The sequence below is a fragment of the Microbacterium sp. 67-17 genome (assembly GCF_001898325.1).
Lineage (GTDB): Bacteria > Actinomycetota > Actinomycetes > Actinomycetales > Microbacteriaceae > Microbacterium > Microbacterium schleiferi.
The window spans coordinates 170,775-226,371 of sequence record NZ_MKTR01000034.1 but is presented as its reverse complement, the minus strand read 5'-3'; the positions used below and the strand labels follow the sequence as shown (position 1 = coordinate 226,371).

The 55,597-nt window shown below is 67.4% G+C and carries 56 protein-coding genes (2 of these 56 only partly in view); 26 read left to right on the top strand and 30 right to left on the bottom strand.

What is annotated here, in order from left to right:
* Both BGO47_RS14235 and BGO47_RS14230 read left to right on the top strand, forming a co-directional pair.
* A protein-coding gene (locus tag BGO47_RS14235) for a DUF4097 family beta strand repeat-containing protein (RefSeq protein ID WP_292712933.1) crosses the window boundary here: on the top strand, nt 1–106 show its end. It extends 746 nt beyond the left edge of the window; 106 of the gene's 852 nt are visible here — the last part of the coding sequence; the start codon falls outside the window, past its left edge; it ends in the stop codon at nt 104–106.
* Nucleotides 106–720 carry a PadR family transcriptional regulator gene (locus BGO47_RS14230; RefSeq protein ID WP_292713191.1) on the top strand — a complete coding sequence of 205 codons (615 nt, stop codon included), beginning with the start codon at nt 106–108 and terminating at the stop codon, nt 718–720. Before BGO47_RS14235 ends, BGO47_RS14230 begins: the two co-directional genes overlap by 1 nt.
* A gap of 51 nt (nt 721–771) precedes the next feature.
* Here the strand turns inward: BGO47_RS14230 and BGO47_RS14225 are convergent, their stop codons facing one another.
* Nucleotides 772–1,314, bottom strand: a complete 543-nt coding sequence (locus BGO47_RS14225) for a universal stress protein (protein ID WP_292712931.1) — start codon at nt 1,312–1,314, stop codon at nt 772–774.
* 174 nt (nt 1,315–1,488) lie between these two features.
* On the opposite strand from BGO47_RS14225, the gene BGO47_RS14220 reads away from it, so the two are divergent.
* Nucleotides 1,489–1,674 carry a DUF3073 domain-containing protein gene (locus tag BGO47_RS14220; protein ID WP_228179361.1) on the top strand — a complete coding sequence of 62 codons (186 nt, stop codon included), beginning with the start codon at nt 1,489–1,491 and terminating at the stop codon, nt 1,672–1,674.
* Between the two features lie 30 nt (nt 1,675–1,704).
* Here the strand turns inward: BGO47_RS14220 and purF are convergent, their stop codons facing one another.
* Genes purF through BGO47_RS14200 form a run of 4 tightly spaced genes read right to left on the bottom strand, consistent with a single transcriptional unit; the run spans nt 1,705 to nt 8,011 of the window.
* Nucleotides 1,705–3,165, bottom strand: coding sequence for an amidophosphoribosyltransferase (gene purF, locus BGO47_RS14215; RefSeq protein WP_292712928.1), 1,461 nt, complete (start codon nt 3,163–3,165; stop codon nt 1,705–1,707).
* A 6-nt stretch (nt 3,166–3,171) separates the two neighbouring features.
* Nucleotides 3,172–4,296: a phosphoribosylformylglycinamidine cyclo-ligase gene (gene purM, locus BGO47_RS14210; RefSeq protein WP_292712926.1), complete on the bottom strand. Its 1,125-nt coding sequence runs from the start codon at nt 4,294–4,296 to the stop codon at nt 3,172–3,174.
* Between the two features lie 19 nt (nt 4,297–4,315).
* Nucleotides 4,316–4,645, bottom strand: a complete 330-nt coding sequence (locus BGO47_RS14205; protein WP_292712924.1) for a potassium transporter Trk — start codon at nt 4,643–4,645, stop codon at nt 4,316–4,318.
* A gap of 57 nt (nt 4,646–4,702) precedes the next feature.
* The gene (locus BGO47_RS14200) at nt 4,703–8,011 is read right to left on the bottom strand and encodes an HtaA domain-containing protein (protein WP_292712922.1); all 3,309 of its coding nucleotides are present in this window, start codon (nt 8,009–8,011) and stop codon (nt 4,703–4,705) included.
* A gap of 178 nt (nt 8,012–8,189) precedes the next feature.
* Here BGO47_RS14200 and BGO47_RS14195 point away from each other — a divergent pair, with 178 nt between their 5' ends.
* The 3 genes from BGO47_RS14195 to BGO47_RS14185 are packed head-to-tail and all read left to right on the top strand — an operon-like array spanning nt 8,190 to nt 11,163.
* On the top strand, nt 8,190–9,320 hold the full coding sequence (locus BGO47_RS14195; RefSeq protein ID WP_292712920.1) for an ABC transporter substrate-binding protein: 1,131 nt from the start codon (nt 8,190–8,192) through the stop codon (nt 9,318–9,320).
* Nucleotides 9,317–10,390, top strand: a complete 1,074-nt coding sequence (locus BGO47_RS14190) for an iron ABC transporter permease (RefSeq protein WP_292712918.1) — start codon at nt 9,317–9,319, stop codon at nt 10,388–10,390. The genes BGO47_RS14195 and BGO47_RS14190 overlap by 4 nt, the downstream gene beginning before the upstream one ends.
* Nucleotides 10,387–11,163, top strand: coding sequence for a heme ABC transporter ATP-binding protein (locus BGO47_RS14185; protein WP_292712916.1), 777 nt, complete (start codon nt 10,387–10,389; stop codon nt 11,161–11,163). Before BGO47_RS14190 ends, BGO47_RS14185 begins: the two co-directional genes overlap by 4 nt.
* 28 nt (nt 11,164–11,191) lie before the next feature.
* Here the strand turns inward: BGO47_RS14185 and BGO47_RS14180 are convergent, their stop codons facing one another.
* Nucleotides 11,192–11,545, bottom strand: a complete 354-nt coding sequence (locus BGO47_RS14180) for a sterol carrier family protein (RefSeq protein ID WP_292712914.1) — start codon at nt 11,543–11,545, stop codon at nt 11,192–11,194.
* Nucleotides 11,546–11,579: 34 nt separating this feature from the next.
* Between BGO47_RS14180 and purD the strand changes: the two genes are divergently transcribed.
* A complete protein-coding gene (gene purD / locus BGO47_RS14175; RefSeq protein ID WP_292712912.1) occupies nt 11,580–12,845 on the top strand; it encodes a phosphoribosylamine--glycine ligase in 1,266 nt (421 codons plus the stop codon).
* On the opposite strand, the gene BGO47_RS14170 is transcribed toward purD, so the two are convergent.
* Together BGO47_RS14170 and BGO47_RS14165 are read right to left on the bottom strand one after the other, a co-directional pair.
* A complete protein-coding gene (locus tag BGO47_RS14170) occupies nt 12,838–14,337 on the bottom strand; it encodes a DHA2 family efflux MFS transporter permease subunit (protein ID WP_292712910.1) in 1,500 nt (499 codons plus the stop codon). The two genes, purD and BGO47_RS14170, sit on opposite strands and share 8 nt — an antisense overlap.
* Entirely contained in the window at nt 14,334–14,966 is a 633-nt protein-coding gene (locus tag BGO47_RS14165) for a PadR family transcriptional regulator (protein WP_292713189.1), read from the bottom strand. Before BGO47_RS14165 ends, BGO47_RS14170 begins: the two co-directional genes overlap by 4 nt.
* Before the next feature lie 178 nt (nt 14,967–15,144).
* Between BGO47_RS14165 and BGO47_RS14160 the strand changes: the two genes are divergently transcribed.
* Together BGO47_RS14160 and BGO47_RS14155 are read left to right on the top strand one after the other, a co-directional pair.
* Complete coding sequence (locus BGO47_RS14160; RefSeq protein WP_292712908.1) at nt 15,145–16,428, top strand: ATP-binding protein; 1,284 nt, start codon at nt 15,145–15,147, stop codon at nt 16,426–16,428.
* Between the two features lie 65 nt (nt 16,429–16,493).
* On the top strand, nt 16,494–17,390 hold the full coding sequence (locus BGO47_RS14155) for a phosphoribosylaminoimidazolesuccinocarboxamide synthase (RefSeq protein WP_292712906.1): 897 nt from the start codon (nt 16,494–16,496) through the stop codon (nt 17,388–17,390).
* Between the two features lie 27 nt (nt 17,391–17,417).
* On the opposite strand, the gene BGO47_RS14150 is transcribed toward BGO47_RS14155, so the two are convergent.
* The 5 genes from BGO47_RS14150 to BGO47_RS14130 all read right to left on the bottom strand — a co-directional run bounded on the left by BGO47_RS14150 (nt 17,418) and on the right by BGO47_RS14130 (nt 23,330).
* Nucleotides 17,418–18,461 carry a LacI family DNA-binding transcriptional regulator gene (locus BGO47_RS14150; protein WP_292712904.1) on the bottom strand — a complete coding sequence of 348 codons (1,044 nt, stop codon included), beginning with the start codon at nt 18,459–18,461 and terminating at the stop codon, nt 17,418–17,420.
* Nucleotides 18,462–18,507: 46 nt separating this feature from the next.
* Nucleotides 18,508–19,992: a GH1 family beta-glucosidase gene (locus tag BGO47_RS14145; protein ID WP_292712902.1), complete on the bottom strand. Its 1,485-nt coding sequence runs from the start codon at nt 19,990–19,992 to the stop codon at nt 18,508–18,510.
* A gap of 1 nt (nt 19,993) precedes the next feature.
* Nucleotides 19,994–20,902 carry a carbohydrate ABC transporter permease gene (locus BGO47_RS14140; RefSeq protein WP_292712900.1) on the bottom strand — a complete coding sequence of 303 codons (909 nt, stop codon included), beginning with the start codon at nt 20,900–20,902 and terminating at the stop codon, nt 19,994–19,996.
* The gene (locus BGO47_RS14135; RefSeq protein ID WP_292712898.1) at nt 20,899–21,981 is read right to left on the bottom strand and encodes a sugar ABC transporter permease; all 1,083 of its coding nucleotides are present in this window, start codon (nt 21,979–21,981) and stop codon (nt 20,899–20,901) included. Before BGO47_RS14135 ends, BGO47_RS14140 begins: the two co-directional genes overlap by 4 nt.
* Before the next feature lie 68 nt (nt 21,982–22,049).
* On the bottom strand, nt 22,050–23,330 hold the full coding sequence (locus BGO47_RS14130; protein ID WP_292712896.1) for an ABC transporter substrate-binding protein: 1,281 nt from the start codon (nt 23,328–23,330) through the stop codon (nt 22,050–22,052).
* Nucleotides 23,331–23,580: 250 nt separating this feature from the next.
* Between BGO47_RS14130 and purS the strand changes: the two genes are divergently transcribed.
* A complete protein-coding gene (gene purS / locus BGO47_RS14125; RefSeq protein WP_292712894.1) occupies nt 23,581–23,829 on the top strand; it encodes a phosphoribosylformylglycinamidine synthase subunit PurS in 249 nt (82 codons plus the stop codon).
* Nucleotides 23,826–24,533 (top strand): phosphoribosylformylglycinamidine synthase subunit PurQ, encoded by a 708-nt coding sequence (gene purQ, locus BGO47_RS14120; protein WP_292712891.1) that lies wholly within the window; start codon nt 23,826–23,828, stop codon nt 24,531–24,533. Before purS ends, purQ begins: the two co-directional genes overlap by 4 nt.
* Before the next feature lie 297 nt (nt 24,534–24,830).
* Here purQ and BGO47_RS14115 read toward each other — a convergent pair whose 3' ends face one another.
* The gene (locus tag BGO47_RS14115; RefSeq protein WP_292712889.1) at nt 24,831–25,262 is read right to left on the bottom strand and encodes a DUF1761 domain-containing protein; all 432 of its coding nucleotides are present in this window, start codon (nt 25,260–25,262) and stop codon (nt 24,831–24,833) included.
* Between the two features lie 89 nt (nt 25,263–25,351).
* On the opposite strand from BGO47_RS14115, the gene BGO47_RS14110 reads away from it, so the two are divergent.
* On the top strand, nt 25,352–26,296 hold the full coding sequence (locus tag BGO47_RS14110) for a 2-hydroxyacid dehydrogenase (protein WP_292712887.1): 945 nt from the start codon (nt 25,352–25,354) through the stop codon (nt 26,294–26,296).
* 116 nt (nt 26,297–26,412) lie between these two features.
* Here BGO47_RS14110 and BGO47_RS14105 read toward each other — a convergent pair whose 3' ends face one another.
* Nucleotides 26,413–26,973, bottom strand: a complete 561-nt coding sequence (locus BGO47_RS14105) for a nucleotidyltransferase family protein (protein ID WP_292712885.1) — start codon at nt 26,971–26,973, stop codon at nt 26,413–26,415.
* Nucleotides 26,974–27,127: 154 nt separating this feature from the next.
* On the opposite strand from BGO47_RS14105, the gene BGO47_RS14100 reads away from it, so the two are divergent.
* Nucleotides 27,128–27,892: a nucleoside phosphorylase gene (locus BGO47_RS14100; RefSeq protein ID WP_195692735.1), complete on the top strand. Its 765-nt coding sequence runs from the start codon at nt 27,128–27,130 to the stop codon at nt 27,890–27,892.
* Nucleotides 27,893–27,923: 31 nt separating this feature from the next.
* Here the strand turns inward: BGO47_RS14100 and BGO47_RS14095 are convergent, their stop codons facing one another.
* A complete protein-coding gene (locus BGO47_RS14095) occupies nt 27,924–28,901 on the bottom strand; it encodes a zinc-binding dehydrogenase (RefSeq protein ID WP_292712882.1) in 978 nt (325 codons plus the stop codon).
* A gap of 103 nt (nt 28,902–29,004) precedes the next feature.
* Nucleotides 29,005–29,397 (bottom strand): DUF1304 domain-containing protein, encoded by a 393-nt coding sequence (locus BGO47_RS14090; RefSeq protein ID WP_292712881.1) that lies wholly within the window; start codon nt 29,395–29,397, stop codon nt 29,005–29,007.
* A 119-nt stretch (nt 29,398–29,516) separates the two neighbouring features.
* Here BGO47_RS14090 and BGO47_RS14085 point away from each other — a divergent pair, with 119 nt between their 5' ends.
* Genes BGO47_RS14085 through BGO47_RS14075 form a run of 3 tightly spaced genes read left to right on the top strand, consistent with a single transcriptional unit; the run spans nt 29,517 to nt 33,709 of the window.
* Nucleotides 29,517–30,353: an FAD binding domain-containing protein gene (locus tag BGO47_RS14085; protein ID WP_292712879.1), complete on the top strand. Its 837-nt coding sequence runs from the start codon at nt 29,517–29,519 to the stop codon at nt 30,351–30,353.
* Nucleotides 30,350–33,121, top strand: coding sequence for a molybdopterin cofactor-binding domain-containing protein (locus BGO47_RS14080; protein WP_292712877.1), 2,772 nt, complete (start codon nt 30,350–30,352; stop codon nt 33,119–33,121). The genes BGO47_RS14085 and BGO47_RS14080 overlap by 4 nt, the downstream gene beginning before the upstream one ends.
* A gap of 3 nt (nt 33,122–33,124) precedes the next feature.
* On the top strand, nt 33,125–33,709 hold the full coding sequence (locus BGO47_RS14075) for a nucleoside deaminase (RefSeq protein WP_292712875.1): 585 nt from the start codon (nt 33,125–33,127) through the stop codon (nt 33,707–33,709).
* 279 nt (nt 33,710–33,988) lie between these two features.
* On the opposite strand, the gene BGO47_RS14070 is transcribed toward BGO47_RS14075, so the two are convergent.
* Nucleotides 33,989–34,702 carry an MBL fold metallo-hydrolase gene (locus BGO47_RS14070; protein ID WP_292712873.1) on the bottom strand — a complete coding sequence of 238 codons (714 nt, stop codon included), beginning with the start codon at nt 34,700–34,702 and terminating at the stop codon, nt 33,989–33,991.
* 71 nt (nt 34,703–34,773) lie between these two features.
* Between BGO47_RS14070 and BGO47_RS14065 the strand changes: the two genes are divergently transcribed.
* Nucleotides 34,774–35,316 (top strand): TetR/AcrR family transcriptional regulator, encoded by a 543-nt coding sequence (locus BGO47_RS14065; protein ID WP_292712871.1) that lies wholly within the window; start codon nt 34,774–34,776, stop codon nt 35,314–35,316.
* Nucleotides 35,317–35,320: 4 nt separating this feature from the next.
* Here BGO47_RS14065 and BGO47_RS14060 read toward each other — a convergent pair whose 3' ends face one another.
* Entirely contained in the window at nt 35,321–35,668 is a 348-nt protein-coding gene (locus BGO47_RS14060; protein WP_292712869.1) for a TfoX/Sxy family protein, read from the bottom strand.
* A 74-nt stretch (nt 35,669–35,742) separates the two neighbouring features.
* Here BGO47_RS14060 and BGO47_RS14055 point away from each other — a divergent pair, with 74 nt between their 5' ends.
* Nucleotides 35,743–36,345, top strand: coding sequence for a helix-turn-helix domain-containing protein (locus tag BGO47_RS14055; protein ID WP_292712867.1), 603 nt, complete (start codon nt 35,743–35,745; stop codon nt 36,343–36,345).
* Nucleotides 36,346–36,931: 586 nt separating this feature from the next.
* Here BGO47_RS14055 and BGO47_RS14050 read toward each other — a convergent pair.
* The 10 genes from BGO47_RS14050 to BGO47_RS14005 all read right to left on the bottom strand — a co-directional run bounded on the left by BGO47_RS14050 (nt 36,932) and on the right by BGO47_RS14005 (nt 45,622).
* Nucleotides 36,932–37,852 carry a hypothetical protein gene (locus BGO47_RS14050; RefSeq protein ID WP_292712865.1) on the bottom strand — a complete coding sequence of 307 codons (921 nt, stop codon included), beginning with the start codon at nt 37,850–37,852 and terminating at the stop codon, nt 36,932–36,934.
* A gap of 745 nt (nt 37,853–38,597) precedes the next feature.
* A complete protein-coding gene (locus BGO47_RS14045) occupies nt 38,598–39,008 on the bottom strand; it encodes a DUF6228 family protein (RefSeq protein ID WP_292712863.1) in 411 nt (136 codons plus the stop codon).
* Nucleotides 39,009–39,112: 104 nt separating this feature from the next.
* The gene (locus BGO47_RS14040) at nt 39,113–39,892 is read right to left on the bottom strand and encodes a nucleotidyl transferase AbiEii/AbiGii toxin family protein (protein WP_292712861.1); all 780 of its coding nucleotides are present in this window, start codon (nt 39,890–39,892) and stop codon (nt 39,113–39,115) included.
* Nucleotides 39,885–40,541, bottom strand: a complete 657-nt coding sequence (locus BGO47_RS14035; protein ID WP_292712859.1) for a hypothetical protein — start codon at nt 40,539–40,541, stop codon at nt 39,885–39,887. Before BGO47_RS14035 ends, BGO47_RS14040 begins: the two co-directional genes overlap by 8 nt.
* Before the next feature lie 56 nt (nt 40,542–40,597).
* Nucleotides 40,598–40,939, bottom strand: coding sequence for a hypothetical protein (locus BGO47_RS14030; protein WP_292712857.1), 342 nt, complete (start codon nt 40,937–40,939; stop codon nt 40,598–40,600).
* 83 nt (nt 40,940–41,022) lie between these two features.
* Nucleotides 41,023–42,054: an Abi family protein gene (locus BGO47_RS14025; RefSeq protein ID WP_292712855.1), complete on the bottom strand. Its 1,032-nt coding sequence runs from the start codon at nt 42,052–42,054 to the stop codon at nt 41,023–41,025.
* A 334-nt stretch (nt 42,055–42,388) separates the two neighbouring features.
* Nucleotides 42,389–42,658: a hypothetical protein gene (locus BGO47_RS14020; protein WP_292712854.1), complete on the bottom strand. Its 270-nt coding sequence runs from the start codon at nt 42,656–42,658 to the stop codon at nt 42,389–42,391.
* A gap of 678 nt (nt 42,659–43,336) precedes the next feature.
* Nucleotides 43,337–44,815, bottom strand: a complete 1,479-nt coding sequence (locus BGO47_RS14015) for a ThiF family adenylyltransferase (protein ID WP_292712852.1) — start codon at nt 44,813–44,815, stop codon at nt 43,337–43,339.
* A gap of 1 nt (nt 44,816) precedes the next feature.
* Nucleotides 44,817–45,197, bottom strand: a complete 381-nt coding sequence (locus BGO47_RS14010) for a hypothetical protein (RefSeq protein ID WP_292712850.1) — start codon at nt 45,195–45,197, stop codon at nt 44,817–44,819.
* On the bottom strand, nt 45,194–45,622 hold the full coding sequence (locus BGO47_RS14005) for a hypothetical protein (protein WP_292712848.1): 429 nt from the start codon (nt 45,620–45,622) through the stop codon (nt 45,194–45,196). Before BGO47_RS14005 ends, BGO47_RS14010 begins: the two co-directional genes overlap by 4 nt.
* Nucleotides 45,623–46,112: 490 nt before the next feature.
* Between BGO47_RS14005 and BGO47_RS14000 the strand changes: the two genes are divergently transcribed.
* The 8 genes from BGO47_RS14000 to BGO47_RS13965 all read left to right on the top strand — a co-directional run bounded on the left by BGO47_RS14000 (nt 46,113) and on the right by BGO47_RS13965 (nt 55,355).
* Nucleotides 46,113–47,216: a HigA family addiction module antitoxin gene (locus BGO47_RS14000; protein WP_292712846.1), complete on the top strand. Its 1,104-nt coding sequence runs from the start codon at nt 46,113–46,115 to the stop codon at nt 47,214–47,216.
* A 219-nt stretch (nt 47,217–47,435) separates the two neighbouring features.
* Nucleotides 47,436–48,407, top strand: a complete 972-nt coding sequence (locus BGO47_RS13995) for a hypothetical protein (protein WP_292712844.1) — start codon at nt 47,436–47,438, stop codon at nt 48,405–48,407.
* 214 nt (nt 48,408–48,621) lie between these two features.
* Nucleotides 48,622–50,124: an aldehyde dehydrogenase family protein gene (locus BGO47_RS13990; RefSeq protein WP_292712842.1), complete on the top strand. Its 1,503-nt coding sequence runs from the start codon at nt 48,622–48,624 to the stop codon at nt 50,122–50,124.
* On the top strand, nt 50,121–51,536 hold the full coding sequence (locus BGO47_RS13985) for an NtaA/DmoA family FMN-dependent monooxygenase (RefSeq protein WP_292712840.1): 1,416 nt from the start codon (nt 50,121–50,123) through the stop codon (nt 51,534–51,536). Before BGO47_RS13990 ends, BGO47_RS13985 begins: the two co-directional genes overlap by 4 nt.
* A 427-nt stretch (nt 51,537–51,963) precedes the next feature.
* The gene (locus tag BGO47_RS13980) at nt 51,964–52,464 is read left to right on the top strand and encodes a thiamine pyrophosphate-binding protein (protein ID WP_292712838.1); all 501 of its coding nucleotides are present in this window, start codon (nt 51,964–51,966) and stop codon (nt 52,462–52,464) included.
* Nucleotides 52,461–53,078, top strand: a complete 618-nt coding sequence (locus BGO47_RS13975; RefSeq protein ID WP_292712836.1) for a thiamine pyrophosphate-dependent enzyme — start codon at nt 52,461–52,463, stop codon at nt 53,076–53,078. Before BGO47_RS13980 ends, BGO47_RS13975 begins: the two co-directional genes overlap by 4 nt.
* 13 nt (nt 53,079–53,091) lie before the next feature.
* On the top strand, nt 53,092–54,657 hold the full coding sequence (locus BGO47_RS13970) for a GMC family oxidoreductase N-terminal domain-containing protein (RefSeq protein ID WP_292712834.1): 1,566 nt from the start codon (nt 53,092–53,094) through the stop codon (nt 54,655–54,657).
* A gap of 65 nt (nt 54,658–54,722) precedes the next feature.
* The gene (locus tag BGO47_RS13965) at nt 54,723–55,355 is read left to right on the top strand and encodes a LysE family translocator (RefSeq protein ID WP_292712833.1); all 633 of its coding nucleotides are present in this window, start codon (nt 54,723–54,725) and stop codon (nt 55,353–55,355) included.
* A 187-nt stretch (nt 55,356–55,542) separates the two neighbouring features.
* On the opposite strand, the gene add is transcribed toward BGO47_RS13965, so the two are convergent.
* A protein-coding gene (gene add, locus BGO47_RS13960) for an adenosine deaminase (RefSeq protein WP_292712832.1) crosses the window boundary here: on the bottom strand, nt 55,543–55,597 show its 3' portion. It continues 995 nt past the right edge of the window; the window shows 55 of its 1,050 coding nt (coding positions 996–1,050); the start codon falls outside the window, past its right edge — the gene reads right to left on this strand; its stop codon occupies nt 55,543–55,545.

Here is a 55,597-nt window from a genome sequence, read left to right as displayed (position 1 = left end):
CTTCGTGGACGTGCGCACAAATTCCGTCGCTGGCGGACTCACGGTGCTGCGCCGCTCCCCCGCTTCGACACCGGCGGATGCCCCGAGCGAGGCGGAGGGCCTGTGATGGCCCCCGTCTTCTCTCACGGCGACCTGCGCCTGTACCTGCTCTCGCTCCTCGACGAGGGGCCGCGACATGGCTACGACATCATGCAGGCCCTGTCGGATCGCACCGGCGGCACCTACACCCCGAGTGCCGGCACGGTGTACCCGCGGCTCGCGAAGCTCGAGGAGGAGGGCCTGGTGACCAAGACCGTCGACGGTCGCAAGACGATCTACGAGATCACGGATGCCGGCCGCGCCGAGGTGGCATCCCGCGCCGACGACCTCAAGAGCATCGAGGACGGTCTTGCCGATTCGGTGCGCCTGATCGCCGACGAGGTACGCGGGTCGGTGCGTGAGGCGATGAAGAGCCTGCGCGCAGACCTCGCCGCCGCCAGCAGGGCAGAGCGCGAGGATCGCGATCAGCAGGTGCGGGACGTCACCGACGACCTGCGCTCCCTCTCGCGGGAACAACTGCACCGGGCCGAGGTCGCGATCAGCGAGTTCCGCGCCCAGGTGCGCGCCGACCTGCGCACGCACGTTGCCAAGGGCGGCACACTCGCGGCATCCGTCGTGGACGAGCTGGCAACCGGCCTCGACGAGGTGACCCGCGCCATCACTCGCTCACTGCGCGACTGAGGCGGCTCGGATCTCCGGACCGAATGCAGGATGAACCTGCGTTCGGGGAGCTCAGCTGGTCGGCCAGAGGTCCTCGTCATCGGGTGCCGGCTCCCCGAGCGGCACGACGAGGATCGGGCGCGCCTGCCGGTGGGCCAGCCGGGCAGCGACCGATCCGGTGAAGAACTCGCGGATCGACTCGCCGATACCGCGCTTGCGTGTCCCGACGACGAGCAAACGGGCGTCCACCTGCTCGGCGAGGTGCTTGATGGCCAGTGCCGGGTCGCCGACGAGCTGATGGAGGCGCCAGTCGACGTCGATTCCGTCCAGCGCGTGGGCCACGGAGGCGCGCACGAGGTCGATATCTGCCTCGCCCGGCGCGATGTTCACGTCGATAGGAGCGGTGTGCACGTACCCGTCAGGATCTTCGTACGTCACGAACCGAGTCACGTCGACGTGGGCCACAACCAGGGGCGCCTTCATCATGGCGGCGTACTTCGCGGCCTCCTTCACGACACGGGGGTTCTGGTCGGGAACGACCCCGACGATCACCGCGCCGCGCACCGCCGCCGCGTCCAGGGGCGCCGTTGTGAGCTCTGGCCGTTCGTCCGCCATGGGGATTCCCTCCTCGACATACGGAGCCGAGGGGTGCACAGCCGCGGGCCCTCGAGGGCTCCGTGATATTCTGAATGCTACTCTTCCCGGCGAAAGACCGGATCGTGAATGCACGGGCTGCGGAGCGCGGAGACCCGCGCTTCAGCCCGCGGGTCAGAAATGAGGGGGTCTCGCATGGGGCGTGGCCGTCAAAAGGCGAAACACACCAAGATCGCCCGCGAACTCAAGTCCTACAGCCCGAGCGTCAACTATGCGGCGCTCGAGAAGGAACTGGGTCACCCGTCCGACGATGATCTGTACGTCGACAAGTGGGCCGATGAGTTCGACGACGAGGATGACGAACTCGACGAGACCGCCTGAGCGCGCCTCGTCCCGTCATCGCGCTCCCACTCAGGACTCCTGACTGGCCTCGACCCAAGTGAGATACTCCTCCGTCACGGTTCCGGTGACGTAGCGTCCGTCGAAGCAGCTCATGTCGAGGTCCTCGACATCCGAGCCTTCGAGGATCGCCGCCTTGAGGTCGGCGACCTCCTGGTACACGACGTAATCGGCACCCAGCTCCTCAGCGATCTCGGGGATGGAGCGTCCGTGTGCGACAAGCTCGTGGCGGGTCGGCATGTTGATGCCGTAGACGTGCGGGTATCGCACGGGAGGGGCTGCCGAGGCAAAGGTCACGGATGTCGCACCGGCATCCCGCGCCATCTGGATGATCTGCTTCGAGGTCGTTCCCCGCACGATCGAGTCGTCGATGAGCAGCACGTTCTTGCCCTTGAACTCGCTCGACATCGCGTTGAGCTTCTGTCGCACGCTGCGCTTGCGGGCCGACTGGCCGGGCATGATGAAGGTGCGGCCGACGTACCGGTTCTTGTAGAACCCCTCGCGGTACTCGATGCCGAGCTTGCGCGCGACCTGCATCGCGGCGGGCCGGGATGAATCCGGGATCGGCATGACGACGTCGATCGTCCCCGCGGGGGTGTACTTCGCGATGGTGTCGGCCAGGCGGTCACCCATGCGCAGCCGTGCCTCGTACACCGAGATCCCGTTCATGATCGAGTCGGGCCGCGCAAGGTAGACGTACTCGAATGAGCACGGCACGAGCTGCGGATCCTCGGCGCACTGCTTCGTGTGCAGATGTCCGTCGAGGTCGATGAACACCGCCTCGCCCGGCATGACGTCGCGGACGACCTCGAACTCGCCGTTTTCGAGCACGAGGGACTCGGACGTGACCACCCACTCGTACGATCCGTCGGCTGCCCGTCGCGTGCCGAGGATCAGGGGTCGGATGCCGAACGGGTCGCGGAAGGCGAGCAGGCCGTGGCCCGCGATGAGGGCGATGGTGGCGTACGAGCCTTCGACGCGGGCGTGGACGCGGGACACAGCTTCGAAGATCTCGTCGGGCTCGAGATCGATCCCCGAAACCGTCGCCTGCAGCTCGCCGGCGAGGACGTTGACCAGGAGCTCGGTGTCGGAGCTCGTGTTCAGGTGGCGACGATCCTTGTGGAAGAGCTCGTCGGTGAGTTCGCGGGTGTTCGTGAGGTTGCCGTTGTGCACCAGCACGATGCCGTACGGCGCGTTGACGTAGAAGGGCTGTGCTTCTTCTTCGCTGGATGCTGTGCCCTTGGTGGCATAACGCACGTGGCCGAGCCCGATCGTGCCGAGCAGCGACCGCATGTCGCGCGTGCGAAATGCCTCGCGCACCTGGCCACGCGCCTTCGTGATGTGAAAGACCCCACTCGGTTCCGCCGTGGCGATTCCGGTCGAGTCCTGCCCGCGGTGCTGCAGCAGCAGAAGCGCGTCGTAGATCTCTTGGTTGACGGGGCCCCGCCCGACCATGCCGACGATTCCACACATGGGGTGTTACTGCGCTCCTTCGGCGAACGATCCGACCAGGCGAACGGCACCGCCGTCAACGCCCTTCGCCCCTTCCACGTACGTGCCACTGGGCCTCGGCCCGTCGGAGACAACGCCGATCTGCCACGCGGCAATACCTTCGGCGGTCAGGGCGGATGCCGCATCCGCTGCCCGATCTGCCGCGACGACCGCGACGAAGCCGATACCGAGATTCCACGTGCCCTCGGTGTCCGAGAGAGGGATGCCGCCACGGTTGGCAAGTGACTGGAACACCACCGGCGGAGTCCAGGTCGCACGGTCGACATCGACCCAGGTGCCAGCCGGAAGGACGCGCGCGAGGTTCGCAGCAATCCCGCCGCCGGTCACGTGGCTGAGCGAATGCACCCCGCCGCCGGACTGTGCGATCAGCCGCAGCAGCGGCGCCGTGTACAAGCGAGTGGGCTCGAGCAGAACCTCACCCCAGGTGGTGCCACCGAACTCGGCCGCGGCATCCGTGTACGACAGGCCGGATGCCGAGACGATGTGGCGCACGAGCGAGTAGCCGTTGGCGTGGAGTCCGCTCGAAGCGAGCGCGAGAACCACGTCACCGTTCTCGACGCGATCGGCCCCGAGCACGGCGTCAGCCTCGACGACGCCCGTTGCAGCTCCCGCGACGTCGTAGTCATCGACGCCGAGCAGGCCCGGGTGTTCGGCTGTCTCACCGCCGACCAGAGCTGTTCCGGTCTCTTCGCAGCCGCGCGCGATACCCGCCACGATGTCGGCGATGCGCTCGGGCACGACCTTGCCGCACGCGATGTAGTCGGTCATGAACAGGGGCCTGGCGCCGACGACGACGATGTCATCTACGACCATTCCGACGAGGTCTTGGCCGATGGTGTCGTGCTTGTCGATGGCCTGGGCGATGGCGACCTTCGTGCCGACGCCGTCGGTGCTCGTCGCGAGCAGCGGACGGCGGTACGAGCGGAGGGTCGAAGCGTCGAACAGGCCGGCGAAGCCACCGACACCGCCGAGGACTTCGGGTCCCTGGGTGCGACGGACCGCAGCCTTCATGAGTTCGACGGCGAGGTCACCCGCTGCCGTGTCGACACCTGCTGCGGTGTAGGGATTGCTGGGGGCGTTGTGGGACTCCACCCGAACAGCCTACCGGCGGTCAGTCGGCCGAGATGATGCGCTCGTGCTCGACCCGCATCGTGCGGGCGCGACGCGCGTAGATCCGGTCGAAGATGAGCGCCACCGCGCCACCGAGGGCAACTCCTGCCGAGACGAAGATCAACAGGAGGAAACCGAAGACCTGCATCTGGGAGTAGACGAGGCCCGTGTTCGGGCTCTCTTGTGTCGTCCCGTCGAACAGGAACGTCAGGATCATCGCGACGAGCAGGCCCAGGGCACCGCCCAGCAGCAGGAAGACGGAGTACTTCGGGCTGCGCCGCACCGTCACCTGCTCGAGGTGGTCGTCACTCGTCGGGGACATGGTCTCCATTCTCGCACCCTCCCGCCCTGCGGGATTCGCGGGCGAGAGGGTGCGAGAGCGCCAGGGTCAGTCGTCGTGCGTGCCAGGCGCGGCATCCGACCCGCGGCGGCGGGCGACGAGCACACCAGCCGCGACGATCACCGCGAGAAGTCCGACACCCCCGGCGATCCAGGGCCACACCGGCGCTGCATCAGCGCTGGATGCCGCCTCCTCGGTCGTCACGAGCGCGGCATCCGCGGGCTCTTCGACAACAGCGGGGGCTGCCGTGACGCAGTCCGAGGTGACCGGGATCACGGCAGAGACCGGGTCGAGCTGCTCGCCGCTGGAGTACGTGCCGAAGGCGGCGGCTCCGGCATCCGTCAGCGTCGTCGGCAGAGCATCGAGCGTGATCGCACCGTCCACGACCTCGAGCGACGGCACCGCGAACTGCGCGAATCGCACTCCGGTCTCAGACACCGAGGCGCCATCCTGCGTCTGGCCCGTAACGTCGAAGACGAGGTATCCCGTGTCGCCGGCAAGCTCCAGGCGAGCGTTCGACAGCGTCGTGTCGAGCGCGCCGTCGTGGCCGGTGAAACGGATGCTTCCGCCGTAGGTCACCAGCCCCGTCATGGTCTCGGGGTCGATCGATCCCGTTCCGTCAGCCCACACGTAGTCGGGGTAGACGTATTCGACATCGCTCAGCTCCCACCCGCCGGCCGCGATCCCCTCGATGTAGACCCGGAACGACTCCTTGAAGCCCCACGAGAGCGTGGCACCGTCGACAGCGCAGGTGCCGATCGCCGCGGCCCGGGCGAGCGTGAACACGATTCCGCGGCTCACTGAGCCCTGCAGCGTGAGCGTGTGCTCGCCATCGGCGAGGCTTGCGGGGAGGGACCCGGTCCACCGCACGACGCCCTGCGCGTCAGCGGTGAGGTCGGTCGCGATCACCGTCGGGGTCGAGTAGACCACGAGTGCGATGCCGGTCTCGTTCGGCTGGAATCCGCCGACCTCGAGGGTGAAGGCCCCACCGGACTGGAGGGCGGTCAGACCCTCGTCATCCAGCTCGATGCCGCTCGTGGCCGGGGGCGTCGAGGGGATGCTGCTCGTGGTGGTGGTGGTCGTCGACGCTGCCGCCACCGTGCCCGTGGCACCGAGCGGCGCTGCGGCAGGAGCGCCGATCGTGAACGTCACGGGAGCCAGCGTGGTCGAGAATCCGCCCAGGACCTGGGATACCGCCGCCGCGGTCAGCGTTGCCGGGGCGTTCGTGAAGGTCACCGCGCCGTTCGCCTCCGACCGCTGCGCGGCACCCAGGCCCAGCGTCGCGAACTGCACCTGGCGGCCACCGCTCGTGACGTACATCGATGCTGACGTCGGGGATGTGATGCGCACCTGCGGGTTCGCGATCGTCACATCCAGCGCACCCTCGTGCCCGAAGTACCGCACCGAACCGCTGTAAGAGACGGTTCCGGTGCCGGTGGACGGCGAGAACGATGAGGTCTCCGACTGGCCGAACCAGAACACTCCGCCCGAGCGCGTCGCGCCGTTGCCGACCGAGATCGCGCCCTTCGCAATGCTGCCCGTGACGTAGCTGTTGAAGCTGGTCGAGATCGCCCACGACATCGAACCTCCCGCCACCGGCGTCACCGGCTCGTTCGGGGCCGTGGGTGTCGGGGTGGGCGCGGTCGGGGTCGGGGTGGGCGTCGCGCCGCCCGGAAAGAGGATGCCCCAGTCAGCGTCGGTGAAGACGATGTCAGCGCGAGCGTAGATCGTGTCTGCGGTCGGCAGGGTGTGCCCCTGCCAGACGATGACCTCATACTGCTTGCTCGCGTCGAGCTTCGCGGTCGGCGTGACGATGGTCTTCTCGAACGCACCGCCGACGATCGCGCCAGGGGTCATCCAGTACCCGAACGCGACGTACCCGCCGCTGCTGGTGACAGCGGACTCGGTGCCCTTCTCGATGATCGCCGCGTACGCTCCGGTCACCTCACCAAAACCAGAACCCGTGATCGAGACAGTCGCACCGTCTTCGGCATCCACCGACACCACCGACGTCTCAACAGCCGATACCGGCTCGGCGGGCGCGATGGTGATGGGAACCTCGAGTTCCTGCGCCGCGTTGGTCACGCCACTCGCGGCGTAGGTGAACACACCGTAGTGTCCGTCGCTCACGAGCGCGGACGGCTCGGTGACCGTGAGCTCAGCGGTGAACGACCCGTCCTGGGCGATGTCGACCCACTGGGAACGGATGGCGCTCTGGTAGTTCGACGGCACCTGGTTCAGCACGGACTCTGCGAGTGCCCACTTCTGGGAGCCGACCTTGCGGAGGCTGCTTGCCGCGCCGGTAGAGGGCTGCCACTGCTCGGCGAAGTGGCCGAACACGACGTAGGTGCCCTGGGGAAGCGTGTTCGGAATCGGCACACCCCGCCCGCCGACGTTCGCGTCGGGATCGAATCCGGTCCCGCGAACCACGAGTGTGTCACCGACGTGGACGCCGGTGTCACCGAGCGGCGTCACCCCGTCGGCGAGGAACACCTCGATCGCCGGCGCGGACGGGAACAGGGTGTTCCAGTCGGCGGTCGTGAAGGGAATGTCGGCGCGAGCGTAGATCGTCTCAGCCGTCGGCAGCGTGTGTCCCTGCCAGACGATCACCTCGTACTGCTTCGACGCGTCAAGTCCCGCAGTCGGCGCGACGAGAGTCTTCGTGAACGCACCGTCGACGATCGCGCCAGGAGTCATCCAGTACCCGAACGCGACGTACCCGCCGCTGCTGGTGACCTGGGACTCCCTGCCCTTCTCGATGATCGCCGCGTACGCTCCGGTCACCTCACCGAGCCCGGACCCGGTGATCGACACTGTCGCGCCGTCTTCGGCATCCACCGACACCACCGACGTCTCAACAGTCGCCACGGGGTCGGGGTCGGGGTCGGGTTCCGGATCCGGCTCCGGGGCCGGCGCGGCGACCGTCACCGACGCGAACGTGTCCATCGTGCGGTTGGTGGCAGACAGGGCATGGGCCGCGGATGTCGCAACGTGATATGCGACACCGGCCTCGAGCGATCCCGCCGGGACCGTCAGCGTCGTCGTGAAGGAACCGTCGGTGATCTGTGCTGACTGCACCCACGCCTGGGCGATCCATCCGGAAGCCACGAGGGGACCGCCGCCCGACCACACGGACTCCGCGCCAAACAAGACGTAGAGGCCGTTGACGGCGCCGTCTCCGACAAACCCTGTGCCCGAGACGGTGAGGGTGTGGGCAGCCTCGGGATCGAGGTCCGTCGACGGGCTCACCGTGATCTGCGGGCCTTCGGCGGCCATAGCGGGTGGGGATGCGAGAGCGCCCGCGAGAACGAGCGCGAATGTCAGGAGCGTCGCGAGCAGCGCGCGGGTGCGGCTCACGGGGACAGAAGTGATCAAACGGTCGGTCACAGGGATCTCCGGTCGGCAGCGCCTGGTGGCAGCTGCGGTCGTCGGGTTTGGAAGGATGCTGTGAGTAAGGTTAGGTTTACCTCACAAGCATCTCGACGCTAGAGCACCCGTTTGCTGTTCGTCAACTTTTAGGTAAGCCTTTCCTAATATGATTCCCTCACGACGCACCAGGCTCGCCCTCATCTCGGCGATCGTCTTGGCCGCCGCACTCACCGGATGCGGCTCGTCGACCGCGCCCGGGGCCGACCCGACATGCCCGGATGCTGCGACCGCGCTCACCGCGCTCGACCTGGTCCCCGACGCGCGTACCGCGACGGGCCCGTCGACCGCATGCCTGGCCTCGAACGGCGTGGTCGCGGTAGACGACACGACAGCGCCGGCGCTCCCGGTGACGGTTACCGACGCCGAGGGCACCGACGTCACGGTCACGGATGCGAGCCGCATCCTGCCGATCGATATCTCGGGAACGATCGCCGCGACCGTCTTCGCGCTCGGGCTCGGCGACAACGTCGTCGGACGCGACTCCTCGACCGACCTCGCCGGCACCGAGGACCTTCCCGTCGTGACCAATGCCGGGCACACCCTCAACGCGGAGGCCATCCTGCAGCTCGCCCCGACCGTCGTGCTGACCGATGCCACCCTCGGGCCCAAGGAGGTGCGCCAGCAGCTGCGCGACGCGGGCATCGCGGTCGTCGTCGTCTCTGACGATCGCCGCCTCGATACCACCGACGACCTCATCGCCGAGATCGCCGCAGCCCTCGGCGTTCCCAGCCGCGGCGACGCGCTCATCCAGCAGACGGATGCCGAGATCGCCGCAGCACGCGAGCAGATCGAGCAGGTCACGCCCCCCGCAGAGAGCGACAAGCCCCGGATGCTATTCCTCTATGTGCGCGGCAACGCGAACATCTACTACATCTTCGGCGCCGACTCGGGAGCAGACTCCCTCATCGAGGCGGTCGGCGGCATCGACGTGGCCAGCGAGATCGGCTGGGAGGGGATGAAGCCGATGACCGCCGAGGCACTCGTGGCCGCCCAGCCGGATGTCATCGTCATGATGACGCTCGGCCTGGAGTCGGTCGGCGGCGTGGACGGGCTGCTCGAACGCATCCCCGCCCTGCTGCAGACGCCCGCAGGTCAGCACCGGCGCGTGATCGACATGGCCGACACGCAGATCCTGTCGTTCGGCCCCCGCTCCCCCGAGATCATCCTCGCGCTGGCCCGCGCGCTCTACGCCCCGACCGACGTGGCCTCGGCTTCCACCCCGATGCCGACGCCGTGAGCCAGGAGGTCGTCGTCCCCACGCCGTCGCGCTTCCGCGCGTCCCGCTTCGCCGTCGTCACCGCGCTGTTGGTCGTCGCGCTCGTCGTGACGATGATCGTCTCGCTCGGTTCAGGGCAGTATCCGCTCTCGCCGACCGAGGTGATCGGCATCCTGCTGCGCGCTGTCGGGATCGACAACGCCTGGGCTCCGGATGCCGCACCAGCCGCGGGCGTCGTGCTCGGCATCCGTCTGCCCCGCATCGTGCTCGGCCTCCTCGTGGGCTGGGCGCTGGCGGTCTCGGGCGTGCTCATGCAGGCGATCTTCGGAAACCCGCTCGCCGACGCCGGCGTCGTGGGCGTTTCGTCGGGTGCAGCAGTTGGCGCGGCGGCGAGCATCACGTTCGGCCTTGTGACACTCGGTGCGTGGACGACTCCCCTCTTCGCTTTCGCGGGGGGACTCATCGCCGTGTTCTCGGTCTACCTGATCAGTCGGGCGGGCGGGCGAACCGAAGTCGTGACGCTGCTGCTGACGGGCATCGCGATCAACGCCATCGCCGGCGCGGGCCTCGCGCTGCTGACCTTCCTCGGCACGACATCGACGCGCGAGCAGATCGTGTTCTGGCAGCTGGGGAGCCTCAACGGAGCCCTCTGGCAGAACATCGCCCTGGTCGCGCCGCTGGTGCTGATCGGGTCGATCGTTGCGCTCGTCGTCGCGAATTCGCTCGACCTCTTCGCCCTCGGCGAGCGCACCGCACGGCACCTCGGCGTGCGGGTCGAGGCGTTGCGGATCGTCGTCATCGTGACCGTCGCGCTCCTGGTGTGCGCCGCCGTGGCGTTTGCCGGCATCATCGCCTTCGTCGGACTCGTGATCCCCCACCTGCTGCGGATGGCGATCGGCCCCGCGCACCTGCCGCTCGTGATCACGAGCGCGCTGGGCGGTGCGCTGCTGATCGAGCTCGCCGACCTTGTCGCGCGCACCGCCGTTCCGTTGGCAGACCTGCCGATCGGCATGCTCACCTCCCTCATCGGCGGGCCGTTCTTCCTGTGGCTCCTGCTGCGAGCGCGCAAGAGCGCGGGAGGCTGGGCATGAGCATCCGGCTGAGTGCGGGCGGCGTCACGGTCCACCCGGAGGCCGCCCCCGCTCCCATCCTCGAGAACGCGGATCTCGAGCTGCAGGCGGGCGAAGTCCATGCGCTGGTCGGCCCCAACGGCGCCGGCAAGTCGACCCTGTTCGGAGTTCTCGCCGGAGACATCGCCCCCGCGTCCGGGACTGTCGACCTCGACGGTGCACCCCTGGCCAGCATCCCCCCGAAGGATCTCGCCCGCCAGCGCGCCGTGCTGCTGCAGCAGAACGACGTGGCGTTCGCCTTCACGGTCGAGCAGGTCGTGCGGATGGGGCGCGCTCCGTGGGTCCGAACAGAGCGAGAGGATGCGGATGACGAACTCGTCGCCGCAGCGATGGCGGCGACCGACATCACCGCCCTCCGGCACCGGGCGGTCCGATCGCTCTCGGGCGGCGAGCGGGCGAGGGTCGCGCTTGCCCGGGTGCTGGCGCAGGATGTCGGCATCCTGCTGCTGGACGAACCGACTGCGGCGCTCGACCTGCGCCACCAGGAGGACGTGCTGCGCATCGCGCGCGATCGCGCAGCCGCCGGAGCGGCAGTCGCTCTGGTCGTCCATGATCTGAACGCGGCGTTGGCCTACGGCGATCGCGCAACGCTGCTCTCTCGCGGCCGAGTCGTTGCGACCGGCTCACCCACAGAGGTCCTCACGGCGGAGCGGATCGAGGAGGTCTACGGGCAGCCCGTCGACATCCTCACCCACCCCGTCACCGGAACCGGCGTCGTCGTCCCGAAGCGATAGTCGGCGCACCCCGGCACGGATGCCGCACTCATGGCCGGAGGGGCAGGAGGTGCGAGAAGTCGGCGCGGACGCCAGAGGCCCGGAGGGCCCCGGAGGTTTCGGCATCCGACCACCCGCTGACGCCCGTGGCGAGCTCGATGAAGGTGGCGGCATCCATCTCGACGACGTTGGGTGGGGTGCCGCGCGTGTGCCGCGGCCCCTCGATGATCTGTGTCGCCCCGAACGGCGGAACGCGGACCTCGACCGTCGCCCCCGGGGCCTTCTCAGCAAGCAGCTGGAGCAGATAGCGCACGGCAGTCGCAGTCTCGGGCCGGCACGCTGTGCCGTCCGCAACGGCTCCGAGGGCGGCGCGTCCGGCTTCGGTCGTGATCTTGGGAGGCACGGTTCCACGCTACGCCGGTCGGTAGGCTGACCGGGTGCGAATTCTCGTCCTCGGCTCCGGTGCCCGTGAACACGCGATCATCACGTCGCTGCGAAACGAAGGGGAGGCGCACGAGATCTTCGCTGCCCCGGGAAACGCCGGCATCGCCCAGGACGTCACGGTGGTCGCCCTTGACGCAAACGACCCCGTCGCGGTCGCGTCGTTCGCGCAGACGGAGTCGATCGGTCTCGTCGTGATCGGACCGGAGGCGCCGTTGGTGGCCGGGGTCGCGGATGCGCTGCGCGAGCGAGGCATCCCGACGTTCGGGCCGGGTAAGGCTGCGGCGCAGCTGGAGGGATCCAAGGCCTTTGCGAAGCGCATCATGCAGGCAGCCGGCGTCCCGACCGGGCGCGCGACCCACGCCGCCACGCTCGACGAGGTAGCCGCTGCCCTCGACGAATTCGGGGCTCCGCACGTTGTGAAAGCCGACGGGCTCGCCGCTGGCAAGGGAGTCATCGTCACCGGCGACCGCGACGCGGCGCTCGAGCACGCCGCGGAGTACCTCGGCACGGGCGGGGTGCTGGTTGAGGAGTTCCTGTCGGGACCCGAAGTGTCGCTCTTCTTCCTCAGCGACGGCGACACCGTGCGGGCGCTCAGTCCCGCCCAGGACTTCAAGCGCCTCCGCGACGGTGACCAGGGCCCGAACACCGGCGGCATGGGCGCTTACTCACCGCTCCCATGGCTGAGCGACGACTGGGGCGGCGAGGCGGCCTTCGTCGAGCAGGTCACCCGTGAGGTCGCTGAGCCCGTCATCCGTCAGCTGGATGCCGAGGGCACGCCGTTCATCGGCCTGCTCTACGCGGGCCTCATCCTGACCGAGCGCGGCGTGCGCGTGATCGAGTTCAACGCGCGCTTCGGAGACCCCGAGACGCAGGTCGTGCTGCCACGCCTGGTCGAGCCGCTGTCAGGGCTTTTGCTGGCGGCAGCCTCGGGCAACCTCGAAGACGTGGCGCAACCGACCTTCCACGACACCGCAGCAGTCACCGTCGTACTGGCGAGCGAGGGTTATCCCGCGGCTCCGCAGGTCGGCCGCCCGATCACGGGCACGGATGCCGCGGCATCCGTCGACGGCGTTCACCTGGCGCATGCCGCAACGGCCGCCGGGCCCGAGGGGCTCGTCGCGACCGGCGGCCGAGTGCTGAATGTCGTGGCGATCGGTGACGACTTCGGCCAGGCGCGCTCGCGTGCTTACGACGCGCTCTCGAAGATCACGCTTGAAGGCGGCCAGTTCCGCACTGACATCGCCGCCCGCGTCAGCTGACGGCCTGTCGCGGCTTGCGGTGGATGAACAGCGACGCCGCGACAGCGATGAGAATCACGGATGCCGGCAGCATGAGGGTCTGAGCCATCGCGGTCGAGAAGCCGTCGGCCACCGCGGCGGGCAGCGTGCCGCCACCGAAGCTCTCGGTGCTTTCGGCGGCTCCCGGCAGGTTCGCTTCGAGCCGTGACTGCATGAACGCCGCGATCGCAGCCGAACCGATCACCGAACCGACGGTGCGGGTGGTGTTGTAGATGCCGGCGCCAGCGCCCGCTTCGCGGGGCGACAGGCTGTTGGTCGCAGCGGTGGCCAGCGGTCCCCACATTCCCGCGTTGCCGATTCCCATCAGGGCCGACGGGAGCAGGAACATCCAGATCGGGGTGTCGACGTTCAGCATCGCGGCGTACCACCACAGCGAAACCGACACCAGAAGGATGCCGGGTACGAGCAGCCAGCGCGCGTCGGTGCGGTCGAGCCACCGGCCGGCCAGCGGTGCGAGAACTCCCGAGAGCACCGCCATCGGAATCAGCAGCAGAGCTGACTCTGTCGGCGTGAGGCCGCGGGCCAGCTGCAGGAAGAACATGAGCGGAAGCGCCATGGTCGTAACAGCGAATCCGACGGCGGCGATGGCGATGTTCGCGAGCGAGAAGTTGCGGTCACGGAAGAGCGGAAGCGGCACGAGAGGTTCGCTGCGGGTGCGGGCCTGCGTCCAGATGAAGATACCGAGCAGGATGACCCCGACGATGATGAGTCCCCACACTGAGATGGGGCCCCAGATCACTCCCCAGTCATAGGCCTCCCCCTCCTGCAGCCCGAAGACGATGCAGAAGAGGGCAGCAGCACTGAGCACGACACCCACGATGTCGAAGCGGTGGCGGTGCGTCCCGAGTCGGGGCACCAGAACCGCCGCGAGCACGAACGCGATGACCCCGACGGGCACGTTGATGAAGAAGATCCACTCCCAGCCGAGTCCGTCGACGAGCAGGCCGCCCGCGAGCGGACCGACGAGCGTCGCGACGCCGGCGGTGGCTCCCCACAGGCCCATTGCCGCGCCACGGCGGTGCGGGGGGAATGTGCGGGTGATGACGGCCATCGTCTGGGGGGTCATGAGCGCGGCGCCGAGCCCCTGAACCGCGCGCCAAGCGATGAGCGCGCCAAGCGTCGGTGAGAGGCCGCAGGCCAGGGAGGCCCCCGTAAAGATCACCAGTCCGATGAGGTAGATGGTCTTGGGCCCGAAGCGGTCGCCCAGGCGGCCGGTGATCAGCAGCGGCACGGCGTAGGCCAGCAGGTAGGACGAGGTGACCCACACCACGTTGTCGAGGTTGGCGGTGTTCGGGTCGAGGGCCGCCTTGATGGCGGGGTTGGCCACAGCGACGATCGTCGTGTCGACGAGGATCATGAAGAACCCGATGACAAGCGCGAAGAGGGCGGGCCAGGGGCTCCGTGCCGGAGCGTCGGATGCCGGCGGCGCAGGAGGGCGGGTGGTCTCGGTCATGAGCGTGCAGCTTCTCTCTGTGCGCGATAGACGGTTTCGTGGGGCTTCGGGTCGCCGCCCCAGGCGTAACCCGGGTCGGCAAGGCGATCGATGGTCTGGTGGAGCCACCGGGTCTCAGCGGTCAGCAGCGCTTCCTGCCGCTCGACCTCGATCAGGTATTGCTCGGGCACGCCGCCGGCGCGTGCTTCGGCGAGCCCGAGCCGGTGCTCCGCGTAGTCGGCGTCGAGTTGAGCCGCTCGCTGCCGGAGGAGGTCGATCACCTCGCTGCGCTCGAGGTTGTGCGCCTCGGCGAGGGCTACGCGGAACTCGACGGGTCGATCGACCCGCGGTAGTTCGGCGCGCAGCCACGCGCGCACCGCTTCGGCGCCCGCGGGCAGGAGCGTGTAGGTGGTGCGCTCGGGGCGGTTGCCGTCGCGATCGCTGCCGACTTCGTCGATGAAGCCCGCCCGCTGCAGGCGCGCGATCGTGTGATAGAACGTGCCGTTCGTGATGGCGACCATGCGGTCGTCGCGGCGATGGCGCAGCAGCCGGATCATCTCGTATGGATGCATGTCATCCTCACGCAGCAGCGCCATCGCCATGATCGCGATCGGCGTCAGCGTGTGGTGCGCGGGTTTCACGACGTGCATCCTTCCGGATTGGTCCATATCGGCTAGTCCACATGGACTATACGCGCATATCGGCATTCGACCAAGCCGGCGGGTCCCCACCCCTCGAATGCCAGTAGACACGCGGCACCCTGACCCGCGAAGATCGGCTCAGATCAGCCGCCACCGCGGATGTCAGGGCTCAGTGGGGAGGTCACCGATGGTTCGGATCCGCCAGCACCCGCGCGTGCGGGAGGCTCATGCAGATGACATCGACGGCGTCGTCCGGCTGTGGCAATCCGTTGCAGGCTCCGGTGGCGCGGTCTACTCGCTGGCCGAGGTCATCGCCTCGTGCCGCGAGGATGTCGCCATCGTTGCCGTCGTCGGCGAGGAGGTCGTCGGCGCCGCCGTCGGTCGGGCGGCGCACGCCCAGGGGTGGCTCGTCTTCTTCGCCCTCGACGACGAGGTCGATCCGGCTGTCGCGGGCGAGCTGCTCGATGCACTCGAACGCCGGATGGCACCACTGGGGCTCGGAACCCTGTCGGCCCTCGTGTCCGAGGAGGGCGGCGGAGCCCAGCACCTGGTGCACAACGGCTTCCACGAGCAGCGCCACCTGCGCTACTTCGAGCGTCGACTCCCCGTGCAGCGGCGTGAGCTGGATCTGTTGAAGGAGGTCGGCGGCCGCGTCCTTCCCCGCGACCTGTGGAACGCCGTGGCGGGGATGCGTCAGGAGAAGAACCTGCTCGAGGAGCGCCTCGTCGCCCCGCTCGCACAACCCGAGCTGGCTGCCCGGTTCGGGGTCGTGGCACCGCGCGCTGTCATGCTGTTCGGCCCGCCCGGAACGGGGAAGACCACGTTTGCCCGCGCCGTCGCCTCCCGCCTCGACTGGCCGTTCGTCGAGCTGTTCCCGTCTCGGCTGGGCGATGCGCCCGGCGGGATGGCCAGCGCGCTACGCACCTCGTTCGAGAAGGTCGGTGAGCTCGAGCACGCCGTGGTGTTCATCGACGAGGTCGAGGAGATCGCCTCCCGCCGCGGGGGCACGCCACCCTCACCCACGCAGGGTGTGACGAACGAACTGCTCAAACTCATCGCCGAGTTCCGCGACCGTCCGGGTCGCCTCTTGGTGTGCGCGACCAACTTCGTACGCGCACTGGATGCCGCCTTCCTGCGCCACGGGCGGTTCGACTACGTTCTACCGATCGGATTGCCCGATGCCGAGGCCCGCGAAGCAATCTGGACGCGCTACATCCCGATCGACTCCCTCAGCGAACTCGATCTGCCGAAGCTCGTGCAGGCAAGCGACGGTCTGACCCCAGCAGATATCGAGTACGCCGCGCGACGTGCCTCGCAAGAGGCGCTCGGCCGAGCGATGCGCGAGGGAGACGCAGCGACGGGGCTCGAGACCGAGGACTACCTCGCGGCGCTGGCATCCACTCGCGCAACGGTTTCGCCCGAAGCGGCAGCGGAGTTCACCGAAGACATCGAGTCGCTCGCTCGCCTGTGACCGGTGCCCGGCACCGGCCTGTCATCGGCCCACGGCAGGGGACGGCGACCTGCGAGAATGCTCGGGTGACAGATCACGGCGCTCCCGTTTCGCTGCCCGGATGGCATCCCGTCTACTCCGGCAAGGTCCGTGACCTGTACCTTCCCGATGACGAGACCGACGCCCGGATGCTGGTGGTCGCGAGCGACCGCGTCAGCGCGTTCGACCACGTGCTCGAGCCCGGCATTCCCGGCAAGGGAACACTGCTGACCACGCTGAGTCTGTGGTGGTTTGCGCAGCTCGCGGGGGCCGACGGGGGCGTGCCGATTCCGAACCACCTCGCGGGCGACCAGGGCGAGGTTCCGGATGCCGTGAGCGGCCGGGCCATGCTCGTGCATCGCCTCGAGATGTTGCCGATCGAGTGTGTCGTGCGCGGCTACCTCACTGGTTCGGGCTGGGATGAATACACCGCGAGCGGCACGGTGTGCGGCATCCAGCTGCCTGCGGGGCTCAACAACGGAGACCGGCTTCCCGAGCCTCTGTTCACCCCCGCCTACAAGGCGCCGCTGGGCGAACACGACGAGAACATCACCTTCGATCAGACCGCCCAGCTCGTCGGCGCCGACCGCGCGGCTCAGCTACGCGACCTTTCCCTGGAGACCTACCGCCGCGCCGCCGAGACTGCCGCCTCGCGCGGACTGATCCTTGCCGACACGAAGTTCGAGTTCGGCATCCGTGACGGCGAGCTGACCCTCGCCGACGAGGTGCTCACGAGCGATTCGTCCCGCTACTGGGACGCCGAGGCCTGGCGCACCGGAACGACTCCGGCCGAGCGCATGGCAAGCTTCGACAAGCAGATCGTGCGCGACTGGCTCGCCGCAGCCTGGGACAAGACCGGCACGCCCCCCGAACTGCCCGCCGAGATCGTCGAGCGGACTGCCGAGAAGTACCGCGAACTCATCGACCGCTTGACGAAGTCCTGACCCCGACCCGGCGCCCGGACCCCCGTCTCAGGAGCTCTGGCGAACGATCAGTTCCGTCTCGAGAATCGTCGCGTGCGGCGGCGTTCCCCCCGCGAGCAGGTCGAGCAGCACGCTCACCATGTGTTCCCCCTGCTCGAACGACGGCTGGCGAATCGTCGTGAGCGGCGGATCCACGGTTTCGGCGATCGGCGAGTCATCGAAGCCGATGATCGCGACATCCGTCGGCACCTTCAGGCCCGCGCCGGCGAGCACCGAGATGGCACCCTGAGCCATGAGGTCGCTCGCGATGAACAGTGCACGCGGCGGGGGTCCGGCGTTCAGGATGCGGCGCATCGCGCCTGCGCCACCGTCGGTCGTGAACCCACCATCGGCGTGCGCCCCCTCCGGAAGGCCGGCTTCTGCGAGCGCCTGCCGATACCCGGCGAGCCGGTCCACACCGCCGGGCATCGTGAGGGGTCCGGTGATCGTTCCGATGTCGGTGTAGCCCTTCTCGATCAGGTATCGAGTGGCGTCGTAGCCGGCGCGGACGTTGTCGACATCCACGTAGTAGTCGGTGCCGCGCTCGCGCACCGGACGGCCACCGTAGACGACCGGGACGGCTGCGGCGATGCGATCGATGAACGTGTCGCTCGTGTGGTGCGAGGCGATCAGAGCGCCGTCGACGCTTCCCGACCGCAAGTAGCTCGTGGTCTTGTCGCCCGGGTCGTCACTGGCGATGAAGAGGTTCAGCACGTAGTCAGACGAGCGCAGCCCCGCGTTGATCCCCGAGACGATAGCGGCGAAGAACGGGTCACCGAAGAAGCGGGTCGTGTCTTCGGGCACGACCAGCGCCAGAGCGCGCGTCTGCCTGCTCGCAAGCGAACGCGCAGCGCGGTTGGGCACATAGTTCAACTCGGCGATCGCGCGGTTGACGGCATCCAGCGCCGCGGGGCTCACAGCAGTCGAGCCGTTCACAACGCGCGAGACCGTCGATCGCGACACACCGGCGGCAGCAGCTACCTCTTCGATCGTCACAGCACCGCGTAACGGGGTAGCCCGCACAAGCTCCTCGCCCACGACGGCCTCGCTCATCGTTCCACCGTCCACGTGGGTATCCTCCCTCGACGGGGCGCTTCGCCTAGGGCGATTCGGGTAGCGCCCGCGATGCGATGATCTCGCGGTATAGGGCACCGCTGTCTTTGACGACCCGCTCTTGCGTGTCGTACTCGACTCGTACGATACCGAACCGCTTCTCGTATCCCCACGCCCACTCGTAGTTGTCCATGAGCGACCAGTAAAAATACCCGCGAACATCCACGCCGGCATCCGCCGCGTCGAGGATCGCCGCGAGGTGGTCCTCGAGGAAGGCGGTACGGGCAGCATCGTGGACGCGTGCCCCACCGGCTTCGTCGACACGGATGTCGTCGAAGGCAGCACCGTTCTCGGTGACGTACAGCGTGACTCCGGCCGGCTCGGCGTAGTCGTCCCACACACGTCGCAGCAGGGTGGTCAGACCCGAGGGCTGGATCTCCCAGTTCATGGCGGTGCGCGGGAGGCCCCGGTCGTGCCAGAAGATGCCCTCGTGCGAGGGGAACGGCGACGCCGTCTCCCGCTCGGTGGGCGCTTCGCCGCCGCCGGGGCTGACCGCCGGCGGCGTGCCGCCGACGAGCTCACCGTGGTAGTAGTTCACCCCGAGGCTGTCGATCGGCGTCGAGATCACGGCGAGGTCGGCATCCGAGACAGCCCCCTCCCACTCGGCTACCGCGGCCCCGTCGACGGCACGGATGTCTTCGACGATGTCGGCCGGGTACGAACCGCGGAAGATCGGGTCGAGGAACCACCGGTTGAACTGGCCGTCGATGCGGCGGGCAGCGTCGAGGTCGGCTGGTGCGTCGGTGACGGGCTCGGCAACCGTGAGGTTCAGCGTGATCCCGAGGTTCAGCGACTCATCGCGCGCGCGCAACTCCCGCACGACCTGGCCGTGACCGAGCAGCAGGTGGTGCGAGGCGAGCATCCCTTCGGCGATGCTGAATCGACCGGGGGCGTGGATGCCAGCGGTGTAGCTGAGGAACGACGAGCACCACGGCTCGTTCAGCGTGGTCCAGACCTTCACGCGGTCACCGAGGGCATCGTGCACATCGAGCGCGTACTCGGTGAACAGGTCTGCGGTCTCGCGCGCGGCCCAGCCGCCACGCTCCTGCAACGCCTGCGGCAGGTCCCAGTGGTAGAGCGTGAGCCACGGCAGAATGTCAGCATCCAGCAGCTCGTCGACCAGGCGCTTGTAGAAGTCGAGCCCCGCGGGGTTGATCGCGCCGCCGTCGGGGCGGATCCGCGACCACGAGGTCGAGAAGCGGTACGTCTGCAGTCCGAGGTCGCGCATCAGCGCGACATCCTCGCGATACCGGTGATAGTGGTCGCACGCGACGTCGCCGTTGTCGGCGTTGATCACCGCTCCCGGGACGCGGCTGAAGGCATCCCAGATCGAATCGCGGCGCCCGTCTTCGTGGGCAGCGCCCTCGATCTGATAGGCCGCGGTCGCTGCGCCGAACAGGAAGTTCGTCGGGAACGGGCGTGCCGACACGGATGCCGTTGCCACGGTTTCGGTCGAGAAATTGGTGGTCATTTCAGCCTTTCACTGCTCCCGCCATGATGCCGCTCACGAGTTGCTTGCCCGCGAAAATGAAGAGAATCAGGAGCGGAATCGTAGCGAGTATCACCCCGGCGAGAACGATCGAGTAGTCGACGAAGTAGTTGGACTGCAGGAGCGACAGCGAGACGGGAAGCGTCGGGTTCTGCCGGTCGAGCACGATGAACGGCCAGAAGAAGTTGTTCCAGGCCGTCACGAAGGTGAACAGTCCGAGCATCGCGGCGGCGGGACGAGCCGCCGGGATGCCGATGGTCCAGAAGGTGCGGAACGAGCTGGCACCGTCGACGCGTGCAGCCTCGATCAGCTCATCGGGCACCGCCTGCTGCAGGTACTGCGTCATCCAGAACACCCCGAACGCCGTCACGAGCGCGGGAATGATGATCGCGCCGATCTGGCCGGTCCATCCGAGGTCGGAGAACAGGATGTACAGCGGCACGACGCCGAGCTGCGTGGGAACCGCCATGGTCGCGATCACGAAGACGAGCAGCCAGCGGCTCCCCGCGAAACGCAGTTTCGCGAAGGCCCATCCGGCAAGCGTCGAGAAGAAGACCACGGATGCCGCGATGACCACCGAGCTCCAGATACTGTTCCACAGGGCCAGCCAGAAGTTCACGGCGGGGTTGGAGACCACGGCAGCGGCGTTTGCGAAGAAGTTGCCACCGGGGATCCACGACATGTTGGGGTCGCGGATCGTGCTCGAGTCCCCCGAACCGATGAGGATCGACCAGTAGTAGGGGAAGAAGCACCCGAGCAGGAACACACCGAGGACGGCGTACGTGACCCATCCGGGGCGCTGGCCACGGATACCGCGGCGGCGCCGAGGCTTGCGTTCCTCCGGCGGGTATTCGTCACGCGGGGCTACCGGGATCGGCTCGACGGCGGTCATCGCACGTCCTCCTTGGATGTCGGTTCGGCGGCGGACGCGGCCGCCAGTCGTTCGCGCGCCGCGCGGCTCTGAGCACGCCTCTCGCGGCGGCTGAGTTCACCCCGGCCGCCTTCGGTGCGCACAACGCTCTGGGTCACGAGCAGGTTGATGACACCGATCACGAGGATGATGATGAACAGGATCCAGGCAAGGGCCGCGGCACGGCCGAAGTTCCACTCACCCCACCCGATGTTGTAGAGCCAGAGGGTGATGGTCAGCCACTGCGAGTCGGCCCCGCCGGTGCCGTACTGGTCGTACATGCGCGGCTCATCGAAGATCTGCAGGCCACCGATCGTCGAGGTGATGATGACGAAGATGAGGGTGGGTCGCAGGCTCGGGACCGTGATGGAGAAGAACTGCCGGATGCGTCCCGCACCGTCCACGGTCGCTGCTTCGTAGTAGTCGCGCGGGATCGCCTGCATCGCGGCGAGCAGGATGAGGGTGTTGTATCCGGTCCACCGGAAGTTGACCATCGTCGCGATCGCGATGTGGCTGGCGAAGGCATCCGAGTGCCACGGCACGGCCGGGATACCGATCGAGGCGAGGAAGTTGTTCACCAGGCCGTACTGGTCGGCGAACATGTTGCTGAAGATGAGGGCTACCGCTACCGGAGCCATGACATAGGGGACGAGGACGCCCATGCGCCAGAACGTCTTGGCGCGGATGTTCTGGTCGAGCATCGCCGCGATGAAGATCGCGATGATCAGCTGCGGCACGCTCGAGAGCAAGAAGATGCTGAAGGTGTTGCGCAGCGCAATCCAGAACTTGGGGTTCGACAGAACCCATGTGTACTGCTCGAAGCCGATGAACTCGCCGGAGTTTCGGACCAGGTCCCAGTCCATGAACGAGATCACTGCCGTGTAGGCGATCGGGAAGAGTCCGACCACGAAGAAGAGGATGAAGAACGGCGAGATGTAGAGGTAGGGCGAGAGCTTCAGGTCCCACCGGCTGAGCCGGTGCCCGAAGCCGATGCGCCGAGGCGTGCGGCCGGGGGTCTGCGCCGGGGCGTCGGATGCCGGGCGGGCGAGTGTGCTGGTCACGAGAGCTTCCTGAGATCGAGGGGGGATGTGCTGCGGACCCGGCGGGTGCCGGGTCCGCAGCCGGGTTATCAGCCGATCAGATCGACTTCAGACACCCACTGGTCCCACGACTGCTGCGCGGTCTGCGTGCCGTCTTCGACACGGGTCAGCGCCTTCTGCATCGCGTCGTTGATCTGGAAGTAGTACTGGCCCTTGAACGGTGCAACAGTCACCGCGTTGGCGCGATCCGTGAAGATCGAACCGACCGGGGCGTTGTTGAAGTACTCGTTCGTGGAGTCCAGCAGGATCGGGTCAGCCAGAGCATCCACCTGGCTCGGGAACGTTCCAGCGTCCTCGAAGGCGGTGATCTGCTGCTCCGGAGCGGTCAGCCAGTCGGCCAGCTGCTGGGCAGCGGCGACGTTCGCGCCGTTGGCAGGAACGGTCAGGTACGAGCCGCCCCAGTTGCCACCGCCGCCGGGGAACACGTTGGCGATGTCCCACGTGGTGACGTCGGGCGCGTTGCCCGAGATGACGCCGAGCATCCAGCCCGGGCAGAGCATCGTGGCGTAGTCACCGTTGGCAAGCCCGGCGAACCAGTCGTCGCCCCACTGCTGAAGGTGAGCGGACTGCGTCGAGCTGGCGTCGAGGACGGCGTTGTAGATGTCCTGGACCTCGGGGTTGGTGGTCGCGATGATCTCGCCGGTGGCCGGGTCTTCGTACGCAGCCTCGACCTGGTTGATCATGCCCTGGTAGGTGGCGCCGGCCGAGTCGAACCAGGCCTTGCCGGTGGCGTCGACGTACTGCTGACCGACCTTGAAGTAGGTGTCCCAGTCGCCCGTGAGCAGGTCGGCGACAGCGGCGGGGTCGGTGGGCATGCCAGCGGCCTCGAGCAGGTCAGTGCGGTAGCAGACCGCCTCGGGCCCGATGTCGGTGCCGTAGCCGATCAGGTTGCCGTCGGGGTCGGTGGCTGCTTCGACCTTCCAGTCCAGCCAGCGGCTGGTGAGGTCGCTGGGCACGGGGGCCAGCAGGTCCGCGTACTGCATGACCTCGGGCAGCCAGTCGACCTCGATGGCCTCGATGTCGGCAAGACCCGTCTTGCCCAGCTTCTGGAAGTAGTTTGCGCGAGCGTCGTTGGACGTCGCGGCGACGTTGTGCACGATCGTCACGTTCGGGTTCTCATCCATGTACTGCTGAAGCAGTGCATCGGTGTACCCGAAGTCGTTGAAGGTCGAGATGGTGAGGGTGATCGGCTCGTCGGGGTTGACGGTTTCCGATCCCCCGCCGCTGCCCGAGCAGCCGGCGAGGACGAGCGCGGAGGCGCCGAAGGCGGCGGCGACGATCGCGCTGCGACGGAAGGCACGTGATGACACAGTCACTCCTTTGTGTGATGGATGCCGAAGAGGCACCCTTTGGCTTGTGCCTGGGTACCGAGGGAGGGCGGAACCCTGGCCATCGTGGGAACGCTCCCACGACTGCGGAACACGGTACGGGAGCGCTCCCACAACGTCAAGGGAGCGCTCCCACGAATTCGGATAACGGTTTGATCACGGCCCCTCAGCGCGCCGTCCGGCCGCCTCGGTAGACTGGCACGACCCCCTCCCTCGACATCCGGAGCGCCCCATGCCGACCATCGTCGTCGACGTCATGCCCAAGGCCGAGCTGCTCGACCCGCAGGGAAAGGCCGTCGCCGGCGCCCTGAACCGGCTTGGAATCGATGGCTTCGCCGATGTCCGCATCGGCAAGCGCTTCGAGTTGACCGTCGAGGGCGAGGTCGATGACGCGCTTCTGGAGACCGCTCAGCGCATCGCCGATGAGATCCTCTCCAACTCCGTGATCGAGGATGTCGTGGGCATCGAGGTCATCGAGTGACCGTCCGCATCGGGGTCATCACCTTCCCCGGTTCGCTCGACGATCGAGACGCGCAGCGCGCCATCCGTGTCGCCGGCGCCGAGCCCGTCGCGCTGTGGCACGGCGACCACAACCTCGCCGGCGTCGACGCGCTCGTCCTTCCCGGCGGCTTCAGCTACGGCGACTACCTTCGTGCCGGGGCCATCGCCGCCCACGCGCCGATCATGCGCGAAGTCGCGGATGCCGCGGCGAAGGGGATGCCCATCCTCGGCATCTGCAACGGCTTCCAGATGCTCGTCGAGGCTCACCTGCTTCCCGGGGGCCTGATCCGCAACGCGCACCAGCAGTTCATCCGTCGCGACCAGCGGCTGCGCGTCGAGAACGCCGACACGGCATGGACGAGCGGCTTCGAGGCCGGGCAAGAGATCGTCATCCCACTCAAGAACGCCGATGGTGGCTACATCTGCTCGACAGAAACCCTCGAGCGCATCGAGGGCGAAGGCCTGGTCGCCTTCCGCTATCTCGGCGTCAACCCGAATGGCTCTCTCGACGACATCGCCGGTCTCACGAACGAGCGCGGCAATGTGGTGGGCCTGATGCCACATCCTGAGCACGCCGTCGAGCCCGGGTTCGGCCCCGACACCCGCGATGCGATGCGTTCGGGCACCGACGGCCTGAGCTTTTTCACCTCAGCGATCTCGGCAGTCGTCAGCGCCGCCGCCTGACCCGCCGTTTCGTCTCGTCGGTCCGCCGGCGCTTCAGTCGCGCCTTCCTGCGGGTCTCGCGGTATATGACCCACACAACGGCGCGACCGAACCACAGCCTGATCGTTCAGTCGCGCCCTCCCGCGGGTCGAGCACCGCAAGACCCACACATCGGCGCGACCGATTTGCGCCGAACTGCGCGCCCGAATCGTGCTAGACCGCGCGCCCGACTAGTTCGGTCGCGTCATCCTGCGGGTCCGGACCCGCGCAACTCACATCTCGGCGCGACTGAAGGAGGATGCTCAAGTCGCCGGCACCTCAGACGGTGCCGGCGGGCGGCCAGACGCCGATGATGAGCGCCATCACGAGGACAGTCACCAGCTCGTGCGCGATGTTGAGTACCGTCAGCGAAGTAGGACGCCCCTCGAACGCGTCATGGGTTATGAAGCGCGCGGCCGTGAAGCCTGCCCAGAGCACGGCGCCGGTTCCGACAGCGGTCAGCAGGAAGCTGCCGCCGAAGGCGTGCCACACCACGACGGTCGCAGCGGCGAGGACCCAAGCCGACACAAAGCTCACGACGACAGTCACGATGATCGCGATCGTCGCGCTGGATCCGGGGCGATTCATATCGACGTTCGCGAGCTTCGCCCACCGCGTCCCGAACACCTTGGGTGTGTACCAGATCGACCCGACCACCATCGTCGACAGGGTCGCGAGAATCACAGCCCAGTAGTTGATCGCCAGTTCCATCCCCGCTCCTTCGCCGCGCGAGCTAGGGGTGCCGCGCGCTGACGCGAGCGTATCGGCATCCGTACCGCCGCGGCAGGTAGCGTGAGGGGATGGATTCCGACGCGCGCACCCTGGTGATTTCCGTACCCGACGACAAGCTCGAGAAAGACCTCGCAGGCCTTCCCGGCATCGAGGTCGTGCGGTGGGACATGGGCGATTCGGCGCCGCGGGCGGCGTTCGACATCGTCGTTCCGCCGTACATTCGCAGCCCGCGGGTGCTCGCTCGTCTCGAGGGCGTCGATGTTCGGCTGGTGCAGAGCCAGTCCATCGGGTACGAGGCTGCCGCCCGCCACCTGCCGCCGGGGATCGTCTACGCGAACGCGGCGACGGTTCATGAGGACTCGACGGCCGAGCTCGCTCTCACGTTGACGCTCGCGGCGCAGCGCCAGATCCCGCGCCTCGTTGCGGCCCAGAGCGAGGGCCGCTGGGCGGGCGCGCGCGAGGGCGATGCGTTCCCCCCGAGCCTCGCCGACCGCCGGGTGCTCATCATCGGATTCGGTGGTGTGGGGACGGCGATTGCAGCGCGGTTGCGCGGCTTCGAGGCCCAGGTGGAAGCTGTCGCCACCCGGGCGCGGGTTGAGGACGGGATCGTGGTCCACGCACTCGACGAGCTGTCGGGTCTGCTCCCCCAGACAGAGATCGTCATCCTTGCTCTGCCGGGTGGGGAAGAGACGGCGAAGCTCGTCGACAACGCCTTCCTCGCGGCTCTCCCGGATGACGCCCTTCTGGTCAACGTCGGGCGCGGGAGCCTTGTCGACACCGAGGCCCTGCTTCGCCATCTGCACGCGGGCCGGATCCGTGCGGCACTGGACGTCGTCGACCCGGAGCCGGTGCCGGAGGGTCACCCGCTGTGGTCGGCGCCCGGACTGCTGCTCACTCCCCACGTCGGGGGCGCGTCCACCGCAATGCGACCCCGGATCGCGAAGCTGGTTCGCACACAGGCTGAACGGATGCAGCGCGGCGAGGAACCGATCAACGTCGTTCTCCGCACCTGAGGCCACGGCCACGTCGGGGCGCGCCCGCCGAACTTGGCCCGATTGCAGGAGCAAAGCTCCCTTTCGCCGACCCCAGACCCCCGACTCCCTGTCCTGGGTTCGGCACGCAAGCCCGGCTAGCGAGTGTCGATGTCGGAGCCATCCCAGAGGTCGGCGCACTCGACGGCAACCGCGGCGTGGGTCGCGAGGTACCGGTTCGCGCCCGAGTCGCCGTGAACGGATGCCGCCACCAGCTCCCAGTGATCCCGCCCGATCGCAACCGGATGCCCGGGCCGCTCGTCATAGATCGCGCGGGCAAGCCCCTCCCCTCCAGCACCAGCCTGAAGCACGCGCGCCACGACGGATGCCGGCATGCCAGGCACGTCGACGGGTGCGATGACGGCGGAGGCGGCATCCGTGTTCGCGGCACCCGCGAGTCCCGCGCGAACTGACGCCGACAGCCCGAGTTCCCAGTCGGCAGCAACCACCGCGCTCACCGCGCCGAGCGTCGAAACGATCGAGACCGCGCGCTCTGCTTCGGCACCGATGACGACGAGCACCTCACTGCATCCGCCCTCGCGGAGCGCGACGACGACCTGCTCAAGCCACAGCACCCCGTCCGCGGCGCGCGCGAAGACTTTCGGCTGTCCGTATCGACTCCCCGCCCCGGCAGCCAACACAATCCCGCACGCGGTCATGGGGGCGAGCGTATCGAGATCTGGCGGCGCCGAGAAACAGGCGCGAAACAGCGCGGTGTTAGCGTCACGGCAGAGCACGTCCTATCAACCATGGCTCCGGCGCCAGGGCGGGGACTGCGACGACCCGATCGTCTCAGAACCCCAGGAGGTATTCATGTCCGTCGTCGACAAGTCAGCTGCAGGACTCGACGCCCGCCAGTATCACATCGCCATCGCGCCCGGCGAGGTCTCGAGCGTGGCGCTGCTGCCCGGAGATCCGTTCCGTGTGCCGCTCGTTGCCGAGTTCCTCACCGACGTGAAGGAGGTCGCGCACAACCGCGAGCACCGGACGATGACCGGCTGGTACAAGGGACGTCACATCACCGCGACCTCCACCGGCATGGGATGCCCGTCCACCGCGATCGCCGTCGAAGAGCTGGCCCGCGTGGGAGTCACGTCCTTCATCCGTGTCGGGAGCTCGGCGGGCCTGCAGCCGGGCATCGCGCCGGGCGACCTGCTCGTGAGCGAAGGCAGTTTCCGCAACGACGGCACGACGGATGCCTACCTTCCCAAGGGTTTCCCCGCTGTGCCCGACCTGGAGCTCACCACCGCACTGGCCCGCCACGCGGAGCGCATCGCGGGGGCTGCGGGAACGAACTCGTTCCGTGGGATCAGTGTGAGTGATGATGCGTTCTACGCCGAGACGCCGGAGTGGATCGCGCAGCTGAACACGATGGGGATCCTCAACGTCGAGATGGAGGCGTCAGCCCTCTACATCGTTGCCCGGCTCCGCGGCCTGCGCGCCGGAATGGTGTGCGCCTGCTCGAGCAACCTGGTCGACGGCGCATCTCTCTATTCGGGCACCAAGGCCGACCTGCAGGCAGGCTGGATGCGCTCGATCGAAGCGGCTCTCGAGACCGCCGTCGAGCTCGAGCTCTGACGGCGGTCCCGGTCGGTCACGCGCTCGGGCGTTACGGGCGCAGCATGACCTTGCCGACGCGGCCGGGCTCGAAGTTCAGGCGCGCGGCGTCGGCGATCTGCTCCAGGTCGAAGATCTGCGACACGGGCAGATCGAGCTTTCCCTGAGCGACGAGGGTGATGATCTCGCGGATCAGCTCGACGCGGTGGGCGGAATCCATGGCGGCGCTGACTTTGCTGCCCCAGAATCCGCGGACCGTCAGCTGACGGAAGATCACATCGCCCGACGGGATCTCCATCGTCGGAGATGCCATCGCCCCGAACACCACGAGAGTGCCGTTCTCACCCAGGAGCGAGGTCACGTCTCCGGCGGCAGCACCGCCGACCGAGTCGACACCGGCGCGGATCGATGCGCCACCGGTGATCTCGGCGACGCGGTCGCGCCAGTTCTCGGCATCCGTCGCGACGACATCGTGGATGCCGACCGCGGCGAGCTCGTCGACGCCGGCGCCGCGGCGCACGAGGCCGAGCACGCGAACCCCACGTGAGGCGGCGAGCTGCGCGACCAGACGCCCGACGGCACCGTTCGCGGCGTTCTGCACGATCCAGTCGCCCTCGCTGACGTTGAGGTATTCGAGCAGGCTTGCGGCGCTCAGGGGCATGGAGATGATCTGTGCTGCGGCTTCGTCGGCAACGGCATCCGGCACCGGGATGAGCGCTGCTGCGGGCGCGATCACGTACTCGGACCAGACTCCGAACACGGATGCCGTGACGACGCGCTGCCCGACCTCGACGCCCGTGACGCCGTCGCCGAGCGCGTCGACGACACTGAGCGCCTCGGTGCCGGCGCGCGCGGGAAGCTCGGGCTTGTAGCCGTATTCGCCCCGCACGGTCCAGAGGTCGTGGTTGTGGATGGGGCTGAGAACGACCTTCAGCCGCACCTGACCGGGTCCGGGCTCGGGAAGCTCGACCTCCTCGACGGCGAGGACCTCTGCCGGGTCACCGAACTGGTGCTGCACGAGTGCGCGCATGATTCTCCTTTGTACGGATGGCTGGTGCGGCGCTCAGCGAGGATCACCCGGAACGAGCGCACCCGAAGCACAACGTCGGGCGAGTCGGCTTTTAGTCCCGCATTCAGCCGATCAGCAGGGCGATGACAAGGCTCACAACCGCGAGCAGCGGGAAGAGGCCCTGTGTCACAGCGGCACGGCGCTTGTCGGGCGAGGTGACGAACAGCACGAGGGCTGCGGCCAGCATCGAGCCGGTTCCCACGAGCATGAGGGTCACGCCGACGGCAACCGAGCCGATCGCGGCCAGTACGATGCCGAGGATCGCGGCGATCGCGAGAAACAGGTTGTAGAACCCCTGGTTGAACGCGAACGCCCGAGTGATCTCAACCTCGGCGTCATTGCGAACCCCGAACGTGGCCCGGCTGCGGGCTCCGCCCCAGGCGAGGGATTCGAGCCAGAAGATGTAGACGTGCAGCAGGGCGGCCAGTGCGGCGAAGACCATTCCCGTGATGAGCATCCGGGTTCCTCTCGACTGACTTAGCCTGGCACGTGCCGCGGCGAAACACTCGCGAAATCCTCGACTGATTCACTCGGAGTGTTCGCTGAGTCAACATCGGATGCCGGAGGGAGGGGCTCATGGACATCACCTCGGTCACCTCCTACCGCTTCGCGAGCACCCGAGACGATCTCGCTCTTGGGCCCGGAGAGAAGATTCTCGCTGGCGGCACGTGGCTGATGAGCGAACCACAGCCCGACGTGACCGGCTTCGTCGACATCACCCGCATGGGCTGGCCCGAGGTCGAGATCACGGATGCCGGGCTCCGCATCGCCGCGACCTGCACGATCGCGCGGTTCGTCGCGTGGTCGCGGGACGAGCTCGACACCCCGGTGCCTGACGGTTGGCACGCCGCGGGAGCGATCCCGGATGCCGCGCACGCACTACTCATGTCGTTCAAGGTATGGAACACGGCGACGGTTGGCGGCAACGTGTGCCAGTCGTTCACGGCGGCGGCGATGGTGTCGCTTCTCGCGGCGCTCGACGGGGAAGCGGTGATCTGGACGCCGGATGGCGGTGAACGTCGACAGCCGGTCGCGGAGTTCATCACCGGTCAGGCGAAGAACACGCTGCGGCCCGGCGAGGTGCTGCGCGCGCTCGACGTTCCCGCGGCTGCGATGCGCGCCCGCGTGAGCCTGCACAAGATGGCCCTCGCTGAACTCGGTCGATCGGGCATCGTCGTGAGTGGCCGTCGCGATGAAGACGGCTCGACCGTCATCGCGGTGACGGCATCCACCCTCGCCCCGCACGTCTTCCGGTACCCGGGCCTGCCCGATGACGCCCAGCTGCGGGCGGATGTCGCGACCCCGACCGACTTCTTCACCGATGCCCTCGGCGAGGCCGACTGGCGGCGCGCCGTCACCGCCGTGCTCGCCGAACGCGTGCTCGCTGACCTGGCGATGGAGGTGACCGCATGAGGCTCACGGTCGATGGCACCGACCTCGAGGGCGACCCCACTCCTGGTCAGTGCCTGCGTACATTCCTTCGCGAGCATGGACACACCGAGGTCAAGAAGGGCTGCGACGCCGGCGACTGCGGCGCGTGCGCGGTGATCGTCGACGGCGAGCCCGTCCACTCGTGCATCGTGCCGGCGCAGCGCATGGATGGTGCTGTCGTCACGACCGCGGGCGGCCTTGCCCCGGGCGACGAGCTGCATCCCGTTCAGGAGCAGCTCGTCGAACACTTCGGGTTCCAGTGCGGGTTCTGCACGCCGGGGATGGCAGTGACGGCATCCACCCTGACCGAAGCCGACCTGCCCGAACTCGACCGCCGCATGAAGGGGAGCCTGTGCCGCTGCACCGGCTACCGTCCGATTCGCGAAGCGATAACCGCGGCGGTCATGGGCCCGGTGCGCGAGACCGGTTCGGCGTCGCGGCCCGTCGTCTCGGGCGGCATCGGAGCATCCGTCATTCCCGAGCCCGCGCGCCGTATCGTGCAGGGCCGCGAGCCGTACACGCTCGACGAGCCGGTCACCGGCTCGCTCGTGCTGCGCGTGGTCGGTTCGCCGCACGCGCACGCCCGCATCGTCTCGATCGACACGGATGCCGCCCGCGCCGTTCCCGGCGTGGTCGCCGTCCTCACGCATGAAGATGCCCCGGCCACCCGCTTCTCCACGGCCCGGCACGAACACCGCACCGACGACCCCGATGACACGCGCGTGCTCGATGACACCGTCCGCTTCATCGGGCAGCGGGTCGCGGCGGTCGTCGCCGAGACCGCGGCCGCGGCTGACGCGGCAGCCCGCCTCGTGCAGGTGGAGTACGACATCCTTCCCGCCGTCTTCGACCCCGAACAGGCACGCACCCCCGGCGCGCCCGTGCTGCATCCGGGCCGCACCCCTGAAGACCGGGTCGCCGACGCATCCCGCAACGTCGTCGCCGCTTTGCACGAGGGTCACGGGGGCGACATCGATGCGGCGCTGGCCGCGAGCCCCGTGACCGTGACGGGCACGTGGCAGACCTCGCGCGTCACGCACGCACAGCTGGAGACCCACGGCGCTGTCGGCTGGCTCGACGACGACGGCAGGCTCGTCATCCGTTCGAGCACGCAGGTGCCCTTCCTCGCCCGCGACGAGCTCGCGCACGTGTTCGACCTGCCGCGCGAGAACGTCCGCGTCTTCGCGGCGCGCGTGGGCGGCGGGTTCGGTGGCAAGCAGGAGATCTTCACCGAAGACCTCGTCGCCCTCGCCGTACTGCGCACCGGCCGGCCCGTCACGTACGAGTTCAATCGCACCGAACAGTTCACGCGCGCGTCACTGCGGCACCCGATGCGCGTCTCGGTGACGCTCGGGGCGGATGCCGACGGCACCCTCACCGCGATGAAGCTCGACGTGCTCAGCGACACCGGTGCGTACGGCAACCACGCGATCGGCGTGATGTTCCACGGGGTTGCCGAGTCGACGACCGTGTACCGCACGCCCGTGCGCCACATCGACGCCGAGGCCGTCTATACGAACAACGTGCCCTCGGGAGCGTTCCGCGGGTATGGGCTCGGGCAGGTCATGCTCGGCGTGGAATCCGCCATGGACATGCTCGCCCAGAAGCTCGATCTCGACCCGTTCGAGCTGCGGCGGCGCAACATCGTGCGCGCCGACGACCCGCTGCATCCGGACGAGGATCCGTACGAACGCGACCTCATCATCGGCAGCTACGGCCTCGACCAGTGCCTCGATCTCGCGCAGGATGCGCTGCGCCGCGGCAACGGGGTGGCGGCGCCGCAGGGCTGGGCGGTCGGCGAGGGCATGGCTGTCGCGATGATTGCGACGATCGCCCCCAACGGGCATGTCTCTCGCTCGAAGGTCGCGCTGCGCCCTGACGGCACGTTCGTCGTGCGCGCTGGAACCGCCGAGTTCGGAAACGGCACCACCACCGTGTTGCGGCAGATCGCGGCATCCGTGCTCGAGGCGCCGTTCGAGCGGCTGCACCTGTGGACTGCCGACACCGACGCCGTCGAGCACGACACCGGCGCGTTCGCCTCGACCGGGATCACCGTCGCGGGCAAGGCGCTTGCCGCCGCATGCCAGTCGCTGCGGACACGGATGCTGCAGCTCGCGGCGGCTCAGACCGGCACCGATCCGGATGCCGGCCTGTTGACGGATGCCGGCGTCGCAACTCCCGCAGGAGTGGTGTCGTTTGCTTCGCTGGTCGCTGCGGCTGACCCGGCCGAGCGGGACGAGAACGGCCTGTTCGCGACCGGCGACGAGGAGGGGCGCCTGCGGTCGGTGTCGTTCAACGTGCACGCGGTGCGCGTTGCCGTCGAGCCGGCGACGGGCGTCGTGCGGATTCTGCAGTCGGTGCAGTCAGCGGATGCCGGAACCGTGATGAACCCGGCCCAGCTGCGCGGTCAGATCGAGGGTGGCGTCGCGCAGGCCGTGGGCAGCTCCCTGTACGAAGAGGTGCTCGTCGAAGACGGCGCGGTGCTGAACCCGGTGTTCCGGGTGTATCGCGTGCCGCAGTTCGCCGACGTTCCCGAGACCGAGGTGTATCTGGCCGATACCTCCGACACCGTCGGTCCGTTCGGGGCGAAGTCGATGAGCGAGTCGCCCTACAACCCCGTCGCCCCCGCGATCGGCAATGCGATAGCCCGTGCCCTGGGTCGTCGCCCGTTCCACCAGCCCTTCACCCGCCAGCGCGTCTGGCGCTTGGCGCAGCATCCTGAACCCGCCCCCACCCGACCCGCGGAGTAACCCATGACGATTGCGACATCTTTCACCATGACCCTGCCCACGTGGCTGGTCGACGAGGCCGACGCGCTGCCGGCCGTGCTGCCGACGCTCGAGGAGCGGATGGCCCTGGTCAACCGCCTCGCCGACCGCAACTGGCGCGAAGGCAACGGCGGTCCGTTCGCGGCGATCGTCGTCAACGACGACACCGGCGAGCTCGTCTCGGCGGGGGTCAACGTCGTGCTCTCGACCGGCAAGTCGTCGGGGCACGCCGAAGTCATGGCGCTGGGGCTTGCCCAGCAGGGCCTGGGCCGCTGGGACCTCGGCGAGGGCGGCGCGAACCTCTCGCTCGTGGTCAACTGGCGCCCGTGCGTGCAGTGCTACGGAGCGACGATGTGGAGCGGGGTGCGGTCCCTCGTCGTCGCAGGCTCCGGTCCCGAGCTCGAGGAGCTGTCGGGCTTCGATGAGGGCCCGATGGTCGCCGACTGGGCCGAGCAGTTCGAGGCGCGCGGCATCCGGGTGACGCAGGATGTCGGGCGCGACGAGGCCCTCGAGGTCTACCGCGCCTACGGCGCCAGCGACTCCCTGGTCTACAACGCCCGCGGCGAGTAGCCCCGGGCCCGTTCCGTCGCGCCGGGCTGTGGCCCCGCAACGTTCAGTCGCGCCGTTCAGTCGCGCCGGGCTGTAGCCCAGATCGTTCAGTCGCGCCGAAACGCGGGTGCGCAGCATCCTGACCCGCAACACGACGCGACCGAACCGGGCACGGCAACCTCTCACCTCCGGCCCAGAATCTTCAGTCGCGCCGAAGTGTGGGTGCGCAGCATCCGCACCCGCAACACGACGCGACTGAACCGGGGTTCGCCGGGCAGGGACCGGTCGGACCGGGGTGGGCTAGACCTCGGCCGCAGCGAGTACGGCCTCGACGGCGGCGGCGGGTGAGCCATGGAAGGCGGGTCCGTGGCCGGGAAGCACCCAGTCCGCATCCAGCTCGGCGATGTGGCTGAGCGAGACGAGCGCCTCGGCGGGGTCGTCCGTGAAGGGGGCGGGTCCCGGTCCGGTGCGGCCGGTCAGCACGTGCCGGGTGGTGAGCGCGTCGCCGACGAAGACGGCACGCACCTCGGGCGAGAAGAGTGCGACGCTGCCCGGCGAGTGGCCCGGCATCCCGATCACGCGCGGAGAACCGGGAAGGTCAAGGATGTCGCCCTCGGCGACTTCCCGCACCTCGGTGAGCCAGCGCGGCCGCATGCCCTTGCGCATGCCGTAGGCAGCGAACTGCAGCAGGGGGCCGATCCGGGTCCGGCCCATGGGGGTCTTGGGCTTGTCGCCGCCGCGGGCGCGGTCGGCGTCGGCGGCGTGGACGAACACCGGGATGCCGCGCTCGGCGCGAAGGCGCTCGGCGAACCCGACGTGGTCGCTGTCGCCGTGGGTGAGCACGATGCCGCGGATGTCGTCGAGCGAGCGACCGAGGCCCTCGAGCTCGCGGGTGAGGTCGGCGTACATTCCGGGGAGGCCGGCGTCGATGAGGGTGATGCCGTCGGGGGTGACGATCAGGTAGGCGGCAACGATGTCGTTGCCGATGCGGTGCAGGGACGGCGCGAGTTTCATGGCTGACCTTTCAGGACTGATGGCTACGAACAATAGCCATGATAGCTTATGTTCGTAGCCTTGGAGGTTCGATGCCCACACCGGAGAGAACATCGCTCGACGAGATTGTCGGCGCTGCCGCGCGCCTGCTCGAAACGGGCGGGGTCGCGGCGGTCACGATGCAGGCCGTGGCGGCGGATGTCGGGGTGAAAGCTCCCTCGCTGTACAAGCGCGTGCGCGATCGCGAGGCCCTGCTGACACTGGTCGGGAATGCGGCGGCCGATGATCTCACGCAGCGGCTGGATGCGGCATCCGGGCGGATCGAAGATCTGCTGCTGGTCTTTCGCGGCTTTGCGCACGAGCGTCCCGAGGCGTTCCGGCTGTTGTTTACGACGCTGGTGGATGCCGACAAACTCGCCGCCACCAGCGCGCCGGCCCTGCGCGCGACCACCGCGGCCGTCGGCCCGGAGCACGCGCTTGACGCCGCGCGGCTGCTGACGGCGTGGGCCACCGGGTTCGTCACGATGGAGCTCGCCGGGGCCTTCCGCCTCGGCGGTGATCTCGACGACGCCTACGACTACGGCATCGCCCACCTGGTGGGCTCCCTCGTGCCCGCGACCGACCCCGCGGAGTAGCGGGTCAGTCGCCCTGTTCGCGCAGGCGATCGCCCGCGTGGATGCCGACAGCAACCCACTCGGCAAGCTCGGCGTCGTCGGCGAGCACCGCCGATGGAAGCCGCAGCCACGCGTCTCCCATCACCCGGCCGGTGCTCATCACCGCGGGGATCGCGCCGCGGCTCAGCCGGTCGCCACGCAGGGCGGGGTCGGTGCGGACGAGGGCGCTGCCGCCGTGCTCGGCGACGATCGCGAGCGCGTCGTTGACCATGAACCCGACGCCGCCGAACATGCGCATCTCCCGCACGTCGGTCTCAGAGATGGTGGCCCGAATGCGCGCCGCGAGCGCTTCCCGCTCTTCGGATGCCGACATCGGCCCACCCCCGTTCGGTCCGGGCTCCTCTCGCCCTGACGAGAGGCTACTCGCGCGCGGCCTATCCTGGAGCGGTGTCCAGTCCCGCTCGTGCCTCTGCCGAGGGGCCGAGTGCGGCATCCGACGAAGCACAGATCGGCGTCGGAATCGGCAAGCAGGTGCGGCAGGCGCGCACCGAGAAGAAGCTGTCGATGCGGGCGCTCGCCTCGGCCGCCGAGATCAGCCAGCCGTTTCTGAGCCAGATCGAGTCGGGCCAGACGATGCCGTCGCTGCTGACCCTGTACCGCATCGCGAACGCGCTCGACATCTCGCCCTCGGCGCTCCTGCCCGCAGACCCCGACCCTGAGGTTGTGCACGTCTCGCGGGCGGCGGATGCCACGTGGGTGCCGGTCTCGGAGGCATACGACACCGCCCATACCCGCGTCATCCACGCCGGTGAGACGTCGCTGCAGGAGTACGTCATCCGCCCCGGCGAGCAGGTCGGAGACTGGTTCGAGACGGATGGCGAAGTCATCCACTACGTCATCGAAGGCGCCATCGCCCTCGAGATCGAAGGCCTCGGGATCTGGGAACTCGGCGCCGGGGATGCCGTCGCCCACCCCGGGGCGCTGCGGAACCGCTGGCACCTTCGCGGAGACGGCTCCGCCCGCGTCGCGTTCGTGTACACCGGCGGCTGAGCCGTATTCGACCCCGGGCGCGAGGGAGACGACGGGAAGAGCTGGATGACGACCGGTGAGCGGAGACTATGGTGGATGTGGTGGACGTGATGAGAGCTGTTGCTGTCATGGCGGACTGGCGCCTCGTGAGGACTTTCCGGTGCGAAGCAGTGGTTGTCGCTGATGGGCAGGAGCGACATTATGAGCTCCATGCAGAGCCGAATCACTCGTCCTATGTGTGTAAGGACTTGAGCACGGGCCGGATCTCAGCCTATGTGGACTCGACGCACGAGCGCATCGACTCTGATACGCCTGTTCCCTACCGGTCAAGTGATTTGCTTTGGCACCCCCTTCCCACCCGGTTGGCGTTTCCGTTCACGCTTCCGATCTGGGGCCGAAAGCATGACGGGTATCGCATGATGGACGCGGACGAGAGCGCAGAAGCACTCATTGTTCGACTTGCGGGGCAGAGACACAGCAGCTCGGGAACGCTTACCGTCGATCTGACTCGGGGCCTCGCCACACGGTTCGAGGTCCCGGAACTCGTCCTGGAGTACCGGGACCTCGAACCTGCGCCGAATCGGCTTCGGGATGGCGGTATCGAGATCTAGAGGCCGGCCTCCTCGCCGTTGGGGTAGTAGCAGCGCTCATTTTCCGGCTCGCAATGAAAGCGCGGCGTGTAGACCGTCGGGTTCGATACCTGTGCGCTGAACTGATAGTCGAAGTCCGTGATCTCGAAATCGTCCAACCTGACTGCGTGGGACCCGTACTCTGTGATGTTGCCGAGGTAGAACGCGATCGACGGGTAGCCCGAACGAAGATCGAGAGTCGTTGCCGAGATGTCGATCGGCCAGAGAGCCCCGTTCTGCTTCTGGAGAGTCAGGGTTCCAAACATCCACACGTCTCCGGTGTCTGCAAACGATGACCCGATGCGAAGAACATTCTGCTCTGACGGCCATCCTGGATAAATCCTCCAGTCGACCTTCGCGCTGCGAGCCCATGAGCCGTTGGTCGGGTGGTTGTTCTGCCCGTAGATGATGCAGAAGTCGATGTCCACTTGGAGTTCGCTGACGATCGTGCGGGTTACTGGATCCTGGATGTAGCACATGTCCCCCGCCGCAAACGGTTCGATGAGGGAGGAAGGTGGGAGCGCGGGTAGATCTTCGGCCGGGACGCTGAAGTTGCCGATCTCGCCGCTTCCGTCTTGAACCGCCAGGGACACCTCCGTCGGCGTGCAGACGAAATTGTATGCGGTGTCGGGTGTGATGTCGACGGCTTCGAGGGCGGCCTCAACTTGGACATCACACGGATTGTTGGGCAAGGCGGCGGGCGTGTCTTCTGTCTCGATTGCGGCTGCGGACAGAGGGATCAACAGGGCGACGCTGGTAAGTAGCGCGGTCGCCACTGCCGTCACGCGTCGCGAACTCCTAGATGTGATCATGGGCGATTCTCCACTTCTCGGCGGCTCCTTGTGCCGCTTGCCTTGCCCATGCTCGTTGGGGGCTCTGCAACAGACCAGTAGTTTCATCTACTGGACAAGTCGCTTCTGATGTGTATATGCCTGCTCATCGCTAATCGAGTCCCAGCACATCCATGATGCAGATCACTGTTCTCAAGGTGGGGTTGGGGACCGGCTGCGCTGGAATGGAGGCTTTCTCGATAGCGGCATACGTGTAGACAGATACACCCGCCTCGTAAGCTAGGTGTTCTTGGGAGAGCAACTGCTGTGCGCGTGCTCGTCGTATGCGGCGCGCTAAGACGCGGATCTTGCTCTCGACAGCATTGTCGGGCCCGGGGTGTTGTGAGACATCCGATTTCGCTCCCCTGTCGCTGGTCAGTTCTGAGAACATTCCTCGAGAGAGGAACGGCTAACCGCGGCAAGCTGGCGGTCGCGGCACGTGAACATCCCCGAAGTTCACTTCGTGTCAGACCATGAGTCCGCGCGAGTCTGGATCAGCCGTCGTTCCTACCCGAAATCTAAGCCCTTTGTGTCGCGAGACGCCGCAACTATCCACACGCGAGCAACGAACGAAGGGACTCTGCTAGAGACACGCAATGGGGTCGGGTTGATCGTCGGACCGCTCGCCGACAACCGATGGGACTGGGCAAGCCTCAGCGTGAGACGCTCGCGCCACTGTGCTCCGCGCGACGTGGCGAGCGCCGTGTGCTCTGCAGGATCGAAGACAACAGGTTGGCCATCGAGATCGTCCATCGAATATCGACGGGATGTCTACCGCCGCCGCTGCTCGGCGACTTTCGCGCAGAGGGGTGTCTCAGGCTGGACGTGCGAATGCCGCGAGATCCTGGCAGACGCGCGTGAGTTCGTCGCCCGGTTCGATAGTGAGCAGACCTCGTACAGTCCACTCGTCGCTGCCGCGCCCGAACGCCTGCCTCTGTAGCGTCACATTCAGCTCAATGACACCGCCGCGGTGTTCTGCGACCAAAGCCAGCTCACCCTCGAGTGACTCCCATGTGCGCCTTCCGCGCCAACCGCGCCACGACCTCCCCATGGATGCAAAGAAGCCGGCAAGATCCTTGAATCCCCCGCCATAGTGTTCCTCAACCGGCACGCTGGCGCTCAAACCACCAAGCACGAGCGTCGCGAGCGCTTGCGTCGGGCGGCCAGGGTTCGGGGGAGCCAGAAGGAGGTACCGGGACCCACCCCCGATGCGCGCCTGTTGCATGGATCGAGTGTTGCACCCATCGAGCGAGTCACGCATTCAACTGTTCCCAAGCGTCAGCGCGGTCGATGTACTGGGCCTGGACGCTCGTGATCATCGTCCGGATCCTACGTGCCGCCCTTTAGCGCCGCGATGGCATCGCGCACGACGCGCGCCGCCTCCACGGGACCCACCGCAATGATCCCCTGGCGTTCCAGAGCATCTCGCCACGCGGCGTCCGTGGGCACCTCGGCGAACGACACCTTCGCAACATCTGTGTACTGCCCGTACCGCCCATACAGCCGGGCCGCTTCATCGGTGATGTGACCGGCTTTGGCGAGCGCCCACAGGTCGTAGAGGTCGCGAGGCGCATGCCTGTCGGTCCAGGCGGCGAGCTTCGCCGCCACGAACGCCGCCGGGGTCGGCACACGCAGTCGCGCGGCCGGCGCATCGCTGTAACGCTGCTCGATGTCGGCGACCTCCGTGGGCCACGCCGGATATCCAGTTCCAGAGAGCAGCTGGATCTGGATGCGAACCCCACCGACAGCGAGCACCGATGGGTCAGGATGCCGCGCATCAGCCAGCGGCGGAGTGAAGGTCGGATGACCGAAGCTGCGCAGGAACTGCCGCTCGATCGCCTCCTGAATCGCCGCGCCGATCTCAGGCCGGTCGCCGAGGGCGATGAGGTCGATGTCCTCAGAGAGCCGGAGGTCTGGCAGCAGCGTTCGAGAGAGCGCCGTGCCGCCGAAGAAGACGATGCGGTCGGTGCCGAGGCTGGCGATCGCGGCGAGCGCGTGCGAAATGACGTGGTCGCGAGCGACCTGCACGGGCGAGACTCCAAATCGCGCCATCACCGCGTCCCGCTCTGCCGGGTCCAGAACGCCTCTCACAGGTGGCTGCTCAGCCATCGGCGGCCTCGTTCCTCTCCAGATCGCGCAGCATCTGCCGGACCGGGGCGTTGGCGCGCCCCCAGAGTTCGACCACGTGAGCGAGGTCGGCGGCACGGATCTGACCGCGAAGATCCTGCGCAGCGGCGAGCGCCGCCTCAGGCAGGCCGCCCTGCTTCGGCTTCATCAGCAGGTCATACGCCGTCTGCGCTGGGGTGGTCACGAGCGCGTCGCCAAGCTCAGTCCGCTCGAGACCCGCATGCAGCTTGTGCAGGTCCCGCGGGACGAGATGAAGGATGCCGCCGTGCTCGAGCTCAACCGGGGCCTGCCCTGCCTTCGGCACCGCGACCGTGGTGGCTCCGATCGCCCGCGGGATCGCCGCCCAGTATCTGGCCGCGCCGATACCCATGAGCACCGCGTTCCGGTTCCCGAACCTCACGGTCGCTACCGCGAGGCCGGCAGCCTCCAGTGTCGGCTTCCAGGTACGACCGTCGGCGCCGTCGGGCGGCACCGTGTACACGCCATGGGCGAGCCGGGTCACCGCGCCCTGTTCTATGAGCCCGTCGAGGGTGCGCCACACATTGGTGCCGAGACCGCGTAGATCGGCGTGCCGAGCGGTGCGCATCGGCGCACGCTCGATCGCGCGAAGCAGGTCGATGTGGGTGGCCATTCGCACTCTTCCGTATACTTACTTAGTCTGAGTATACGTATTTTGTATATTTATGCTTAGTAAACTCGCTCTTTGAGGTCGCGCACGTCTCGCGGGTCGCGGATGCCACGTGGGTGCCAGTCTCGGAGGCGTCCGACACCGCCCACACCCGCGTCATCCACGCCGGTGAGACCTCGCTGCAGGAGTACGTCATCCGTCCCGGCGAGCAGGTCGGGGACTGGTTCTCGACGGACGGCGAAGTCATCCACTACGTCATCGAAGGCGCCATCACGCTGGAGATCGAAGGCCTCGGGATCTGGGAACTCGGCACCGGGGACGCCGTCGCCCACCCCGGCGCGCTGCGGAACCGCTGGCACCTTCGAGGAGAGGACTCCGCGCGCGTCGCCGTTCGTGTACACCGGCGACTGAGCGCACTTATGGCGGGGCGCGGAGACTGCTCGCCACTCACACGCAGGCGTCGCGCCGACCTACTCATCGCGCCCTATTCCACCGGTGTCGGAAGGGTCCTCACTGCTGTGGGCGGCGAAGCCCAAAGGTTCTGCGTCTGCCACCCCACAGGAAACCCCATGTCTCGTTCCGGCGTGACGGAGAGGCCAGCGGGGAACTTCGACATTTGCGTCTTGAATGTTCGATGCCAGTTCGAGGTGTCGTTGTAGTTGCGGAGACTGTAGCCAAGCACAGCCATCCACGAGTACAACTTCGAGCGCTCAGTGACGGCCGAGAGGTGGTGCAGTCTACTCGTGACGATTGCGGGTGGCACCGCCGCAAGAGTCGTTGACAGGCGCCGGTTCCAGAGTCGGTTGTGGTGCGCGCAGTGGTTGCGCACCACTCCAAGGCCAATGAGCCATCGATGGAACTGTCGACCGTCGGTTACCCCAAACCTCCTCGCAATCGTGTTCTGATCGCTACGCATGAGGAGCCCGTAAAGACGGGTGAGGCCCCCGAAGTCGAAGGTCTCGACCGCGATCCAGATCGGTATCTCGGACGAGTACTTCGCTTGTGTGTGCTGGATATAGTCCTCGCTCCTCGCCCTGTCCACCAGCCTTTTGTAACTTTCAAGCCAGTAGTCGAACTCGGAGGCGAACTTGTGGCGGAGAGGCTCCGGCGGCGGCGAGTCGCACGCTCGCGCGTCAAGAGCTGCGCGGTCTGTGTGCCCGAAAGGATCATGTCGACCGAGCACATGGGCGACCTGGAAGCGAAGGCTGAGTTCCAGCATCGTAATTCCGTCGAAGACCTTGTCGCGGACGCCGGCATCGAACCTCGCGAGAGCGACGCCGTCGGCGATCCTCGCCCCGACGACATACTCGTCCGCACGGAACTGCAAAGGTGTGTCGCGATGTTCCGACGGCCCGAGCAATCGTCTGAATGGGTACGTGTAGGCGGTGAGTCGGTAGTAGCCCAGGTCGTGCAGGCATTCAGCAGCGAGCGCGTGATCGCCGCAGTCCAAGCCCTTCGACTCCAGGTGCGCGATCTGCTGACGGATCGTCAGGAAGGGCTTCTGGTAGGGCTGCACCCCGCGACTCTATCGAGGCAAAAGAAAACCGGCCCTTACCAACTCAGTGAGTCGGAAGAGGGGCCGGTGTGTATGAGACCAAACTACACACAAGCGTGCGTATTCTCCAGTTCCGTCGCCGTATCTGTGGACAACTCCCAGACGCCGCAGTGCCGACCGCACCCGTCCGAGGTCAGGAACCGTGAGGGCCACAACCGATCCACGATCGGGAGCATCGGATGGCGGGGGAGGTGCCGCGGCCGACCTGAGTTAGCAGCGAGGTCGGCGATGCGACAGTGGCTACGGGAGATCCGGGACCGAATGTCGACCCTCGCGCGGGCCGGGTGACAGCAGTTCAGGGGACGAGAAGAAGGCTGGCGACCATACCGGAAACCACGCCGAGGCCGACGAGGCTGAACTCGGCTACCCCCCACCACGCATCACGCCGCGCCGCAGCCCGGATCTCGTCGGGATCGAGCGCGGGATCGGACCAGGTGCCGACGCGGTCATCGTCACGGATCGCCGTATGTCGCCGCCGGGCTCGCGCAGCGGCGATCGCCGGTCCAATGATTGCGAGCAGGGCGCCGGCAACGTACAGCCCTCTCGCCCAGTCGCTAACCGCCATAGCGAAACGCTATCGACGGTTTCGGCCTGCGTCGCGTGAGTTGGCGATGATTGCGCCCGCATCCGTGCGACCGGTGGCTCAGGCTCGAAGTGCGAACGCCGCGACATCCTGGCAGGTCCGCGTTTGCCCTTGGCCCGGTTCGATGGCGAGTAGGCCTCGCACATTCCACTCGTCGCTACCGCGCTCAGATGTCTGTCACTGGAGCGTTGCCTTCAGCCCAATGACGGCACCGCGGTGTTCTGCGACCAAGGTCAGCAGACCTATCCCGCGCAACGCCGCGGTCGCTCAGAGGAACTTCGACAAGACCTCTCCCAGCGAGATGGATGTAGCGGTGAAACTGGGGTTCCCGCGCTCGGTCCAGAAATCGAATAGTCCATCTGCGCGGCTCAGGCGCGCTTCAAAGTCGTGGTCGTCTCGACGATGGACGATCCACCGACCAGGTCCCACGTTCGTGAATCGGTATGTGTACCCAGAGATGCTCGTCCACTGAACTGCCGCTTCCGGCTCTTCAGGCAGCAAATGAGTAAGATCCGTCATTTTCGATGGCCTTTCCGCACGAGGAGCCGAGCAGTCTACGCCCGCGCGAGGCACAAAGTCACTCCTGGCGATCCGCATGCGCATCGCCAGGTGAGGGCGCGTTCGGTCCGCACCCGGACGGTGCGGTCGTCAGAGAACGAGCTACCGAATGCGAGTGACAAACCGGTGGAGGAGACTCTCAATGACCGCGAGGGCCACGAGACGGATCGGCCGCCTCTTGGTCTTGCGCGCCTCGACTTCTTCTCGCCAATCGACGCGGTGCTCCGCAATTGGAATCCGGTGGTCACCTGTCGCTGTTGCGTTCTCGTACGCACAGTAGGGCCCGCAGGACGCCGTGGAGTGCATGAGGGTGTGCGTCGAGATTACGTAGTGCAACGGCACCGGCACACCCCGGCCGCCCGGATGGGCGACCAGGCTGACGAACTGGGCGAGGAGTGAGGCACTGACGCTCGCCGATAGGGCCGCGACATTTTGGTGCGACGGCGCTTCGCCGTTGGCGCCCTCGATGTACTTGGGGTCTTCCAGGAGCCCGAGCTTGTCCAAGGACACGTCACCCGCGACGAGCTGACCGAGGCAGGCCATACAGGGCCTGCCAGGAGTGAGCGCGTGCGTGCGCCAGATCCCGTTACGCATGCGCCCGTCCGAGAACGTGGTCAGGGCGATACCTCCGTCGATGACGGGTATGAGGTCGGCGTATGCGATCCCATTGAGTACGGCCCGCGGCCACGGCGTGTCCACGCAGGAAAAAATCACGTCGTAGTCCAAGGCGATGCGGACTCCGACGGGATCAGTGATGCTGACCTCATGGCGTCGGATCTCGATGGTGTCGGCGGTCGCGGCAGTTGCCATCAGTCGAGCTGCGACGTCGACTTTGGCGCGGCCGAGTGCGGCGTCGAGCCGGGTGGCGCCGATCATCCTGTCGAGGTTTCGGGGTTCGACGGAGTCGTAGTCCATGACACCAACTGTGATAAGTCCGGTCGCGGCGAGCCGCTGAGCGACGTCCAGGCCGACGCTGCCACCTCCCACTACGAGAACGCGGAGTCGTACGATCTCGCCCTGGGCGCGATCCCCCCAGGAGGACACCGTTCGCTCCTGCGACCTGGTGATACTGGGCACGGGGCGGAGTTCCTCGTTCCACGTGACGGCGAGTGTGGGCGAGACCGAGCGGACGGACTCCGCCCAGGTCGGTTCGCTCCTGTTGAACCAGAACCTCGCTGACCATGCGGTGTCCTTGCCGCCGAGTGTCATCCCGAGCATCGGCATCTTCGTGGCGGAGCGGGCTACTCGTTCGTACTCTGACTCGGTTTCGCGGTCCGTGAGCGAGAGCTGTTGCCAGCCACTGCCACCGGGGTGGGAGTGCAGGAGCACCAGTCCGTGCCCGGCGAGGCGTGCTTCGTGCGCGGCGCGGAGGACGTAGGCGCTGGTGAATGAGGCGTTGCCGTGGACATGTCGCTCGCCGTCGCGAGGGAGGATGACCGATCGGATCAGGGCTGTAGTACGTTCGATGCCTGTGGAGAGGACGTAGGTCGCAATGAGGACATCCTCTTGTCCGTCCTCCCGCAGCAGATGGTCGCGCATCACGGCTTCGGTTTCGCCGCTCATTGCCACGGAGTAGCGCATGTCAGGCCGCCTCGGCGATCGCGATCGAGATGAACCCGCGGACGTGGCTCAGCCATGCGCGTGCGGGATGGATCGAGGTATCGGTGTAGCTGTAGTCGCGCGAATGCCTCTTGTAGCCCGGCGCGCAGTCCGTGTCGTCCATGTTGGTCTGCGTGAACTGGACCTCCATCGGCAGGTGGATCCAATGGGGCGGTACAGCCGGCCAGCTCTGTACTTCGGAGATGCTGACACCGGTCGTGATTGTCTTACCGGCGAAGGCGCCACCGATCGCGACAATGTCGTACAGGATGCGAGGGCCGTCGGCACGCGCCGGCGCGCCGGCAACGGTCATGTCGGCCATGAACCTCTGAGCTGCCGCCGACAGGTCAGTTGGATCCGTCACGCGACACCGCCCACGTGCTTGACGGTGACGAACTCGTCACCGTCAACGATCTCCACGATCTCGTCGTCCGGGAACGGGGTGGGGTTTCCGACCCGGGCCAAGTCGAAGGCGGCCGGGTCCAGGCCGGCGAGGCGCAGCAGAGCGGCTGCCTCCTGGTCATCGTCGTAGCTGCGGAACGTCTCACCATCGATCGTGAAGCGGAGGCTCTGGCGTGCGACGAACCGATCGCCGTCCTCCAGGTTGACGATCTGGTTATCGCGGACTTTCACCTCGACGCCATTCTTCTTCAGAAGGAACAGATCGAAGTCCCTGGGGTCCCGGCCGGCGAGGCGCAGCAGAGCGGCTGCCTCCTGGTCGGAGTCGTGGACCGTGTACATCGTGTCGTTGATGACAATCTGCAGGTTGACGGGGGCGGTGGGGGTCATGGTGACCCTCCTTCCTAGGTAGGAGTTGAATAGCGTGTCGCTCCCGTTTCCGGATGGAGTTGGGTAGCATGTACCTGTCGGGTAAATCCCATTGTACCAGATGTTTCGTTTACCAAAGAGGTAAAGCTTGAAGTTCGCTTGGCTCAGCGCTCGACTAGAGAGCTACTTGACAGTCAGTGCGCGCCTGCACGCAGCTGCGGGTAACCAAGCTGGAGCGGCCGAGGATCTCATCCACCTCGTGTCGGAAGCACCACGTCTGGGTGATCTCGCCTCCTTCCGGAGCGTTCGCATGGACGTCCAGGCGGGGAACCTAACTCTCTCGATCGAGGAGGTCGACATGCACGCACGCCCACTCACCGCCGCCGGGGTTCCGCAATCAATCGCCAGCCGAGCATCTCTGCCCGATTACGCGGCCGCCGAAGCGCTGGTCGTTCAAGATCTCCACGTTCGGGGAGCGTCAATCTTGCGGCGCGCGAGCTGACCGGAAATCATGAGCACTTACATCGCACGAGACGCCGATCTCGACTTCGCCCCACACCCGGGACGCATCCTGCAGCGTGAGCTCGACCAACGCTCGATCAGCCAAGCGCAGCTGGCCGCACGCACCGGTCTGAGCACGAAGCACATCAACCTCGTCGTCAAGGGGACCGCTCCTCTTTCTCCGGATGTTGCCGTGATGCTCGAGCAGATCCTCGGCACCTCGGCTGAGATCTGGTCGCGACTGGAGGCGTCGTACCAGACCCGTCAGGCTCGGGCGCACAAGCGGCAAGGCCTAGATGCGTTCGCCGACTGGGCTGCAGGCTTCCCGCGCCAGATCCTGATCGAGCGCGGCGTCATTGCCAAGACAGACAGCGGTGCCGAACTCGCGGGGAAACTGCTCGACTTCTTCGGTGTGGTGTCGCCGAAGGCGTTCGAGAAGACATGGCTCGAGCCGCAGGCGTCGTACAAGAGAAGCCAGCTGTATGCGATCGACGCGAATCTCACCGCACTGTGGTTGCGCCTCTCGGAGCGGCACGCTGCCGATCGGATCGATAAGGCGCCGCCGTTTGACATCGAGAAGGTGCGATTGGCCGCACAAGCGATTCCATACCTGACTGTGAAACCCATTGAGGAGGCATTTCGGGATGCTCAGGAGCTCCTGCTCGACGCAGGGGTAGTGCTCGTATTCGTTCCAGAAGTCCAGAGCACGCGAATAAGCGGAGTATCTCGCTGGATCAATGGAACGCCGTTGATCGCGGTCACGAGCCGTTACAACTCGCTCGATGGCCTGTGGTTCACGATCCTGCACGAAATAGCACACGTCTTGTTGCACCCGAAGCGGAGCACCTTCGTCGACGACGGACTCAAGGCCGACGACAACGCGGACTCGCAGGAAGTCGCCGCTAACGACTTCGCCGCAGTGCACCTTATTCCACCCGCTTTCCGCGCGGCGCTCGACGAAGCCACGACGCCAGCCGACATACGTGCCATCGCTGCCGAACTCGGTGTGTCCCCAAGCGTCGTCGCAGGACAATGGGCCCACCGCACCCAGATCTGGGGTGGCCCGATTGGGAAGCTTCGCGAGAGGGTGAATCTGGCAGCGGTGCTGCCATGAACTGTCGCGGACCCGGTCGGAGCTCATTGACCGCTCGTGGTTCGCTCTAGATTTGCGTCATTCAACTCGAGGATCGCGTCGCCGTCGGCGGCCAGACGGGCGTGCTCGTTAGCCACGGTCAGACACACCATGAACAATCGGTAGCTGGTATCAAGACTCGGGCAGCTTCGGCTGATGGTCTTGCTCTAGCGGCGCAACTTGTCGGGATGAGAGGTCGGGATGGCGGTTTGGGCGGAGTTCGAAGAAAAGGAGTTCGAGACACTTGCAAACGTGGCGCTGGTTTCGGAGCAGCGAGCCCGCAAACGAACCGTTCAGGTTTTCAGCCCCGGGCAGGTGCTCGAGAAGACTCTCGGATTCGACTTCGCGACGCACGTCGGGGACCACACCCGTCTCCACAGACGGCTCTTCGGGACCGCTCCAGGCGCACCTGGAGCGACACCCGACCAGCTCGCGCAGCTGAAGATGCCGTTCGCACCGTCGACTCGTCTGCTGAATGTGTTTCTGCAGTACGAGCGCCCTGAGCACTTCAAGATTGGGCACCGCTCCGCACTGTGGCCACGCGACGAGGAGTTCCTGCGCTTCACCGTCTCGGAGAACAACATCGTGGGCGGTGGGTACCACTTCGACCAGGTCACAGCCCTGGATCACTTGGCGGCCTCGCTCGGGCCCGCTGCACTCGTGCGGTATGCGTGCCCAGCTGTCTGGACCAAGTCCGAGTTGTACGGACTGTTCAGCGCCAATCGTCTGCTCGACAACTCGATCTTCGTGGAACCAAGGAAGCTTGCTGATCACCGGGGACCGGATCCCTACCACCGACGGTGGACCTATCAACGCAACCGACCCCAAGCTGGGAAGCCCAACCCCGCCGGCCCGTGGACAGCTGCTGAAAGTGGCGAAGCCTTCATGGACAGTGCTGAGACCTCGGCCGACCATTCTCCGAAGTCAGAAGACTTTGGCCGTGAGATCGTTCTCGACGCCGTTGAGGCGAAGAAGGTGCGCGCGCTCGTAGATTCCCGCAAGGCAAAACTAGCTGCGCGCGTCCGGGCACGGTCCGAAGCCGAAGATAAGGCGATCGAGGAAGACCTGAAGCGAGTCTCGCCGAACGAAGTCGAGGCAGTTCGAGCATCAGCGGAGCTGGCGACTATTGCCCGGGACTTGGGCGTCCAATGGAGCATCCTTGCCTTCACGTGAAGATACTGCACAAGGGCCACGAGACCGTCGCGCCCAAGCCGGTTCTCCAGCAGCCCGAATGTGAGCGGAAGACACACGCAACAGACTTCGTACTTGGACAGTGCAAGGACGACCAGCCCGTTGAGTTGCGCGGACACGGCTGCTCCGGGCCCCTGAAACACCCTCGAAACGTGATAGCCATGAGCAATCAATGATTGCCCCGTAGCATCGCGGTGTGACGAACACTGACGAGTTCACCCTGCGCCCGCGCGTGCAGGAATTTCTGGCGTCGGGGCGCACGGAGCTATTGATCGACGGCGATTGGCTCCCGGCATCCGATGGCGCGACCTTCACCACGATCGACCCCGCCACCGGATCCGCCCTTGCCGAAGTGGCCCGCGGCACCGCGCCGGATGTCGACAGAGCGGTCCGCGCCGCGAAGGGCGCTCTGCGCTCGTCGGCCTGGCGTGAGATGCGGCCCGCCGACCGCGGCGCGCTGCTGTGGCGCATCGCCGACCTCATGACCGAGCACCTCGACGACCTCGCGCAGCTCGAGACGCTCGACCAGGGCAAGTCGCTGCGCACCTCGCGGTTCGGGGAGGTGCCGGCGGCGATCAATCAGTTCCGCTACTACGCGGGCTGGCCGACGAAGATCCTCGGCGACACGATCCCGACGTCGCTGTCGCGCACTCCTCCCGGCAAAGAGGTCTTCGCCTACACGCGCCGCGAGCCGGTCGGGGTCGTCGGGGCGATCGTGCCGTGGAACTCTCCGCTCATCATGACGGCCATGAAGCTCGCCCCCGCCCTCGCCGCCGGCTGCACGATCGTGCTCAAGCCCGCCGAGAACACCCCCCTCACCGCGATCTACCTCGGCCAGCTCATGCTCGAGGCGGGCCTGCCCGCCGGGGTGCTCAACATCATCACGGGGTACGGTCACGAGGCCGGGCAGGCTTTGGCGGAGCATCCGGATGTCGACAAGGTCGCCTTCACCGGCTCGACCGCCGTCGGCAAACGCCTCGTGCAGTCAGCCGGCACGCGCCTGGCCCGCCTCACCCTCGAGCTCGGCGGCAAGTCGCCGTCGATCATCATGCCCGACGCCGACCTGCCCGCCGCGATCGACGGCGTCTCGCGCGGCATCTTCGACAACGGCGGCCAGGTGTGCGTCGCCAGCGCCCGCATCTACGCGCACCGGGATGTCTACAACGACGTCATCGCCGGGATGGCCGACTTCGGCACCGGCCTGCACCTCGGGCACGGCCTCGCCGAGGGCACCGACCTCGGGCCGCTCGTCAGCAAGGCGCAGGCCGACCGGGTGGCCGGCTACGTCGACGAGGGCCGCGCCGAAGGTGCGCGGGTCGTGAGTGGCGGCATCCGTGAGGGCGACACCTTCTATACGCCCACCGTGCTCACCGACGTGACCCCGCAGATGCGCCTCATGCGCGAAGAGATCTTCGGACCCGTCGCCGTCGTCACCCCGTTCGACGACCTCGACGAGGTGGTCGGGTGGGCCAACGACTCCCCCTACGGGCTGGCGGCGAGCGTCTGGACCGAGGGCCTGAGCAACGGACACCGCATCGCCGCGCAGCTCGAGGCCGGCACGGTGTGGGTCAACTGCCACTCCTTCCTCGGCCCCGAACTGCCCAAGGGCGGGCACAAGGAGTCGGGCTGGGGTTACGAGAACGGGCCGCAGGGCCTGGAGAACTATCTGGAGACGAAGACGGTGGTGATGGTGCTGTGACCGCTCATTCCTCCGGGCGCATATTGCTCGGCGCGTTCGAAATGATGAACCCCAACAACGGGATGCCGACCTGGACCGACCCGCGCGGCCGCGGCGACGACTGGGACGACCTGGGCTACTGGCTCGGCCTGGCACGCACCCTCGACGAGGCGGGCTTCGACTTCCTCTTCTTCGCCGACACCTACGGCTACGCCACCCTCGGGGGACAGATGCCGCGCGAGGTCGCCGCGCACGGCATCCAGTTCCCGGCCCTTGACCCCATGCTCGCGATCGCGGCGCTTGCCCACGCGACCAGCGAGCTGGCGTTCGTCGTGACCTCGCCGACCACCGTCGAAAAGCCCTACGGCACGGCTCGGCGCTTCGCGACCCTCGACCGGCTCACGGGCGGACGCATCGGCTGGAACGTCGTGACCGGCTCCTCCCAGGCCACCACCGACGAGCTGTTCGGGGTCACGCAAAAGCTCACGCACGACGAGCGGTATGACGCCGCCGACGAGTTCCTCGACACCTGCCTGCGGTTCTGGGAGCACTCCTGGGACGAGGATGCCGAACTCCGCGACCGCGCCACCGGCACGTATGCCGACCCGAGCATGCTGCACCGCGTCGAGGTCGACGGGACGTATCAGCGGGCCGCCGGCATCTTCGCCGTGCCTCCTACTCCGCAGCGGACCCCGGTGCTCTTCCAGGCCGGCACGTCGGATCGCGGCCGGGCGTACGCCGCCCGCAACGCCGAGGCCGTCTTCATCCAGGGGCAGTCGATCGCCACCGCCGCGGCCCATGTCGCCGACATCCGCGAGCAGGCGGTGCGGCAGGGCCGCCGGCCCGAAGACGTCAAGGTCATCAGCGGCATGACCGTGACGGTCGCGCCGACCGAGGCCGAGGCGCGCGAGCTGCGCGCCCAGTACGAGGCAGTGCTGGGGCTGGATGACGCCGCGGTGATGTTCGCCGGCATCACCGGCATCGACCTCACCGGCATCGACCCCGACACCCGCGTCGCCGACCTCCACACCGACCTCGGACAGACCCTCATCAATCGCTACGCACGCACCGATCCCGACATCCGGGTGCGTGCCGTGCTCGACCAGTTCCGCACGAAGGCGATCCGCGGATTCCAGATCACCGGCTCGCCCGAGCAGGTCGCTGACGAGATCATCGCGACAGTCGACGGATCGGGCCTGGACGGCCTCATGCTCGAGCCCACCTTCGGCGGACCGGCGTCGTACGAGGCGTTCATCGAGCTCGTGCTGCCGATCCTCGTCGAGCGCGGTCGCGCCGGGCGCCCGCCGGGCGTGACCCTGCGCGAACGCGTCAGCGGATCACCGCGCCTCGCCCCGACTCACCGCGCGCACCGCCTCTCTGTGACGGATGCCTCGCCCGAGGTATCCGTCACCGAGCCGCTCTCCGCGACATGACCCGCATTCGCTTGCCGCAAAGCGCGCCATGCCCCACCGGCGCACGGCGTGTCGCGACAATTGAAGGGGGACGACAGCGGCCCGGGGCCCGACAGCCCCTTCGTGTGCCGCAAACCGCGCCATGCCCCACCGGCGCACGGCGTGTTGCGGCAAATGAAGGGGGCCGGCAAAGCCCCGGGGCCCGACGGCCCCTTCGCTTGGCGCAAATCGTCAACGCACCCACCAGCGCGCGGCGTGTTGCGGCAAACGAAGCGGGACTACCGAGCCCCGAGACCAGGCGACCCGCCTTCGCTTGCCCCAAATCGTCAACGCGCCCACCAGCGCGCGGCGTGTTGCGGCAAACGAAGGGGAGCTGCAGACACATCGCCCCACCCAGACGCCAACTCCAGCCCCACCCCCAGCATCCGATGACGAACGGAAACGCACGATGAAGACCGAAGCCGTCGAGGCGGTGATCCGCGGGCTCAAGCGAGCCGGCGTGAGCGTCGCGACCTACCTTCCCGACTCGCTCCTCAAAGAGCTCTACCCTGCGCTGGATGCCGATCCCGACATCCGTACGATCCCCGTGACGAACGAGGGCGAGGGCGCCGCGATCGCCGGCGGCGTGTTTCTCTCGGGCAAGCGCGCCGTGCTGGTCATGGAGAACTCGGGCCTGCGCGCCGCGACCGAGCACCTCGCGCGGCTGGGCCTCGGCGCCGGCATCCCGGTCGTCATGATCATGAGCTACCGGGGCGAGCTGGGCGAGAACAACTGGTGGGCGATCCCGCACGGCATCACGATGGAGCCGCTGCTGGGAGCCCTCCGCACCCCGTACCGCATCGTGCGCGAAGTCGATGAGATCGAGCAGGCGGTCGTGGATGCCTATGAGACGGCCTATTCGTCGTATTACCACGCCGCCATCGTCCTGGGAGGAGGGCTCGTCCGATGAGCTACAGCAGATTCGAGGCCATGGAGCTTCTCGGCAAGCGCCTCACCGACGACGCTCTCGTCATCCTCTCCCTCGGCGGCGCCGTCGACGAGTGGTACAACGCCGCCCCGCACATGCGCGAGGCGAGCCTGTTCCAGCAGCAGCTCGGATGCGTCAGCGGTGAGGCCTTCGGCCTGGCCGTCGGCCTGCCCCACCGCCAGATCGTCTCGCTCGACACGGATGGCGGGTTGCTCTTCAACCTCGGCATTCTCGCGACGCTCGGCAACGAGAGACCCGAGAACCTCTTCATCGTCGTGTGGGACAACGAGCAGTACCAGTCGATCGGCGGGCCCGCGACCCACACCGCGAAGGGACGCGTCGACCTCGCCGCGATCGCCCGCGGCGCCGGGGTCGAGAAGGCCTTCACGGCGCACACTCTCGAGGAGTTCGACGCGCACTGCGCCGCCGGCCTTGCCGCGACCGAGCCGTACATCGTCGTGGCCAAGACCGACGGCATTTTGCAGCCCGGCATCAAGCGCAAGCACTCGGACGGCCGCGAAGACAAGTACATCTTCGTGCGCCACGTCGAGAAGATCGAGGGCGTCACGATCATGGGCCCCAGCGAGCACAACTGATGGGCCGCGGCTGATGGGCGTCGTCGCGGCCCCGACCGGCGCCTACGACTACCTCGTCGTGGGCGCCGGAGCTGCCGGATGCGTGTTGGCGGCGCGCCTGAGTGAAGACCCCGACGCGCGCGTCCTGCTCATCGAGGCGGGCCCCGACCACCGGGGCCTTGCCGAGGTCCTGGATGCCGCGCATTGGGACGCCCTCATCGGCGGGCCCCTCGACTACGGCTACCGCTCGGCACCGACCCCGCACGTGCTGGGGCGCTCGATCGCAATGCCCCGCGGGCGCGTGCTCGGCGGCAGCTCGTCGACCAACGCGATGCTCTGGTACCGCGGCGCCCGCGCCGACTACGACGCGTGGGCGGATGCCGGCGCCACCGGCTGGGGCTACGACGACCTTCTCCCCTACTTCCGCCGCTCCGAGGCCCGCCCGGGCGGAGACCCCGCGCACCGCGGCCTGGACGGACCAGTGCGTGTGGCGCCGCTGTCTCGCGTGCATCCGATCGCGACGGCGCTCCTGGATGCCGCAGCCGCGCGCGGACTGCCCGTGCTGGATGACGCCAACGGCCCGTCGAACGAAGGCGCCGTGTTCGCCGACTACAACGCCATCGAGGGCCCCGACGGATCGTTCGAACGCTGGAGCACCGCCCGCGCCTACCTCGAGCCCGCGCTGACGCGCCCGAACCTCGACGTGCTCGTCGACAGTCCCGTGCACCGGATCGACCTCGCCGGTTCCCGCGCGACCGGCGTCACGCACCTCATCGACGGTCGCGAAGTGACAACAACCGCAGACCGCATCGTGCTGGCCGCCGGCGCCATGGACACCCCGCGCCTGCTGCAGCTGTCGGGGATCGGTGATCCCGACCGGTTGGCGGGTGTCGGCATCCGTCCCCGGCACGCCCTGTCGGGCGTCGGCGAGAACTTCCAAGACCATCCGCTCGTGCTGGGCGTGAACTTCCGCGCCCGCGACGGGCTCGGCCCCGTGATCGGCAACGGCGGCGGCACGATGCTCAATTGGCGGAGCTCCTACGCCGAGCGCGGACCCGACCTGCACACCGTCATCGCGCACGGCTCGCGGGGCGACGAGGCCCTGCACGCACGCTACGACCTCGGCGGCGATCGGATGTTCGCGCTCGTGCCGGGGCTCTACGGGTCGCGCTCGGTCGGGTGGGTGCGCGTGCGATCGGCTGATCCTGCGGTGCCGCCCGAGTTCCAGCCGAACTACCTCGCCGACCCGAAGGATCTCGTCGCGATGGTCGAGGCGATGGATGTCGCGCAAGAACTCGTCGCCGGCCCCGCGTATGCCGACCTGCATCCGGAGCCATTGACGCCTCCGCCGTCGATGACCGATCGCGCCGAGCGCGTGCAGTTCGTGCGCGAGAACGTCGGGAGCTTCTTCCACGGCGTCGGCACCGCCCGCATCGGCACCGACGAGCTGGCCGTGGTCGACCTCGGGCTGCGTGTGCGAGGACTCGAGGGCCTCTGGGTCGCGGATGCCTCGGTCATGCCGATCATCCCGACCGCGAATACGCAGGCCCCGACCGTCGCGATCGCCGAGCGCGCCGCCGAGTTGGTGGTCGCCGGGTGAGGTGTGACCCACCTCGTCCACGCGGGCGTACTCCGCACGAAACACCGGCGCGATAGCGTTCGTACATGATCCCGATCGAGAACCTGCTGACGTTCATGCTGACGTCATTGGTGATCATCGTGATCCCCGGGCCGAGCGTGCTGTTCGTCATCGGACGCGCCATCGCTCTCGGCCGCCGCGCCGGTGTGCTCAGCGTCGTCGGCAACGCGCTCGGCACGATCCCCGCGATCATCGCTGTCGCGTTCGGGGTGGGGGCGATCGTCGCGTCGTCGGTCGTCGCGTTCACCGTGATCAAGATCGTCGGTGCGCTCTACCTCGTCTACCTCGGCATCCAGGCGATCCGCCACCGTCATGCCCATATCCCCGGCATCCAGCAGCGCCCCGCACGCACCCGCACGCTCCTGGCCGAAGGCTTCATCGTCGGGCTCACCAACCCGAAGACGATCGCCTTCTTCGTCGCAGTGCTCCCGCAATTCGTCGACCCGGCGACGGGCCCGGTGTGGGTGCAACTCCTGCTGCTCGGACTCGTCTTCGAGGCGCTGGCGCTGGCATCCGACAGCATCTGGGCGCTTGCCGCGGGCACCGCACGCGCATGGTTCGCTCGCTCGCCCCGGCGCATCTCGACGCTCTCCGCGACCGGCGGCGTGATGATGATCGGCCTCGGCGGCGCGCTCGCGCTCACCGGTTCGAAGTCCTGACCGCGACAGGGTCGGCATCCGCGTTCAGTCGCGCCTCCATGTCACTCGACACGCCAGCCACCCGCAATACGGCGCGACCGAAATGAAGCACCCTCAGATCAGTCGCGCCTTCATGACACTCGACACGCCAGCCACCCGCAATACGGCGCGACCGAAATGAAGGCGCGGGTTCGCAGGGCAACGGATGCTAGGCGGTAGCCGTGTCCAGCACGGCATCCAGCGCGCGGAAGGCTCCCCGGAAC

Bases quoted from the DNA above. Each gene is read 5' to 3' on its own strand.
- BGO47_RS14230 (WP_292713191.1), top strand. From the start codon at position 106: ATGGCCCCCGTCTTCTCTCACGGCGACCTGCGCCTGTACCTGCTCTCG.
- BGO47_RS14225 (WP_292712931.1), bottom strand. From the start codon at position 1,314: ATGGCGGACGAACGGCCAGAGCTCACAACGGCGCCCCTGGACGCGGCG.
- BGO47_RS14220 (WP_228179361.1), top strand. From the start codon at position 1,489: ATGGGGCGTGGCCGTCAAAAGGCGAAACACACCAAGATCGCCCGCGAA.
- purF (WP_292712928.1), bottom strand. From the start codon at position 3,165: ATGTGTGGAATCGTCGGCATGGTCGGGCGGGGCCCCGTCAACCAAGAG.
- BGO47_RS14205 (WP_292712924.1), bottom strand. From the start codon at position 4,645: ATGGAGACCATGTCCCCGACGAGTGACGACCACCTCGAGCAGGTGACG.
- BGO47_RS14195 (WP_292712920.1), top strand. From the start codon at position 8,190: ATGATTCCCTCACGACGCACCAGGCTCGCCCTCATCTCGGCGATCGTC.
- BGO47_RS14185 (WP_292712916.1), top strand. From the start codon at position 10,387: ATGAGCATCCGGCTGAGTGCGGGCGGCGTCACGGTCCACCCGGAGGCC.
- BGO47_RS14170 (WP_292712910.1), bottom strand. From the start codon at position 14,337: ATGACCGAGACCACCCGCCCTCCTGCGCCGCCGGCATCCGACGCTCCG.
- BGO47_RS14165 (WP_292713189.1), bottom strand. From the start codon at position 14,966: ATGCACGTCGTGAAACCCGCGCACCACACGCTGACGCCGATCGCGATC.
- BGO47_RS14160 (WP_292712908.1), top strand. From the start codon at position 15,145: ATGGTTCGGATCCGCCAGCACCCGCGCGTGCGGGAGGCTCATGCAGAT.
- BGO47_RS14150 (WP_292712904.1), bottom strand. From the start codon at position 18,461: ATGAGCGAGGCCGTCGTGGGCGAGGAGCTTGTGCGGGCTACCCCGTTA.
- BGO47_RS14145 (WP_292712902.1), bottom strand. From the start codon at position 19,992: ATGACCACCAATTTCTCGACCGAAACCGTGGCAACGGCATCCGTGTCG.
- BGO47_RS14140 (WP_292712900.1), bottom strand. From the start codon at position 20,902: ATGACCGCCGTCGAGCCGATCCCGGTAGCCCCGCGTGACGAATACCCG.
- purS (WP_292712894.1), top strand. From the start codon at position 23,581: ATGCCGACCATCGTCGTCGACGTCATGCCCAAGGCCGAGCTGCTCGAC.
- BGO47_RS14115 (WP_292712889.1), bottom strand. From the start codon at position 25,262: ATGGAACTGGCGATCAACTACTGGGCTGTGATTCTCGCGACCCTGTCG.
- BGO47_RS14110 (WP_292712887.1), top strand. From the start codon at position 25,352: ATGGATTCCGACGCGCGCACCCTGGTGATTTCCGTACCCGACGACAAG.
- BGO47_RS14105 (WP_292712885.1), bottom strand. From the start codon at position 26,973: ATGACCGCGTGCGGGATTGTGTTGGCTGCCGGGGCGGGGAGTCGATAC.
- BGO47_RS14100 (WP_195692735.1), top strand. From the start codon at position 27,128: ATGTCCGTCGTCGACAAGTCAGCTGCAGGACTCGACGCCCGCCAGTAT.
- BGO47_RS14095 (WP_292712882.1), bottom strand. From the start codon at position 28,901: ATGCGCGCACTCGTGCAGCACCAGTTCGGTGACCCGGCAGAGGTCCTC.
- BGO47_RS14090 (WP_292712881.1), bottom strand. From the start codon at position 29,397: ATGCTCATCACGGGAATGGTCTTCGCCGCACTGGCCGCCCTGCTGCAC.
- BGO47_RS14085 (WP_292712879.1), top strand. From the start codon at position 29,517: ATGGACATCACCTCGGTCACCTCCTACCGCTTCGCGAGCACCCGAGAC.
- BGO47_RS14080 (WP_292712877.1), top strand. From the start codon at position 30,350: ATGAGGCTCACGGTCGATGGCACCGACCTCGAGGGCGACCCCACTCCT.
- BGO47_RS14075 (WP_292712875.1), top strand. From the start codon at position 33,125: ATGACGATTGCGACATCTTTCACCATGACCCTGCCCACGTGGCTGGTC.
- BGO47_RS14070 (WP_292712873.1), bottom strand. From the start codon at position 34,702: ATGAAACTCGCGCCGTCCCTGCACCGCATCGGCAACGACATCGTTGCC.
- BGO47_RS14065 (WP_292712871.1), top strand. From the start codon at position 34,774: ATGCCCACACCGGAGAGAACATCGCTCGACGAGATTGTCGGCGCTGCC.
- BGO47_RS14060 (WP_292712869.1), bottom strand. From the start codon at position 35,668: ATGTCGGCATCCGAAGAGCGGGAAGCGCTCGCGGCGCGCATTCGGGCC.
- BGO47_RS14050 (WP_292712865.1), bottom strand. From the start codon at position 37,852: ATGAAACTACTGGTCTGTTGCAGAGCCCCCAACGAGCATGGGCAAGGC.
- BGO47_RS14045 (WP_292712863.1), bottom strand. From the start codon at position 39,008: ATGCAACAGGCGCGCATCGGGGGTGGGTCCCGGTACCTCCTTCTGGCT.
- BGO47_RS14040 (WP_292712861.1), bottom strand. From the start codon at position 39,892: ATGGCTGAGCAGCCACCTGTGAGAGGCGTTCTGGACCCGGCAGAGCGG.
- BGO47_RS14035 (WP_292712859.1), bottom strand. From the start codon at position 40,541: ATGGCCACCCACATCGACCTGCTTCGCGCGATCGAGCGTGCGCCGATG.
- BGO47_RS14020 (WP_292712854.1), bottom strand. From the start codon at position 42,658: ATGGCGGTTAGCGACTGGGCGAGAGGGCTGTACGTTGCCGGCGCCCTG.
- BGO47_RS14015 (WP_292712852.1), bottom strand. From the start codon at position 44,815: ATGCGCTACTCCGTGGCAATGAGCGGCGAAACCGAAGCCGTGATGCGC.
- BGO47_RS14005 (WP_292712848.1), bottom strand. From the start codon at position 45,622: ATGACCCCCACCGCCCCCGTCAACCTGCAGATTGTCATCAACGACACG.
- BGO47_RS14000 (WP_292712846.1), top strand. From the start codon at position 46,113: ATGAGCACTTACATCGCACGAGACGCCGATCTCGACTTCGCCCCACAC.
- BGO47_RS13995 (WP_292712844.1), top strand. From the start codon at position 47,436: ATGGCGGTTTGGGCGGAGTTCGAAGAAAAGGAGTTCGAGACACTTGCA.
- BGO47_RS13980 (WP_292712838.1), top strand. From the start codon at position 51,964: ATGAAGACCGAAGCCGTCGAGGCGGTGATCCGCGGGCTCAAGCGAGCC.
- BGO47_RS13975 (WP_292712836.1), top strand. From the start codon at position 52,461: ATGAGCTACAGCAGATTCGAGGCCATGGAGCTTCTCGGCAAGCGCCTC.
- BGO47_RS13970 (WP_292712834.1), top strand. From the start codon at position 53,092: ATGGGCGTCGTCGCGGCCCCGACCGGCGCCTACGACTACCTCGTCGTG.
- BGO47_RS13965 (WP_292712833.1), top strand. From the start codon at position 54,723: ATGATCCCGATCGAGAACCTGCTGACGTTCATGCTGACGTCATTGGTG.